Here is a 57,065-nt window from a genome sequence, read left to right as displayed (position 1 = left end):
GACGGCGGTGTCCCACACGGAGTGCAGGAAGCCCGCCAGTGCCGGCCCCAGCAGCCCCGCCACCGAAAGCCCGGCGGTGAGCAGGCTGTTGGCCCGGCCCGTGTGCTCCTCGCCCGCGACAGCGGGAAGAATCTTGAAACCGGCTGCCACGGACGCCACTCCGGCCAGCCCCGACACGGCGATCAGTGCCACCCGCAGATGGAACCCCTCGACGGCGGCGGCGCCGCCCAGCGACAACGCCTGGACGACCAGGGCCCACAGGCACACGGACCGGGCGCTGACCCGGTCCACGAGGGACCCGATGACCGGCGCGGCGATCACCGTGGGCACGAGGTCGGCCAGGAACACCTCGGTCACACCCCAGCGGATGTTGTCGTCCGCCGCGTCCAGCACCAGACCGATGGAGGCGAGCGAGTCGCCGACGCGGGACAAGAGGGTTCCCGCGATCAGGATGAGGACGGGAGCCGGGACCAGCGTGCTTCGGCGCAGCTTGGCGAACGTCGTCTTCCGTGTCTTCTGGGTGTCCAATCGAGTCCAATCCATTCGCTCGCCGCCGCTTAAAGGATGCTCGCGGAACAGATTAAGCCCGTTTCCAAAGGAGTAGGTCGCTCACCGGCCATTTCTTGTACCGCCACCGGCGATCTCCACGATGTCCGTTCCGTCGTTTACGAGTCCTGGTTTCCAGGCCAGGAGCCCGACTTCACGAGAGCTTCACATCCGTTCCTGGCCGAGACGCCGGTGAAGGCGCACCGCCACCGCCCGGAGTTGACGTCGCCCGCCGGATGAATGTCCGGAAAATGTCGGGCAACATGGCCGACCGGCACACCCTGATCCGCAACCGCCCGGATCGCCGCCTGAGTGGCCTTCTATGTGAATTCAGGGAAGAGAGCGGAGAAAAGGGACCGAACGGGATCTCCGGAATAGAGGTAACCGTTTCGGAGCGTGTCAACGGCCCTCCGGCGCGGGGCGCTCCATTTCTCGCGACTCTCAAGTCGGCCCAGCCGTAGGGCAATACGAATGCCGGGACCGTCGAAAATCGGGTGACCCGGACACGCCACCCTCCCTACACTCGCCACACATCGCGTGCCGCCATCGAACCGACGGCGCGCCGCCTTGAAAAGTGGACGAGTGAGGGGAGCAGGCCGTGCGTGACCGCACCGCTGTCGTCGTTCCCCGCGCCCGCTACGAGGTGATCCTCGTGTCCCCGCGCGCCCGGTGCCCGCAGCGCGGCCGGCACCGGACTCCGTGACGCATCCCTGACGCTTTCAACAGCTCACGTATGTCCGAAAGTTGAAGGTCCTCCACCGCGTCACGGCACCGCATCGCGCCGTCCCTTTCTGAACCACTCCTCGAAAGGCATCGGGCCGTGCGCACCGAACCTCTCCGCCACCGCACCACCGCACTCGCCGCCGTACGCAACCTGGGCATCCTGGCCCACGTCGACGCCGGCAAGACCACCGTCACCGAGCGGATCCTCTACGCGACCGGGACCACACACCGGCGCGGCGAGGTCCACGACGGCACCACCGTCACCGACTTCGACCCACAGGAGCGCGACCGTGGCATCACCATCTTCGCCGCGGCCGTCAGCTGCGCCTGGGACGGTCACCGCATCAACCTGATCGACACCCCGGGCCACGTCGACTTCGCCGACGAGGTCGAGCGCTCGCTGCGTGTGCTCGACGGCGCGATCGCGGTGTTCGACGCCGTCGCCGGAGTCGAGCCGCAGAGCGAGTCGGTATGGCGGCAGGCGGACCGTTACGGCGTCCCGCGAATCGCGTTCGTCAACAAAATGGACCGCGCGGGCGCCGACCTCGACGCAGCCGTCGAGTCGATACGGCGGCGACTGCACCCGGCGCCACTCGTCGTGCAGGTGCCGATCGGCACGGAGGACGGGTTCACGGGCGTGGTCGACCTGGTGGGGATGCGGTCCCTGGTCTGGGCCGACGGTGACAGTACGGCCGAGGAGGGGCCGGTGCCGGAGGCGCTGAGCGAGGAGGCCGAGCGGCGCCGCCGACTGCTGGAGGAGGCGGTGGCCGAGCTGAACGCGGCCGCGCTGGAGGAGTTCTGCGCGCACTCCGCCCTGTCCACGCCGACCCTCACCGCCGCGCTGCGCGAGCTGACCCGTACCGGCGACGGTGTGGTGGTGCTGTGCGGCTCGGCGTACCGCAACCGCGGCGTCGAGCCGCTGCTGGACGCCGTTGTCACCTATCTGCCCTCACCGCTCGACGTGCCCGCCGTACGCGGCATGCACGACGGCGTCGAGGAGCGGCGGGCCGCCGACCCCGAAGCCCCGTTCGCGGCGCTGGCGTTCAAGGTGAACGCAACCGCCACCGGGCGGCTGACGTATCTGCGCGTCTACTCCGGAACGATCGAGAAAGGAGACACCGTGTGGGACCCGGGCACACGCCGTACCGAGCGGGTCGCGCGGATCCTGCGCGTCATGGCGGACCGGCACGAACGACTGGAGCGCGCGGTCGCCGGGGACATCGTCGCCGTGGCCGGCCTCAAGTCCACCCGCGCAGGCTCGACTTTGTGTACCCCGGACGCCCCGCTGGTCCTGGAACCGCCGGCGGTCGCCGACCCGGTGGTGTCGGTGGCGGTCGAGGCACGCGCGAGCACCGACACCGGCCGACTGGCCGCCGCGCTGGCCCGGCTCGCCGAGGAGGATCCGTCGCTGGTGGTGCGGACCGACGCCGAGACGGGCCAGACCGTGCTGTCCGGCATGGGCGAACTCCACCTCGACGTCGCGGTGGAGAAGCTCCACCAGGACACCGGTCTGGAGGTCACTGTCGGCTGTCCCGGGGTGGCTTACCGGGAGACCGTCGTCCGGGGTGTGTCCGGGCTGGTCTACCGGCACGTCAAACAGGACGGCGGGGCCGGGCAGTTCGCCCATGTCGTGCTCGACGTGGAGCCGTCGGCCGCCGAAGTCGGCGCCAAGGGCTTCGAGTTCAGCTCGGCCGTCGTCGGCGGCGGGGTGCCGCGGGAGTACGTGCGCGCGGTCGAGGCCGGCTGCCGGGACGCCCTCGCCGAGGGGCCGCTCGGCGGGCACCCGGTGACCGGGCTGCGGGTCACCCTGACCGACGGGGCGACGCACGTGAAGGACTCGTCCGACACGGCGTTCCGGACGGCCGGACGACTCGCGCTCCGCGCCGCCCTGCGCGCCTGCACCATGGTCCTGCTGGAACCGGTCGCCGAGGTCACGGTCACCGTGCCCGAGGACGCCGTCGGTGGGGTGCTCGGCGACCTCGCTGCCCGACGCGGCCGGGTCACGGGCTCCGAGACGCGCGGCGGCGCGGCGGTACTCACCGCCACCGTGCCACTGGCCGAACTGTTCGGCTACGCAACCCGGTTGCGCAGCCGCACCCAGGGCCGCGGCACCTTCACCACCCGGCCCACCGGCTACGCGCCGGCCCCGGGAGAGGTGCGGGTCAGGTAGGGGCAGCGGCGTGCGGCCACCCTGATGGCAGTTCGCACCACGAAAGAGTGTGATTCGTGGTGCGAACTGCGGGTGGCGCGTCAAGAGGTGTGGGCGGCACCCTGGGGGGCCTGACGGGTGCTGCGCCCCGCGAGGTCGCGGTCGTCGGCTTCGACGACTCCAGCGTCGCGGTCACCTGCCGCCCCCAACTCACCACCGTCCGCGGGCCGGTGGAGGACATGGCCGCCGAGATGTCCCGCCTGCTCGACAAACACATCCAGGGCGCGCGGACGGAACCGACGTCGGTGGTCTTCGATCCGGTATTGATGGTGAGGGATTCGGCGTAGGGCCGCAGTGCCGGTGGTGGCCGGGCATTGTCAGTGGCGGCACGTAGCTTTGGCATTGTTTGCCGGATCACTCGTGGTGCGGACACGTCGCCGTTGTCGAGAGGAAAAAAGGGGGTGGGCTGTCGGTGAGTGCCGAGCTGCTGGAAACCGTGCCCGCCTCCGACGACGCTCCAGTGCGCCGGTTCCGGGGGAAGAACAAAGGCACACGCTGGACGCGCGGGAAAGACGCCGAGCTCGCGGTGATCCGGCTGCCGTTGGACGTCCACGATGCCGCCACCCGGCGCCGGGTTGAGCAGCTGTACTCGGCGATGTGGTCCATCAAGCGGGCGTTGCAGCGTGATGCCCGGGCCGCGGTGGATGCGTTCTGGGCTGGTGACGTGCGCCGTGAGGCGGACGCGAAAGCGTGGCGCCTCGAGTTGGGCCTGTCCCGGGAGGGGATGGAGCGTCGCGCGTATCGGCACATGGAAGCTTCCCGGCACCTCGCGCACCACGTAACCAAAGCGTTGGTGATGCATCAAGCCGACGAGGTCTTCGAGACGTCGGTGAGCCGGCACCTGTTCCTGGACGCGTCCGGCCGCCGTTTCGGGCGGCCGAGGGTCGGCCGGTGGTGGGACTACACGCGCATTCCCGGCCGCGCCCGCTCCCACACCGTCGCCCGGAAGTGGGAGACGTTCCGGTTGCACGGCACCCTCACAGGGCATCTGGACGCCTACCGGCACCGCAACCTCGACGACGCGGTGGCCACCCCCGAGCAGGCCGGGGCACTGCCTGCGGGTAAGCGGGTTCTCGAGCAGCCGCGTCGCATGGCCGTGCCGGCACGCCCTTCGGGGCGTATTGACACAGGAGAACGGACGGCGAAGGGCGCGCCCAAGACCCGGGCCGCCACGTGGTGGGACCACACCGGCCCCCTGGCCGTCGTCGTCACCGGCGGCGCCGCCGGCACGCGCGCAGACCTGGTCCTGCCCGTGCGGCTTCCCTCGGGTTCGGGCCGATGGCCGCGGCTGCTGCACTTCCTGAACAACCCCGATACCTGGCACAAGATCGACCTCGTACGCCGTCGCGACGCCGGCGCACCTGGTGGCTGGGCGTACGAAGCCCACCTCACGGTCCTCACCGCAGGCTACGCATCCCCCGCCACCCGCGCCCGCCGCAAGGCGGCCGCCGGGCTCGAGCGGGTCGGTGGCATCGACGGCAACGTCTCCAACCTCTCCGTTGTATCTTTCCCGGCCACGTTCGACCCGGCTGCCGGGTCTGTCACATCGTCCCGGGTCGAGCTGACCGACGACGAGCATGCCGCCCTGGAGAAGGCCCGCCGCAAGGAACGCGGCCGCAAGCGGGCCCTCGACCGCTCCCGCAGGGCATCGAACCCGGTCCAGTACCGGCCGTCGAAGCGGCAACTGGCCCGGGCCGAGCGTCGGCAGGCCGCCGGCCTGCCTGTGCGGGCAGTCGAAGTGCCCGGGGGTGCCCGGGCAGCAAACAAGGCCAAAGTGCCCAAGCAGGCATACCGGCGGGACGCCCTGTCGGCCGGCTACCGCTTCAACCGGGCCCGCCTCGCTGAAGCCGCAGCGACCGCGGCGGCGGCGAAAGACCACCGCGCCAGGCACATCGCCGAGCGGATCGTCGTCGGCCACGGCGCCAACCTCGTGGTGGAGGACTGCGACATCCGCGCCTGGTACCGGCTGTGGGGTAAAGCCCTGCAAGCCACCACCCCAGGGCGGCTCATCACCGCCATAGCCCGGGAATGCGAGAAGACCGGCGGCCGGATGCTCCGCGCCTCCACCTTCACCACCAAGCTCTCCCAGACCTGCCTGTGCGGCCAGAGGGTCCCTAAAACCCTCTCCGACCGGATCCACGCCTGCCCCGACTGCGGGCTGGTCGCAGACCGCGACATGGTCTCCGCCGCCGTCACGGCACACGTCCGCGTCGGCGACCCGGACGACCCCAGCACGGCGCGCGTGGACACTGTCCAGGCCCGCCACACACAGATCCTGTTTGAACAAGGGCTGCAAGAAGCCCTGTCGAGTCAACCGCAGCGCGGTGCCCGCCCCGCACGGGGCCGCACCCACGCGGCAGCCCATAAGCCCGAGATCTCCGGTCCCAGGGCCTCTGCTCGGCGAACACCACCAACCGGTACCGGCCCACCCCGAATGAGACCCGACCCGCAACCGAGCGGCACAAGGCCCACGTCGGAGCGACCGCCCACGCGGAACACGCACCACCCAAACGCGCGTCCCCGCACGGAAACCGGACGGCCATCACACCAGCATTACGTGATGACTCTTAGACCAGCCTCCCGCCCAACGCCGTACGCCAAGCCGGTGACGGAACCGGGTCCGGATCCGGAGACATGCGGTGTCCGCCCCGCGTGAAGAAGTCGGACAGCGGGAGGATCGCCGCGCCGACCGTCACCGCGTCCGGGCCGAGATGGCCCATCTCGATGCCCACACGGCCCGCTGGGTACGTCAGCGCATGGGCGAGGGCGTGGCCGCGCACCTCCTCCAGGAACGCCGCCCCCAGCTGGAGCCCTGCCCAGCCGCCCACCAGGACCCGCTCCGGCTGGAAGAGGTTGACCAGGTCCGACAGGCCCGCGCCCAGGAACTCCGCCGTCTCCGCGAGGACCGCCGAGGCCACCGGGTCCGGCTCCCCGCCGTCCCCGGGACGTGCCGCCGCGAGCAACTGAGTCAGCGCCGTCTCCTCGTCCGCCTCTGCCGACGGCCGCCCGCCCGCCTCCCGCCACCGCGCCAGCAACGCCTCCGCGCCCGCGTACGCCTCCAGACAGCCCAGCGCTCCGCACCGGCACCGGCGCCCCCTGACCCGTACCGTCAGATGCCCCCACTCGACCGCCCGCCCCTGTTCCACCTCCTCGGTGACCACACACGCGCCGACCCCCGAACCGAACAGCACCACCACGGCGTTGCGCGCGCCGCGCCCCGCGCCGAACCACATCTCCGCCTGGCCCAGGGTCTTGGCGCCGTTGTCGATGAAGTACGGTACGTGCGGCGGGAGTTGGCCGGTGCGGCGCAGCAGCCGCTCCAACGGCACCGCGTCCCAGCCCATCGTCTGGCCGTGCACCACCGCGCCCTCGCCACCGCCCCGTTCGACGATCCCCGGCACCCCGATCCCCACGCCGAGCAGTTCGTCCGCCGCCACCCCGGCCGTCCGTAGGACCTCGGCGACGCCGTCCTGGACATGGCCGACGACCACGTCGACGTCGTACCGGCTCGACGTCAACGTCCGCTCCGCGCGGGCCTGCTCGGCGAGCGTCAGGTCGAACAGCTCGACGCGCACCCCTGTCTCGCCGACGTCGACGCCGATCATGTGTCCGCTGCCGGGCACCACCCGCAGCAGGGTGCGCGGCCGGCCGCTGTCCGAGCCGACGCTGCCCGCCTCCTCCAGTAGCCCGTCGGCGAGCAGTTCCGCCACCACATTGCTGATGGAACCCGAACTCAGCCCGGTCGCCGGACCCAGTGCGTGACGGCTCATTGGGCCGTCGAAATACAACCGTTGCAGAACGGCCGCGCGGCTCTCCCGTCGCAGGTCACGCACCGTACGACCACCCCGCACCACCACCTGGCCTCCTCGTGCCGTGCCTCGTCCGGTCAGATACCTGTGCCGGATCCCTTGACGAGCGTTTCTCTCAGGGTTTAACTCACGTCCTAAATTAAGCCATGAGGGCCTTCGGTGGTGGAACGGGGTGTCGCCGACCGGAACCCGCCCTCGGGTCTCGACTCCCGGAAAGGGACACCAGGAGCCATGCGCAGCATCCGAGCCGCGGCCGTAGGCGCCGTCACCATGTCTTTCGCCCTTGCCCTCACGGCCTGCGGAGGCGGTTCGTCCAGCGGCGACGGGTCTAACGACTCGCCGAAGACGCTGACCTACTGGGCCTCCAACCAGGGCGCGAGCATCGCCGTCGACAAGCAGGTCCTCCAGCCCGAACTCGACAAGTTCGAGAAGCAGACGGGCATCAAGGTGAAGCTGGAGGTCGTCCCCTGGTCGGACCTGCTCAACCGGATCCTCACCGCGACCACCTCCGGCCAGGGCCCCGACGTCCTGAACATCGGCAACACCTGGAGCGCCTCGCTGCAGGCCACCGGCGCGCTGCAGCCGTGGGACGCCAAGAACTTCGGCAAGATCGGCGGCAAGGACCGCTTCGTCGACTCGGCGCTCGGCTCCACCGGCGCCGAGGGCAAGGACCCGGCCGCCGTACCGCTGTACTCGATGGCGTACGCGCTCTACTACAACAAGGAGATCTTCGCCGACGCCGGCATCAGCAAGCCCCCGGCGACCTGGGACGAGCTGATCGCCGACGGCAAGAAGATCAAGGCCAAGGGCAAGACCGTCCTCGGCGCCGAGGGCTCGAACCTGTCGGAGAACATCCACCACGTCTTCGTCTTCGCCAAGCAGCACGGCGCCGACTTCTTCACCGCCGACGGCAAGCCCGACTTCACCAACGACAACGTGGTCGCCGCCGTCAAGCAGTACGTCGACCTGATGGCCAAGGACAAGGTCATCCCGATCGGCGACGCCGAGTACGCGCAGAACCAGTCCGTGAGCGACTTCGCCAAGGGCAAGCAGGCGATCCTGCTGTGGCAGTCGGCCGCGGCCAACCTCAAGTCCCAGGGCATGAGCGAGGACAAGTACGGCATCGCCCCCGTCCCGGTCCAGTCCGGCGCCCCCGGCACCGGCGCCCAGGTCAACTCCATGGTCGCCGGCATCAACATCGCCGTCTTCAAGAACAGCAAGAACCTCGACGGCGCCACGCAGTTCGTGAAGTTCATGACCAGCGACGACGAGCAGAAGATCCTCAACAAGGCCTACACCTCCATCCCGCCGGTCAAGGCCGCGCAGGAGGACGCCGCCTTCAACTCCCCGTCGAACGCCGTCCTGAAGAGCACCCTGGCCACCAGCGCCGCCGCGCTGCCGCAGGTGGCGGCCGAGTCGCAGTTCGAGACGGCGGTCGGTACGGCGGTCAAGGACCTGTTCGCCGACGTCGCCGCCGGACGGGCGGTGACCACCGACTCGGTCAAGGCCAAGCTGGAGAAGGCCCAGCAGCAGATGCCGGCGGCGTGAGCACGATGAACGGAACCACCGCGCTCAAGGAGCCGGTGCGCAAGACCTCCCCCGGTGCGGCGCGCGAACCCCGCCGCCGCACCGGGCGGATCCGCCGCATCGGACTGCCGTACCTGCTGCTCCTGCCTGCCCTGCTGCTCGAACTCCTGGTCCACCTGGTGCCGATGGTCATCGGCATCGTCATGAGCTTCAAGGAGCTCACCCAGTTCTACATCCGCGACTGGAGTAACGCTCCCTGGTCCGGCATCGACAACTACAAGGTGTCGGTGGACTTCGACGCCCCCGTCGGCCAAGCGCTGCTGCACTCCTTCTTCGTCACTGTCGGCTTCACCCTGCTGTCGGTCGCCCTGTGCTGGCTGATCGGCACCACGGCCGCGATCTACATGCAGGACACCTTCCGCGGCCGCGGCTTCCTGCGCGCGCTGTTCCTGGTGCCGTACGCGCTGCCCGTCTACGCGGCCGTCATCACCTGGGTGTTCATGTTCCAGCACGACAACGGCCTGGTGAACCACGTCCTGCACGACCAGCTGCACCTCACCGACAAGCCGTCCTTCTGGCTCATCGGCGACAACAGCTTCTACGCGCTGCTCGTCGTATCGGTGTGGAAGGGCTGGCCGTTCGCCTTCCTCATCGTGATGGCCGGCCTGCAGAACATCCCCAAGGAACTGTACGAGGCGGCCGCGTTGGACGGCGCCGGGATGCTGCAGCAGATCCGCCGCATCACACTCCCGTCCCTCCGCCCCGTCAACCAGGTGCTGATCCTGGTGCTGTTCCTGTGGACGTTCAACGACTTCAACACGCCGTACGTCCTGTTCGGCAAGTCGGCGCCCGAGGCCGCGGACCTCATCTCGGTCCACATCTACCAGGCCTCCTTCGTCACCTGGAACTTCGGCACCGGCTCCGCGATGTCCGTCCTGCTGCTGCTCTTCCTGCTCGTGGTGACGGGCGCGTACCTGCTGCTCACCTCGCGCGGACGGAGGACCGCCGATGTCTAGCTCCCCGGCCTCCCCGATGGCCCCGCCGCGCTCCTTCCTCTGGTCCCGGCGGATCTTCCTCACCCTGCTCACGGGCTTTGTCCTGATACCCGTCTACGTCATGATCTCCAGCTCGCTGAAGCCGCTGGCGGACGTCACGGGCAAGTTCCGCTGGCTGCCCAGCGGCCTCACGATTCGGCCGTACATCGACATCTGGTCCACGGTCCCGCTGGCGAAGTACTTCATGAACTCGCTGATCGTGGCGGGCGCGGCGACGATCTGCTCGGTCGTGATCGCGGTGTTCGCCGCGTACGCGGTGAGCCGCTACAACTTCCGCGGCAAGCGCGTCTTCACGGTCACCGTCCTGTCGACGCAGATGTTCCCGGGCATCCTCTTCCTTCTGCCCCTGTTCCTGCTCTACGTCAACATCGGCAACGCCACCGGCATCGCGCTGTTCGGCTCGCGCGGCGGCCTGATCCTGACGTACCTCACCTTCTCGCTCCCGTTCTCGATCTGGATGCTGATCGGGTACTTCGACTCGGTGCCGCGGGACCTGGACGAGGCGGCGCTGGTGGACGGCTGCGGCCCGCTGGGCGCGCTGTTCCGGGTCGTGGTCCCGGCCGCGATCCCCGGCATCGTCGCGGTGGCCGTCTACGCCTTCATGACGGCGTGGGGCGAGGTGCTCTTCGCGTCGGTGATGACCAACGACACCACGCGCACGCTGGCCGTCGGCCTCCAGGGCTACTCGACCCTCAACGACGTCTACTGGAACCAGATCATGGCCGCCTCGCTGGTCGTCAGCGTGCCCGTGGTCGCCGGCTTCCTCCTCCTGCAGCGCTATCTGGTCGCCGGGCTGACGGCGGGAGCCGTCAAGTGACCTTCCTCCCGGCCAGCAACGCCCCCCATTCCGAAAGGACTTCCGTGTCCGACCGCATCGACCTCGCCGCACTCCCGCACGACTTCCTGTGGGGCACGGCCACAGCGGCCTACCAGATCGAGGGAGCCGTCAACGAGGACGGCCGTGCCCCGTCGATCTGGGACACCTTCTCGCACACCCCCGGGAAGATCGACAACGACGACAACGGCGACGTCGCCTGCGACCACTACCACCGCTGGCGCGAGGACATCGGCCTGATGCGCCAACTGGGCACGAACGCCTATCGGTTGTCGATTGCCTGGCCGCGTGTGCTGCCCGGCGGCGATGGCGAGGTGAACCCCAAGGGCCTGGCCTTCTACGATGAGTTGGTCGACGGCCTGCTGGAAGCAGGCATCACCCCCACCGTCACCCTCTACCACTGGGACCTGCCCCAGGCACTCCAGGACCGAGGCGGCTGGCCCGAGCGCGAAACCGCCGAGCACTTCGCCGCGTACGCCTCGGTCGTGGCGGAGCGCCTGGGTGACCGCGTCTCGCACTGGGCCACGCTCAACGAGCCGTCCTGCTCGGCCTGGATCGGCCACCTCGAGGGCAAGATGGCCCCGGGCTTCACGGACCTGACGGCCGCGGTGCGCACGTCGTACCACCTCCTGCTGGGCCACGGCCTGGCGGTCCAGGCGATCCGCGCGGCCGCCCCCGAAGCCCGCATCGGCATCGTCAACAACCTCTCGACGGTGTACGCCGCCACGGACCGCCCCGAGGACGAGGCCGCTGCCGTACGCCACGACGGCCACGTCAACCGCTGGTGGCTGGACCCGGTGCACGGCCGAGGCTTCCCGGCGGACATGCGCGAGGTGTACGGCGTAGAGCTCCCGGAGCGTTCGGGCGATTTGGAAACTATCGCCGCGCCGCTGGACTGGCTGGGCCTGAACTACTACTTCCCGGCGTACGTAGAGGCCGACCCCAACGGCCCCGCGCCGTTCGTCCGTTCGGTCCGCCGCCCCGACGTCCCGCGCACGGGCATGGACTGGGAGATCGACGCGAGCGGCATCGAGACCCTGCTGCTGCGCCTCACGAACGAGTACGGCGCCCGCAAGCTGTACGTCACCGAGAACGGCTCGTCCTACCCGGACGTCGTACGTCCCGACGGCACCATCGACGACCCCGAGCGCCAGGAGTACCTGGTCGACCACCTGGCCGCCGTGGCCTCGGCGGCCCGCAAGGGCGCTCCGCTGGCCGGCTACTTCGCCTGGTCCCTCCTGGACAACTTCGAGTGGGCGTACGGCTACGACAAGCGCTTCGGCCTGGTCCACGTGGACTACGACACCCAGGTCCGCACGATCAAGGGCAGCGGCCACCGGTACGCGGACATCGTCCGCACACACCGCAGCCGCACACGCCGGGCCGCCTGAGTCCGGCCCGGACGGTGGGCGCGGGTGGGGGGACCCGCGTCCACCGGGGGGAGGTTGGATGTCATAGACACGCCATCCCGTGGCCGCATGAAATCCCGTGGCCCTCGCATCCTCCTGACCATCCTGGCCACGGCGGCACTGCTGGCCACGGCCCCGGCGTTAACCGTCCCGGCCTCCGCGGCGATCACCGCGGTGAGCTGGGACACCGACCGAGCGGCCACCGCGTACACGGCGAACCCGGCCGCCGTCACAGCCTCCGGTGAGCGCACGGATGCGGTTGCCGGTCGGCGACGGCTTCTGGCCCGCGTTCTGGCTCCTGGGCAGCAACGTCGACGACCCGTCGGTCTCCTGGCCTGCCTCCGGCGAGACCGACATCATGGAGAACATCGGCTACGGCGACTGGACGAGCACGGCCCTGCACGGCCCCGGCTACTCGGCGGATGGCAACATCGGCGCCCGCCAGACGTACGCGAACGGCGGCACGGCCGACCAGTGGCACACCTACGCGGTGGAGTGGACCCCGACGGCCATGCGCTTCTACGTCGACGACCGGCTGGTCCAGGAGACGACACGGAACGTACTGGAGTCGACACGCGGGAAGTAGGTGTACGACCACAACCAGCAACCTGGCGCTGGGCGGAGCTTATCCGGCGGGGTGGAACAAGGTGACGACTCCCTACTGGGGGCTGCCGCAGTCGAGTGTAGACCGGGTTGCGGGTGGGGGAGTGCAGGCTGAGGTGGACTGGGTGCTGGTGGAACAGAAACGCTGAGTACCGTTTTTCGGCTTCCCGCGGCTCCGACAGGTTCCCTCGGCCGCAGGTTCCGAGTCCGCCCGGATCGCAAGCGCCACTCGCCCGTCGTTTCCGACTGGAGGCGGCGGTACCGGGGCCCCTGCTCCGAGATCCCCCGTCTACTGGCCCGGAAGACGCAGGTTGATCAGCGGCCGGTTGCGTACTCCGTCCATGACCGAGTGGTCGATGGAGGGCCGGGGACGCGGCGCGGCGGCAGTCAGGTTGATGATGCCGCGGTCGCTCAGGGCGGTCTGCCACTCGCTCGGGTGGGGCCGGGTTCCGCGTTCGCCCGCGGCCTGCGAGAAGAGCCTCTGAGCAGCCTCTGCCTGGCGCTCGTTCAGACAGCCGGCGACAGCCTGCAGCCGCTTGTCCGGTCTGAGATACGCCTCCTGGGCGAGGATGCGAGCCGCCATGAGGGCCGTCTTGTACGCATCCGTGTCCACACTGGCCTCGGTGGAGGGCGCGAGCGGGTCGTTCCAGTCAGGGGTGGCGGCCTGGGCCTGGACGGCTGGACGCCCTACTCGTCGAAATCCGTCGCAGTCGAGGAAATGGACAGCGGGTTCAGGGCTGAGCGACCACAGGACGTTGGCCTGCGAGATGTCCCCGATCACCAGTCCGGCGGAGTGGAACCAACTGACGGCTTCGACGCAGGCCGAGGCGAGAGTCCTGCGCTGCCCGGGAGTTGGCTGCTGTACCTCCTTCCAGGCCACCTTTGGCCGTCTGATCAGGTACTGCAACTCGAGGAGCTTCGTCGCCCCGGTCGCTGTACGCCACGTCATGTGAGACGGAGCGCGCTTCATGAGAAAGCCGAGCGTTCGGCCGCCCTCGACGACACGGCACAACGGCCACGCGGCAAGGGCATTCATGCGGGTCCGGTCACCTTGTCCGAGACCCTGACGGAACGCGACCAAGTCGGCAAGGGCACTGCCGTTGACCTTGGACGGGTCCTTGTACTCCTTGTAGAGAAGCGACCCGTCGGTGATGGCGTGCACATCGCCCTGGCCGCCGCTGCCGATCCGGTCCCCCAGCGTGAGCGAAGAGCGGGCGACGTCGGCGCCGTCCTCCGTGCTCATGCGCTCTCCTCCCACACGCAGATGACGGTCCTGTCGTCGTCGTAGGACTTGACCCGTGTCTGTGCCTGCCACAGGAAGTCGGACAGGGACGGGACTTCGGGCCCACCCCAGGCATCGGCGAGGTGCCGAGCGAACTCCGGGTCCTTCTGGGTGAGAGGGTTGGTGATGCCGTCGGTGCCCAGCAGAAGGACGTCGCCCGGCTCGGTGCGCAGCAGGGTGGCCTTGACGCTGTGGTACGCGTGAGGGAGAGCCTCGGTGCGCGTGTCCAGTCTCAGTGCAGCAGCGCTCCCCGAGGCAACTCATGATCAGCGCGATAGTGCGCGGTGATCACAAGGGGATCTGCTGTTCGGCGTGTTCGGTGATCGCCGGGTACGCGTCCAGAGAGTTCACCGGGGTCGACCGGTTGGCGTGATCACGCGTTCGAGTGACATTTCCTGGCGTGGGCACGCGGGGTGATCGCGGACCGTTTGGATCAGTAACGGGAGTGCCAAATCGCCAGTTGCCAGGGGGAATCACATGGCTCCGCATGTCCATCACGATCCGGACGGAACGACGAACGGTCGTAGCGACGCCACCGGATTCTGTGTCGCTCAGGAACGTCACAGGTTCGCCCTCGTGGACGACTCGTTCGACAGCCCGGACTTCGATGACGAGAGGTATGCGAGCCTGCGCGTGCGGCCGCCGGCTGGATGCGAACCGGCCGACTGGGGGCGCTTCGCCCTCAAGTGCGAGCGGCCCGGTGTTTCGCTTCTTGGCGCGGTCGCCGACACCGTCGACGAGATCCGTCGCGATCATGGGGTGGTCCTGAACAGCCTCGGCATTGAGAAGCCAGGTGAGTGGTACGGCGAAGGCAGGGACGGATACAAGGCGGAGATCGTGGCCCACCTGCTTCTCTCGGCTGTCTACCGAGCCGAGCTCATTGGGTACGGGCGCGAAGAGCTGATCCGGCTGCTCGACTCGACGGGCATCGAATAGACGGGCGGCGGCCCGAGGTCATCAGGAGGGGTGAGCTCGTTGCGTGGCGGCTGACTGAACACGATATCGGCGCCACACGTACCCCCCTCCGTGGGAGGATCCCTCACCATGAGCGCCTCCCCGGCGGTACGGAGTCTGCGCGCCGCGGTGTTCGCCGCCGTGTGCGTGCTGCTCGGTGCCGCCGGGCACGGGCTTGCCATGGGGGACATGCCGCCGGTCTGGGCCGATGCGGCCGGGTTTCTCGCCGTGTTCTGCCTGGGGTGGCTGCTCGGTGGGCGGGAGCGTTCGCTGGCAGGGATCGGTGTCGCCATGTTCGTCACCCAGGCCGGTCTGCACGTCGGCTTCGGTGCGGCGGCTCAGGCTCGTACGGTCCATCCCGCGCACGCCATGCACATGGCCCACGGCCACACCATGGCCGCCATGTCGACGATGTCCGGCGCGCCGCATCCTCATGCCGTCACCGCCCACGCCACCGCCGCCCACATCCTCGCCGCGCTCATCGCCTCCTGGTGGTTGCGGCGCGGTGAGGCCGCGCTCTGGTCGCTGTTGCGGCGTGCCGTCTCGCTCGTGCCGGGGCTCGTTGCCTGGTGGCGGGGTGTCCCCATCCCCGTTCCCGTCCCCGGTCGTCGGCCCTCTCGCACCCCCGACCTCGCAGGGCCGCCCCGCCGACTTCACCTGCGGTACGCCCTGCTTCGGCGTGGGCCTCCTCCGATCCCGTACGCAATCTGACCCCCCCAACATCCCTCACTCAGTACGGAGATCCACCCACCCATGTCCACCCCCCTGCGCCGCGCCGGCCTCGTCACCGCCCTCGCCCTCACCGGCGTCCTCACCGCCGCCGGTGTCGCCTCCGCTCACGTCACGGTTCACCCCGAGAGCTACCCGAAGGGCGCCACCGACGGTGTCCTGACCTTCCGCGTCCCCAATGAGGAGGACAGCGCCTCCACCACCAAGGTGCAGGTCTTCCTGCCCACCGACCATCCCGTCCTCGGTGTTCTCGTCTCCCCGCACGACGGCTGGACCGCCAAGGTCACCACCACCAAGCTCAAGAACCCCGTCAAGACCGACGACGGCACGATCACCGACGCCGTCTCCGAGATCACCTGGACGGGAGGGAAGATCGGCGCCGGGGAGTTCGAGGACTTCGACGTCGCTTTCGGGCAGCTGCCCGAGGTCACCGGGCAGTTGGCCTTCAAGACCCTCCAGACCTACTCCGACGGCAAGATCGTCCGGTGGATCGAGGAGCCCCAGGGAGGGGAGGAGTCGGAGAACCCGGCGCCGGTGCTCAAGCTCACGGCCGGCACCGACCCGGCAGCCACGCAGACCGCTCCGGCGGCCACCAAACCCGGCAAGGCGACGTCGGCCGCCCAGGACTCCAGCGACGGTACCGCCCGTGGTCTCGGCATCGCCGGGCTCGTCGTGGGCGTGCTCGGCCTCGCCGCAGGCGCTTTCGTGATCGTACGCAGCCGCCACGCACGGTCGTAAGCACGCAGCGAGGGCCCGGATCAGTTGCTGATCGATCCGGGCCCTCGCTCCGACACACCCAGCCCCTCACCGCACCGCCAGCTCCAGCATCTCCTCCGTCGGCGCGTCCGGGACCGTGATGCGCGACGTCCGCCACAGCCACAACACATCCCGCCCGAACGACCACCCCAGCGAACCCAGCGCCACCAGCACCACCCCGAAGTTGACGGCGTACGGCAGGAGTTGCGCGCCCGCGAGCAACAGGCACACCCCCTGAATCGCCGCCACCGTCTTGCGCGCGAACGACGGCGGCAGCGGGGCGTTCAGCCAGGGCGCCACCCGGGCCGCCGCCACGAACGCGTACCGCATCCCGCCGATCAGCAGTACCCACGGACCGAGCTGCGTGGACACGTACACGCTCAGCACCAGGATCAGGAACGCGTCCACCTCCATGTCGAAGCGGGCGCCCAAAGCCGTCGACGTGCCCGTGCGGCGAGCCACCTTGCCGTCCACTCCGTCGAGGATCAGGGCCACCGCCGTCAGGCCGACCAGCAGGGTGACCGGCGGTGAGCTCTCGAAGGAGTCCGCCACCAGCGCCGTCACGCCGCCGACCAGCGTCGCCCGGCCCAGCGTGACCCGGTTCGCCGGACCGAAGGTGCGCAGGCGGGAGCGGTGCAGTGCGCGGGAGAGGACCGCCCAGGTGGCGAACGCGAACGCCAGGCCGGTGAGCCAGCCCGCCGGGCCCATGCCGATCGCCGTGCCCAGCAGGGCGAGGAGCAGGATCTGCACGCCCGCGCCCACCGCCGGCTCCTGCTGGACCATCCTCGCGTCGTATGTGTTGTTCAGGGCCACCGCGCATCCTCCGGCCGAGTGACAGAGTCGATCAACGCCGCGTACTGTGCGCGGCCTGTGCACATCTCGGTACGTGAACAACTTCCCGATCGTTCAGGAGGATGCCGATGAACCGCTCGGCGCGCGCGTTCTGGCTCCGCTCACCGGGCCTCGGCGAGCTCCGCGACGTCACCCTTCCGGACCCCGGCGAGGGCGAGGTGCTGGTGCGCGCCCTCTACTCCGGAGTCAGCCGGGGGACCGAGACGCTGGTCTTTCGAGGCGGCGTTCCGGAGAGCCAATTCGGCGTCATGCGGGCGCCGTTCCAGGAAGGGGACTTCCCCGCGCCTGTGAAGTACGGCTACCTCAGTGTCGGCCAGGTCGAGGAGGGGCCCGATGCGCTGATCGGGCGTACGGTCTTCTGCCTGTATCCGCATCAGAGCCGTTACGTCGTTCCGGTGAGCGCGGTGACCGTGGTGCCCGAGCGGGTGCCCGCCGAGCGGGCCGTCCTCGCCGGGACCGTGGAGACCGCCGTCAACGCCCTGTGGGACGCCGCACCCCTCGTCGGGGACCGGATCGCCGTCGTCGGCGGTGGCATGGTCGGGTGCTCCGTCGCCGCGCTGCTCGCCCGCTTCCCGGGCGTGCGGCTCCAGCTCGTCGACGCCGACCCCGCGCGCGCCAAGACCGCCCATGCCCTCGGTGTCGACTTCGCCTCGCCCGCCGACGCCCTCGGCGACTGCGACCTGGTCGTCCACGCCAGCGCCAGTGAGCAGGGCCTCGCCCGCTCCCTCGAACTGCTCGCCCCCGAGGGCACGGTCCTCGAACTGAGCTGGTACGGCGACCGGCGCGTGTCCCTTCCGCTCGGCGAGGCCTTCCACTCCCGGCGCCTCACCGTCCGCAGCAGCCAGGTCGGCTCCGTCTCCCCGGCCCGCCGGGCGAGCCGTACCTACGCCGACCGGCTCGCCCTCGCCCTCGACCTGCTCGCCGACGCGGCACTGGACGCGCTGATCACGGGGGAGAGTGACTTCGAGGACCTGCCGGACCTGATGCCCAAGCTCGCCTCCGGCGAGATTCCGGCCCTCTGCCACCGGGTCCGGTACACCGACCTCGGCTCCCCGGTAAGGCAAGACGGCCTGACCTGAGAAAAGAGTGCGGGACGGCTGAACACGGGGAAGCGAAGAGCCGTACTACACAACATCCCCCGGCACGGAACAGGCAGGGATCGGCGGGGGGACCAGACGCGCCGCACCTGGAGGGTCGTCCGTTGTTCAGCATCACCGTCCGCGATCACATCATGATCGCCCACAGCTTCCACGGCGAGGTGTTCGGGCCCGCGCAGCGACTGCACGGCGCCACGTTCCTGGTGGACGCGACGTTCCGGCGCGAGCAGTTGGACGAGGACAACATCGTCGTCGACATCGGACTGGCCACACAGGAACTCGGTGCGGTCGTCAGCGAGTTGAACTACCGGAATCTCGATAACGAGCCCGACTTCGCCGGCATCAACACCTCCACGGAGTTCCTGGCCAAGGTCATCGCCGACCGGCTCGCCGAGCGTATCGAGAAGGGCGCGCTGGGCGAGGGCGCCAAGGGGCTGGCGGGCATCACGGTCACCCTGCACGAGTCGCACGTGGCCTGGGCGAGTTACGAGCGTGCCCTGTGAGCGATGCCACCATCGACCGGACCTCGCCCGCGAGTTCCCTGACCTACGTGCCCGTCCAGCCCGCGGGCCTTCACCACGTCGGGATCGTCCCCATGTCCCTGCGGACCGTGCACTTCGTCATGCCGGGTGGCGTCGACGACCCGGCCGCACCGAGCGGCGGCAACGCCTACGACCGGCGGGTCTGCCTGGATCTGCCGGGCTTCGGGTGGCAGGTCGCCCGGCACGCCGTCGACGGGGCCTGGCCGCGGCCCGCGCGCGCCGACCGCGACGAACTCGCCCGTAAGCTGCGGGAGTTTCCGGACGGTTCCGTCGTGCTGCTGGACGGGCTGGTTGCCTGCGGGGTGCCCGAGGTCGTCGTCCCGGAGGCGCAGCGGCTGCGCCTGGCCGTCCTCGTCCATCTTCCGCTCGGCGACGAGACCGGCCTCGATCCAGCCGTCGCGGCCGACCTCGATGCGAAAGAGCGTGCGGTGCTGCGGGCGGTGCCCGCGGTCGTGGCTACCAGCGAGTGGGCCGTACGCCGCCTCGTCTCCCACCACGGCCTCGCCCCCGAGCGCGTCCACGTCGCCGCCCCCGGCGCCGACATCGCGCCCCTCGCCTCCGGCGGCGACGGAGTTTCGCATCTGCTGTGCGTGGCGGCCGTGACGCCGCGCAAGGGGCAGCACCGGCTGGTGGAGGCCCTCGCAGCGGTACGGGACCTGCCGTGGAGCTGCGTCTGCGTGGGTGGGCTCGGGCAGGATCCCGAGTACGTCGCTCGTCTGCGGGCACTGATCGAGCGGTACGGGCTGGCGGACCGGCTGTATCTCGCCGGGCCCCGCTCCGGCGCCGACCTCGACGCCAGTTACGCCGCCGCCGACCTGATGGTTCTCACGTCGTACGCCGAGACGTACGGCATGGCCGTGACCGAGGCCCTCGCGCGCGGGATTCCGGTACTCGCGACCGACGTCGGTGGGCTGCCCGAGGCGGTCGGCCGCGCCCCCGACGGCGGGGTGCCCGGCATCCTCGTCCCGCCGGAGGACCCGGCCGCCCTCGCCGCGGAGCTGCGCGGCTGGTTCGGCGAGGCCGACGTACGCCGCCGTCTCAAGGCGGCCGCCCGTGGTCGCCGCGCGGCGCTCGACGGCTGGGCGACGACGGCCCGCAGCCTGGCAGGAGTACTCCAACGACTTCCCGACGAACCCCGGAGGGCGGCATGAAGGCGTCGACCACGAATGTGTCGCGGGGGACGAGCGGCGACGGATCGGAGCATTCCTCCGAGGTCATTCCCGGAGCCGGCCCCGTCCCGCGCCCCGGCGAGCGGCCCACCCTGAGGCTGCGCGAGTCCGGTCCCGAGGAGCCGCCCCGGTACGCGCCCGAGTGGCTGGAGCTGCGGGAAGGTGCCGACGCCGCCGCTCGGTCGATCGATCTGCTCGCCCCCCTGCGGATCCGGCTCGCCAATCAGCCGGCCGGCTCGGGCAGCTCGGGTGGGATCGTCGTGCACGACCTGGGGTGCGGCACCGGGTCGATGGGCCGCTGGCTGGCGCCCCGGCTCGACGGCGCCCAGCACTGGGTCCTGCACGACCGCGACCCCTACCTGCTGCACTTCGCCGCCGTCGCCTCCCCGCGCGTCGCCGCCGACGGCAGCCACGTCACCGTGGAGACACGGCGCGGTGACGTGGCCCGGCTGACCGCGGACGTGCTGGCCGGAGCCTCCCTGGTGACCGCGTCCGCGCTGCTCGACGTCCTCACCCGCGACGAGGTCGAGACGCTCGCCACCGTCTGTGTGGACGCCGGATGTCCCGCCCTGCTGACGCTCTCCGTCGCCGGACGCGTCGAAGTCACCCCGTCCGACCCGCTGGACGCCGAGATCGCCGACGCGTTCAACGCCCACCAGCGACAAGCCGGACTGCTCGGACCCGACGCGATCACCGTGACCTGCGAGGCCTTCGCCGACCGCGGGGCCACGGTCAAGGTCCATCCCAGCGCCTGGCACCTCGGCCCCGGGGAGGCCGCGCTCACCGCCCAGTGGCTGCGCGGCTGGGTCGGCGCCGCCGTCGAGCAGCGCCCGGAGCTGCGTGAACGCGCCGAGAGCTACCTCCGGGACAGGTTGGCGGCGTGTGCGGCCGGCGAACTGCACGTCGTCGTCCAGCACAACGATCTGCTCGCCCTGGTCCGGCCGAAGGACGGAGCGTCATGAGCGCCCAGACGCTGGTGAGGGCGGAGGCAGCACCCCGTACGGCAGGAGCGGCCACCTCCGCAGGCGTGCGCACGCTCCTCAACAACCGTGCCCTGCGAACCCACTTCGGCACCGTCACCGGAACCGTCATCCTGGGTGTCCTCCTCTGGCGACTCGGCACCGGTGTGTTCCTGGACGGGCTCCGGCGGCTCGACGTCCCCACCCTCCTGCTGGCCGTCACCATCGGCGTCGTCACCACCGTGTTCAGCGCCTGGCGCTGGCAGTTGGTGGCCCGTGGGCTGCGGCTCCGGCTGCCGCTCGGGGCCGCCATCGCCGACTACTACCGCGCCCTGTTCCTCAACGCGGCCCTCCCCGGCGGCGTTCTGGGCGACGTCCACCGCGCGGTGCGGCACGGACAGAGCGCCGGTGACCTCGGCCGGGGCGTTCGTGCGGTTGTACTGGAACGCGTCGCCGGTCAGGTCGCGCTGGCCATGATCGGCTCCGTGCTGCTGCTGACTTTGCCGTCCCCGGTCCGGGACGACGTCCGCGACTTCGCGCCGCTGGTGGCCCTCGCCCTGGCGGGCGCGCTCGCCGTCGTCCTCGCTGTCCGGATGAATCGCGCGCCCTCCGACAACGGCGGCGGCCCTTTGCGCCGTACCCTCGGTGAGGCCCGCCGGGGACTGCTCTCCCGCGACAACTGGCCCGGTGTGGCGCTGTCTTCCGTAGTCATCCTCGCCGGGCACCTCGCGATGTTCGTCATAGCGGCGCGGGTCGCCGGATCAGCCGCCTCCGTTCCGGCGCTGCTGCCGATCGCGGTGCTCGCCCTGGTCGCCATGGGACTGCCGCTGAACGTCGGCGGGTTCGGGCCCCGCGAGGGTGCCACCGCCTGGGCGTTCGGCGCCGCCGGCCTCGGCGCGAGCAGCGGACTCGCGACCGCGGTCGTGTACGGCGTCCTGAGCTTCGCGGCGAGCCTGCCCGGCCTCGCGGTGCTCGTCGTCCGCTGGTACGGCGGACTGCGCGCCGCCCGAGCCGCCGTACCCCTTCCGAAGCCCCGTCAGTTCGCGGAATCCGTCGCCGAACCCTCCCCGGACGCAAGCAGCCTGAAATACGCTGCGAAGGATCCGGCAAGACTCGCCAGCAGTTGCTTCCCCTTTTCCGCCGACCCCAGGGAAGGACGGCCGATGACACCCGATTCGGTATAGGCGGACATTCCCACGGTGAGCAGATGACGACGGTCGTCCGCGGTGAAATCGGCGGACTCATAACCAGGGCGGACCAATTCGGGATGAGCGTGCAGCAGAATGGAGGTCTCGATTTCGCCGGCGTGCATGTCGGTAAGCAGCGAGGTCACCACGCCCGCCCGCTCCCGCGCCGTCTCCCAGTCCTCCGCGGCCGGGAACAGCGCCATCCGCTCCCCGCGCGCCGAGGACTCCTGGACCACGTTGCCCAATACGTAGTTGCCGCCGTGGCCGTTGACCACGACGAGCGCGTCCACGCCGGACCGGCGCAGCGACTCGGCGATGTCCCGCACCACCGCATGAAGGGTCACGGAGGAGATGCTGACGGTCCCCGGCCAGGCCGCGTGTTCGTGCGAGCAGGCGATCGTCACCGGAGGAAGGAGGTGCACCGGGAACGCGTCGGCGATCTCCCGGGCGATGGCACAGGCGACGAGCGTGTCGGTCGCGAGCGGAAGGAAGGGGCCGTGCTGTTCGAAGCTCCCGACGGGAAGGACGGCGACCTGTGGTGAGACGCCCGCCCCGCGCGTCCGTACGTCTTCCGTGGTGTCCCCCGGCAACAGACCGTATGCCGCTGTACGCGCGCCCGAACCACTCATCTTTTCACGGCCTTTCGTCTCTGCTTAGGAATCAGATCATGACAGAAAAAGTTGGCGTACTCGGCAAGAAGCCATCACCGCGCAAGGGCGTGGAACGCGTCGTGAATGCCCCGCTGCCCACCGTGTACGGGAAATTCCAGGCGATCGGTTACCTGGACCACGAACGCGGTGACGAGCAAGTGGCGCTGGTGTACGGCGACATCGGCGCCGAGGACGTGCTGACCCGGCTGCATTCGGAGTGCCTGACCGGTGACGCGTTCGGTTCCCAGCACTGTGAGTGCGGCGACCAGTTGGCGTCGGCGCTGCGTGCGGTCGTCGCCGAGGGCAGCGGCATCGTCGTCTATCTGAGAGGACACGAAGGCCGCGGTATCGGCCTGCTCGCCAAGCTGCGCGCGATGGCCCTGCAGGCGGAGGGCCTGGACACCGTCGAGGCGAACCTCGCGCTCGGCCTGCCGGTCGACGCCCGGGACTACGGCGTCGCCGCCGAGATCCTGCACGACCTGGGTGTCCGCTCCGTACGCCTGATGTCGAACAACCCGCGCAAGCGCGAGGCGCTGCTGCGGCACGGCATTCAGGTCGTCGAGGAGGTGCCGCTGCTGATCCCGCCGTGCGAGAACAACATCACCTACCTGCGGACCAAGCGGGAACGCCTCGACCACCGCCTGCCCCATCTGGATGCGGTCGCGCACTGGTCCTGATTCCCGGCGCGCGGGTCCGGACAGGAAGAGGGCATGACCGACGAGATCCTCTTCCTCTCCGGAGACCGGGTGACGGAGCTGCTCGACGCGGACACGGCGATCGCGTCGCAGCGCGCGGCCTTCACCGCGCTCGGCACCGGCGGCGCCGACCTGCCCGCGAAGATCATGCATCCGAGTCGCTTCGACGACAGCGTGGTCTTCGCGTACGTCTCCCGAATGTCGGCGGACACCGGCGCGGTGGCGAAGTTCGGCAGCGTCAACCCGGCCAACGCGGCGGCCGGGCTGCCCACCGTCCACGCCGTCGTCAGCGCCCTCGACCCGGATACCGGGCGGCTCGTCGCCGTCATGGACGGTACGGCGGTGACCACCCTGCGCACGGTCGCAGGCAGCGCGGTCGCCGTCGACGCCCTGGCCACGCCCGGCAACGCGGACCTCGCTCTCCTCGGCTCCGGTACTCTCACTCCACGATCGCCTCGTGCACCAGCCGCTTCAGCTCCGGGAACACCTTCAGCGTCTTCGGCCGCACCTGGGTCATGAACTGCACGGTGAGATCGCGGCCGGGGTCCACCCAGAACGTCGTGGTCGCCACTCCGCTCCAGCCGTACGTACCGAGGCCGGTCGGGGCGACGGTGCGCTCCGGGTCGATCACCACGGAGACACCGAAGCCGAAGCCGACGCCCTCGTTGCCGGGCTCCTGATGGGCCGGGGCGCCGAACGTGTTCACGTCGACGCCGCCGGGTAGGTGGTTGCGGGTCATCAGGGCCACCGACTCACGGCTCAGCACCCGCGTGCCGTCCAGCTCGCCGCCCCGGCGCAGCATCTCGGCGAAGCGGTGGTAGTCGTACGCCGTGGCGACCATGCCGCCACTGCCGGACAGGAAGCGGGGACGGCCGCGCAGCGGCAGACCGGGGATCGGTTCGATGCCGCCGTCCTCGGTTTCGCCGTACAACTCGGAGAGTCTGCCTGCCTGTTCGGGCACGATGTGGAAGCCCGCGTCCGTCATGCCCAGCGGGCGGAAGATCCGCTCGGCGTAGAACGCGTCGAGGGGTTGTCCGGACACCACCTCCACGACGCGGCCCAGCACGTTGGAGGCGACCGAGTAGTTCCACTGCGTGCCCGGCTCGAACTGCAGTGGCAGCGAGGCGTACACGTCCATGGTCTCGGCGAGGTCCGCGCCGGGCGGCACCGACGACTCCAGGCGGGCGGCGCGATAGAGGGCGTCGACCGGGTGGGAGTAGTAGAAGCCGAAGGTCAGCCCCGAGGTGTGGGTGAGCAGGTGCCGGATCAGGATCGGTCCGTCGGCCGGCCGGGTGCGCACCTCACTGCCCGAACCGCTCTCGTACACCCGCGGGTTGGCGAAGGCCGGCAGGTACCTTTCGAGCGGGTCGTCCAGGGACAGCCGCCCCTCCTCCACCAGGATCAGCGCGGCGACCGCGGTGACCGGCTTGGTCATGGAGTAGATCCGCCACAGCGTGTCCGGTTCCACCGGCAGTCCGGCCGAGCGGTCGCGGTGACCGTGCGTGGTGAGGTGGGCGACCCGGCCGCCGCGGGCCACGGCCATCAGGAAGCCGGGCAGCCGCCCCTCGTCGACATAGTGGGCGAAGTGCTGGTTGAGGCGGTCCAGCGCCTTCGCGTCCAGCCCGGCCTCTTCCGGGTCGACTTCCTGTCGCAGCTGTGCCATCTCTCTCCTCCGGTCGCGTCGTACGAGGTGCGTGCGGCGTACCCCACCGGGACGTCCTCGTACCTCACCGATCTCATCGTCGCGCAGGATCAGGCGAACGGACCCGCACATCGGGGTGTGGTGTGATCGACGCTACGTAGCGCCCCGGCAGCGCGGGGGCCGCCGTCGCCCCCGGTACGGCCACCGTGGCCGGCATGAACAGCGCTGTCCCCGGCCCCGCTCCCATGAGCGCTGGCCCGAAGACACTGTCTACTCGTCGAGGTCGGGGAATGCCGGTCACCGTCGGCCGGGTTGTTCTCGACATGAGTGAGGACGCACTGCTGAAGCTGCTCTCCGATGCCCGCGGAGGGGTGCTGGTCACCCTCAAGCGGGACGGCCGCCCCCAACTGTCGAACGTGAGCCACGTGTACTACCCCGACGAGCGGATCATCCGCGTCTCCGTCACGGACGACCGGGCCAAGACCCGCAATCTGCGCCGCGACCCCCGGGCGTCGTACCACGTCACCAGCCCCGACCGGTGGGCCTACACGGTCGCCGAGGGCGTCGCCGACCTCACGCCGGTCGCGCTGGACCCGTACGACGAGACGGTCGAGGAGCTGATCCGCCTCTACCGTGACGTCGCGGGCGAGCACCCCGACTGGGACGACTACCGGGCCGCCATGGTCCGTGACCGTCGGCTGGTGCTGCGACTGCACGTCGAGCGGGCGTACGGCGTTCCCCGCCGCGGCAGGTCCTAGGCCCTGTCGTCAAACTCCCGTCTGCCACGCGACGCCATGCACGCACTCTCGCCGCACCGGACCCTGACCCAAGTACGTCCAGTACGAGGGCCAGGGCCCGGCACGCCGAGAGCACGCACCTGACGCCGCCCGGGCCCGCCCTCCGGGCGGACGACGGGAGTTTGACGACAGGACCTAGGACACGGGGCCCAGGACGGATGGCCGATGGTCGGCGCGGCGCGCTTTTCCTAGGCTGCGGGCAGATCACCGATCACGAGGAGGAGCGCCGATGCCCGTCAACGGCCGCAGTCACATCCGTATCGCCCGCCCGTCCCGGGACCTGGCGGCGGCCGAGAGCTTCTGGGTCGCCGGGCTCGGCCTGAGTGTCGTGTGGCGGGCCCGGGGCGGCGCCGAACCCGGCGAGCACGATCTGCTCATGCTCGGCTGGCCGGACGCCGACTGGCACCTGGAGCTCGTCCACGAGGCCGCCCAGCCGGTGGAGCCCCGCCCCACCGAGGAGGACCTTCTGGTGATCTATGTCGACGAGGCGGTCCCGGAGGACCTGATCGCCCGTCTGGAGGCGCACGGCGGGAAGCGGGTGCCGTCCCCCAACCCCTACTGGAACGAGTGGGGTGTCACGATCGAGGACCCGGACGGCTACCGGCTGGTGCTGTGCGAGCGAGGGTGGTCGAACGCCTGACGCCGCGGTGGCGGTGCTTGCCCCGGCCCCGGCGGCCCACTAGCCTCCGCGCGTGATCAATGGGGCCCATGTGGTGCTGTACAGCCGGGACGCCGAGGCGGACCGGAACTTTCTGCGCGACGTGCTCGGCTGGGAGTACGTCGACGCCGGGCACGGATGGCTGATCTTCCGGGCGCCGCCCACCGAGGTCGCCTGCCACCCCACGGACGGCGAACCCTCGCACGAGCTGATGCTGATGTGCGACGACCTCGACGCCACCATGGCCGAACTCGGCGCGCGGGACGTCGAGTTCACGCGGCCGGTCGAGGAGGCCCGCTGGGGACGGGTCACCGCCCTGCGGCTGCCCGGCGGCGGCGAGGTCAGCCTGTACGAGCCGCGGCACCCGCGGCCGTAGTCGCGGCCTTCCCCTCCTTCGCCCAGCCCTCGAGGACCGTCGCGAAGGCGGTCGCGTGGTCGCGCCAGTCGAGACCGGACCGGACCGCCTCGTGGCCCAACTGGGCGGTCCGCGAACGCAGTTCGCTGTCCGCGCGCAGTCGGCGTACGGCCTGCGCAGCCGACGCGGGATCCTCGTACGGCACCACGAGACCGCAGCCGTGCCGCTCCACCAGCTCGGCCGCCAGCGGGGTCGGCGTGGTGACGACGGGGATACCGTGCGCCATGTACTCGATGACCTTGGTCGGCCGTGAATGGCGGTAGTTGGGCTGGTCGTGCAGCAGGGACAGGCCGGCCAGGGCGCCCGACAGCAGGTCCAGCGCACGGTCGTTGGGCAGGAAGCCGTGCCAGCGCAGCACCCCGTCCCGGTCGGCCGCCGCGAGGGCCTCGCGGACGTCGGGGTCCGCCGCGCCGATCGCCTCGACCACGACGTCCGGTGCCAGCAGCCGCGCCGTCTCGATCAGCTCCAGCGCGCCGCGCGCCCGGGACAGATGACCCAGATAGACCACCCGGTCGTCGCCCGGCGGCTCGGGTGGGCCGGGCGGTGCCGTGGCGAGGTTGGGGACGACGGGATGGAGCCGGCGGAACCGGTCCTGGTAGGCGTCCTCGGCGAGCAGCAGCCGCAGATGCCGCTCCGCCAGCCGCTCCGCCGCCCGGACCGCCGCACGCAGCGGGATTCGTAGCGGCCTCGGCAGCCAGCCCTTCATGGCCAGCGCCGCCGCGGTGTCCTCGTGCACGTCCCAGACGGTCACGGGCGCGGCGCCGGCCCGCCGCCAGCGGCGCAGCGTGCCGGGCAGGGCCAGCAGCAGCTCCGGGTCGTGCAGCAGGATCACGTCCGCCTCCGGGCCGCGCTCGGCCAGCAGGGCGCGTGCCGCACGCAGCGCCGCGCGCCGGTCTCGGCCGCCCGCCCGGGGCAGGTCCACGCCCTCGACGTACGGCCGTGGCGTCACACCGCGGGCCGCGAACGGGGCCGCGTACACCACGCGGTGGCCCCGCTCGCGCAGCGCGGCGATCTGCCGGTGCAGTATTCGCGCGTCCTCCGGGTGGTGGACGACGGTGACGACGAGTATCCGCATCAGAGCACCTCGCACCTTTCAACTCCGCGCGCGAAGACGGGGGTTGGGGCCGCTATAGGACCTCGACGCCGGGCCGGAAGATCCGCCCCCGGGTGTCGAACAGCAGCCGTGCCGTGTCCGCGAGGGCGGGCAGGTCATAGGCGGAGTGGTCCTGGAGCAGGATCGTCAGGTCGTGCTCGCGCACCGCCGCCGACAGGTCGTCGACGCGGGGGACGGGTACCCCGTCCACCGACCACAGCGGCACATGGGGATCGTGGAAGGCCACCTCGGCGTCCCGCTCCCGCAGCAGCCGGGCCACCGGCACCGCCGGCGACTCCCGCTGGTCGGCGACGTCCGGCTTGTAGGTGACCCCGAGCAGCAGCACCCGGGAGCCGTGCAGCGGGCGGCCTGCCGTGTTGAGGAGGTCCTGGGCGCGGCGCACCACGTACTCCGGCATCCGCCGGTTGATCTCCTGCGCCAGCTCGACGAACCGGAACTCGTAGCCGAGCGAGGAACGCACCTTGTACGACAGGTAGTTGGGGTCGATGGGGATGCAGTGTCCGCCCACCCCGGCGCTCGGCCGGAACGCCTGGAAGCCGAACGGCTTCGTCGCGGCGCAGCGGATCGCGTCCCACACGTCCACATGCAACTCGCGGCTGATGATCGCCAGTTCGTTGACGAGTGCGATGTTCACATGCCGGTAGGTGTTTTCCAGGAGCTTGGCCATCTCGGCCTCCCGGGTGCCCTTCGCCTGTACGACCGTGTCGACGAACTTGCCGTAGAAGGACACCGCCCGTGCCGCGCACGACGGAGTGCAGCCGCCGACCACCTTCGGGGTCTCGCGCAGTCCGTGCCGGTTGTTGCCCGGGTCGATGCGTTCGGGTGAGAAGGCGAGGGCGAAGTCCTGGCCGGTGCGCAGTCCGGACTCCTCCAGCAGGGGCCGTACGACCTCCTCGGTGGTGCCCGGGTACGTGGTCGACTCGAGGACCACCAGCTGCCCGCGCCGGAGCCGGCCGGCCACCGCGCGGGCCGACGAGGTCACCGCGCCCAGATCGGGCCCGCCGTCGTCACTCAGTGGGGTCGGCACGCAGATCACCACGGTCTGTGCCCGCGCCAGACAGGCGTCGTCCGTGTACGCGGTGAAACCGGCCTCCCGCATCCGGCGTACGTCGTCGTCGGACACGTCGTCGACGTGGGAGTGCCCGGCATTGAGCCCCGCGACGACCCGTGGGTCCCGGTCGAGACCCACCGTTCTCAGGCCGACCGACGCGGCTTCCCGTGCCAGTGGCAGTCCGACGTAGCCGAGCCCGATCACCGCGAGTTCGACGTCGTCGGCCCTTTCCTCATCCCCGAGCGGTTCACTCATGTCCCCGAGTGGTTCGGTCTCTTCGACCTGCATAGGGATCTCACCCGGCCTCAAGGCAGGAGCTGGTGCGGTGCGCGGGCCTCAGGCGCATCCGAGAGTGCGATACGCGTCCAGGGTCCGGGCGGCGACCCGGTCCCAGGTGCGGTCCCGCGCGACCAGCGCGCGAGCGGCGGCTCCCCATTCGAACCGCCGCTTTTGACTGTAAAGCAGTTTTTCCAACCCCTCTGCCCAAGCATGGACCGATTCGGGAGGAATTAGCTGACCGTTAACCTCCGGTTCGACCAGTTCTCTCATTGCGGTGAGATCACTAGCTGCCACGGGGAGACCGCTCGCCATCGCTTCGACCGGCTTGAGAGGGGTCACCAGATGGCAGACGCGCTCGTCGGTGCGCGGCACCGCGAACACATCCAACACGGCGTGGAAATCCCGCACTTGGGCGTGCGGGACCCGGCCGGTGAACAGGGCGGCACCGTCGCCGAGGCCCAGCCGGGCCGCCTGCCGGATCAGCGCGGCGCGCTCCGGACCGTCGCCCACGATCAGCAGCCGCAGAGGAATTCCACGCCGGCGCAGCTCGGCACCCGCTTGGAGCAACGTACCGATCCCCTCGAGCGGGGTGAGACTGCTGACGGTGCCGACGACGAACTCGTCCGGCGCGATCCCGAGCCGGGCCCGCACCGGCGCCCCGTCCGGCGGGGGCGCCAGGAACGCGCCGTCCACCGCGTTCGGCACGACGAGCACCCGCTCCTCGGGCACCCCGCGGGCCACGATCTCCGCCTTCATCGCCGCGCCCAGCGTCAGCACCAGGTCGGCCTCGCGCATGCAGTGCGTCTCCAGCTCGCGCCGCTTCCGGTACACGGCGTCCCGCGGACTGCGCCCCGGAGCCTGGGTCAGCCAGGTCTCCTCCAGAAAGCCCCGGACCTCGTAGACCACGGGCAGCCCGTACGTCTCGCGCAGGGCCAGGGCCACGCGCCCGTTGCCGTGGTCCGTGGCCGCGTGCAGCACGGCGGGCCGCAGCCGCTCCACCAGCCGCGCGGCCAGCTCGGCGTTCCGGGCCAGCGCCGGGCCCTGCCCGTACGGCAGCCACCAGGGCAGCAGCCGATGCTGCGGCACCCCGGCCACGATCTGCAGCGGGCTCGCGTCCAGCATCCCCTGCGCCACCGGGAACCCGATCCGCGTCACCACGTGCGGATCGAGCCCGGCCGCCCGCTGCGCCTCGGCCAGCTTCTGCGTGCGCACGGTGTAACCGGCATGCTTGAACGGCAGCGAGTTGCTGACCAGGTGCAGCACCCGCCCGGACATGGGCCGTACGGTCCGGCCCACCGGGGCGGGCACCCGGCCTGTCCACGGAGTCGCGCCCGGCCCGGCCGCACGGGCCCGGGCGGACAGCCGGCGCTCCACCGGCCGGGCCCGCTTCCTCAGGCCCGCAGGCAGCAGCCGTACGCCGAGCAACGCGGCCCGGGCGGGATCGTGCCGCAACTCGCCCCAGGCGACGGAGGCGGCCAGACTGACGGCACGGGGGACATGACGGGACATGCCGCCACGGTAAGCCGACGCGGCGGCGCGTGCGGAGCAGCGCGGGCGGAGCGCCAACGAAAGGCAGCGACATGAACGGCCTCGTACTCCATGTGGTCGGTACCCGGCCCAACTTCGTGAAGGCGGCCCCGGTCGTCGCCGCCCTCGGGGTGGCCGGCCGCGACCAGGTGCTCGTGCACACCGGGCAGCACTACGACGCCCGGATGTCGGACGTGTTCTTCCGCCAGCTGGGACTGCCCGAGCCGGACACCGACCTCGGCGTCGGCTCCGGCAGCCACGCCCGGCAGACCGCCGACCTGCTGGTCGCCCTGGAGAGAGAACTGACCGCCCGCGCCCCCGCCCTCGTCGTGGTCTACGGCGATGTGAACTCCACCCTGGCCGCGGCCCTCGTCGCCGCCAAGCTGGGCATCCCGATCGCCCATGTGGAGGCGGGCCTGCGCAGCTTCGACATGACCATGCCGGAGGAGGTGAACCGGCGCCTCGTCGACCAGCTGGCCGAGCTGCTCTTCGTCACCAGCCCCGAGGCCGTCGGCCACCTGGCCCGGGAGGGGGCTGTCGCCGACCGGGTGCACTTCGTCGGCAACCCGATGATCGACACCCTCCTCACCCACCTGGACCTCTTCGACTCGGCCGCCGCCCGCACCGCGCACGGCCTGCCCGACCGCTACGGCGTGGTCACCCTGCACCGCCCCGCCAACGTCGACGACCCCGAGGCGGCCCGCGCCGCCGCCCGCGCCCTGACCGAGGCGGCCCGGCACCTCGACCTCGCCGTACCGCTCCACCCTCGCGGGCGTGAGGCCCTGCGCGCGGCGGGCCTCGACGGCGCGCCCGGCGTGCACGTCCTCGAACCGCTCGGCTACGTCGAGTTCATGAGCCTCGTACGGGGCGCGGCCGCCGTGATCACCGACTCGGGCGGGGTGCAGGAGGAGACCACCGTCCTGAACGTGCCCTGCCTGACCCTGCGCACCAGCACCGAACGCCCGGTCACCGTCACCCACGGCACCAACCGCCTGGTCACCCATGCCGAGTTGGTGCCCGCGCTGCGCAAGGCACTCGACGGCGGCCCGGCGGTGTCCACCGAGGGCCCACCCCTGTGGGACGGCAGGGCGGGCACCCGCATCGCCCGCGTGATCACCCGCTGGCTGGAACACCATGACTGACGACACCCAGTCAGGCCCCGAGGGCAGCACCACCTACCCCGCCCACCCCGGCACCGCCCGCACCCGCGTCTACTGGAACATCCGGCACCGTGACCACGACGATCTCGCCTCCGGTGGGCACATCGGGCTCGACCGTGCGGGCAACGAGTTGTTCTACGCGCTGCGGCTCGGCGCGCTGCTCTCCCTCATCGGGGATCTGACCAACCCGGCGGCCCCCCTGTTCGTGCTCGACGCGGGCTGCGGCAAGGGGCACTTCGCCCGCGCCCTGGCCCGCTGCGGCCACCGCGTCGACGCCTTCGACGCGAGCCCCGAGGCCGTCGAACGCTCCCGCGCCGCGAACGGCGGCCCGCGCTACGCCGAGTCCCGGCTCGACGAGTGGCGCAGCCCATGGCCGTACGACGTCGTGCTCTGCGTCGACGTGCTCTTCCACGTCCTCGACGACGCGGAGTGGGCGGCCGGGCTGCGCAACCTCGCCTCGCTGGTCCGGCTCACCGGCCGGCTGATCGTCACCGACGAGGACGACGACCGCCCCCGGCCCCTCGGCGACTACATCCTGCACCGGCCCACCGCCGCCTACCGCGAGGAACTCGAACCCCTCGGCCTGCGGCACACGGAGTTCCGGCCCTACGCCTTCCGCGAGAACCGGGTCGGCTTCCACGTCTTCACGAGGACCCGCTGATGCGCCTGACCGATCTGCTCCACCCGCACCTGGACGGCGTGACGACGGTGGTCGACGCCACCACCGGAGGGCTGCGCCTGGAACCGTACCTCCACCTGCCGCCGGGCGTCGTCCTGAGCCGAGACGAACGGCCCATCGGCGAGGGAGAGTTGGTGCTCCTGTCGTACGGCCCGGACCCCGACCTGCACGGCACCGAGGACGACTGCCTCGCCGTACTGGAACGCATGCGGCCCGGCGGCCGGGGACTCCTCCTGTTCGGGCACCGCGAACCGCCCTACCACCGGCTGCTGGACCCACTGGTGACCCACGGCTGCCAGGTGCTGCGCGCGGCCCCGCTCGGCTATGTGCATCTGCACGCGGGTGCCGTGTTCGCCCGCACGGACGAACTCCTGCCACCGCACGACTGGTTCGGCCGCCCGGTGCCGTCGGACGGCTTCGCGACGGCGCTGCGGATCGCCGACGAATACGTCTTCGCCGACCTCGCCTCCCGCTCCCTGCGTGCCCGCGTCCTGGACCTGGAGCAGCGGGCCGAGGAGGCCGAACGGGCCCGGGAAGCCGTCCACGAGGACGGGCTCGCCGAGCGGCTCGCCGCCGCCGTACGGGAGAAGGAGCGGCTGGCCGCCGCCCTGCGCGGGGCCCGGGACCGGGTCGGCGTGCTGGAGGCACGCGTGACCATGCTCGAAGGCTCGACCTCACTGCGGGTCGGCCGGGCCCTGGTCTCGGCGGCCCGCCGGCCGGGGCGCGGGATGGCCGGACTGCCACGGGAGTTGTACGGCCTGTGGCGCGGCCGGCGGCGCACCGCGAAGCGGTCGGTGCCGGCGAAGACGCCTGCCGCCGTCGACGGAGCCGCGCTCGCCGCGTCCGACGACCGCCTCCATCTCGTGCACCGTGCCCTGTCCTCCGCGCCCCGCGACCGGCTGGTGATCGCGGGGATCCTGACCGACCACACCGCCGAGGACTTCGCGGCCGACGCCGTCGTGAACCGGCTGCTGCCGCACGACGCGAGCCTTCTCGTCCAGCGCACCGACCCCGACGCGGTGGTGGTGCAGCTGAGCGCCTGCACCGGCGAGGGCCCCTGGTCGCCCGCGGGCACCGGCCTTGCCCCGGACCTGGACCGGACACTGGCCGAGGTCCTCACCGAGGCCAGGGCGTTGGGCCGGGCGATCGTCCTGTGGCGGGACGGCCCCGCCGCGGCCGCGCCCGGGCTCACTCGGCTCGCCTGGGACGCCGTCCTCGACACCGACACCGGCGTGCGGCTCTCCCGGCTCGACCCGGCCGAGCATGGCAGGGAACGGCTGTGGGAGGCCTTCCGGCAGGACAGCACCCGGGTCCGGCTCGCCGAACTGGCCCGGCTGACCGGCGCCCCCGACCCGCTGGACGGTCGTCGCGTCGCGGTTCTCGCCGCCCCGCGCGACCGGACCGACGCGGCCCGGCTGGTCGCCCAGGTGCTGGGCCAGCACCACCGGCCCAGCGAAGTGGTCGTACCCGACCCGGCCGGGCTCGAGGAACTCGACGGCGCCGGGGTCACCGTGCGCACCGGACCGCCCACCGCCGCCTGGGTCGCCGACTGGACCGACCCCGCCGAGGACCGCCCGGACACCCTGCTCCTGGACCTGATGTGCGCTCAGGAACACTCACAGGCCGACGCGTTGGGCCGCACGGCGGCCGACGACGACTACACCTTTGTGACAGAGCTGACCCGGCCGCTGCTCGTGCGGCGGTCCCTGCATCACGCCGGTACACCGCCCGAGACCTGGTCCGGCGCGGGATACCGGCTGTTCGCCGTGCGCGGGAAGGAACCCTCATGAGCCGCACAGTCCGGGCCATCGTCTACGGCGACGTGGACCTCAACCTCATCGACGGGTCCGCCGTCTGGGCCCAGTCGACCGTGCAGGCGCTGTCGCTGGCGGGCTGTGAGACCCGGCTCGTCCTCAAGGCCCCCGTTCACACTGGGCGGTTGACCGATCCGCTGGCCGGGCTGCCCGGCGTGACAGTGGTGCGACCGTACGAGGAACGGCTGCTGGCCGGGCAGCAGAACGGGTCCCTGTCACCGGTCCAGGCCTCGAAGGTCCTCGCCCGGCTCGACCAGGACGAGCCCTGCGACCTGCTCGTGCTGCGCGGCCGTCGGCTCGTCAACCGGGTCGTGAACGACCGGCACTTCGACGGACGGATCTGGGCCTACCTCACCGACATCCCGCAGTCGGCTGCCGAGATGACCGATCAGGCTTGCGCCGAACTCGCCCGGATCGCCGCCGCCTCGCGGCAACTCCTCTGTCAGACCGAGGAGTTGCGCTGCTTCCTGGAGGCGTGGGTGCCCGAGGCCTGCGGCCGTAGCCTGCTCAGCCCGCCCGCCGTACCCGAGCCCGGGTTCCCGGTGCCGGAGCACGAGCGGCCGCACGACCCGCTGCGGCTCGTCTACACGGGGAAGTTCGCGCCGCTTTGGAACACCCTCCCCATGACTCGCCTGCCGGCCCTGCTCGGCGAACGGGGTATCCGCGCCGAACTGCACACCGTCGGCGACAAGATCCACTCCGATGCCGCCCACCCCGGCTTCCAGGCCGCCATGACCCGGGCGCTGGAGGGCCCCACCCCGGGCATCCGGCACCACGGCGGCCGGCCCCGCGAGGAGGCCATGCGTATCGCCGGCGAGTGCGACCTCGGCCTCGGCTGGCGGGACCCGGCCCTCGACGCGAGCCTCGAACTGTCCACCAAGGTCCTGGAGTTCGGCGCCCTCGGCCTGCCCGTCGTCCTCAACCGCACGCCCGCGCACGAGGCCCTGCTCGGTGCCGACTACCCGCTCTACGTGCCCGGCCGCGCCGAACTCACCGACGCCGCCGACGCCGTGGAGCGCGCCGCTCGCGATCCCGAGGCCCGCAGCCTCGCGGCCGACCGCTGCCGGACCGCAGCCGGCCGGTACACCCTCGACGCCGCGGCCCGCCGCTGGCGCGCCCACCTCGACCGGGCCTTCCCGCCGGCGCCCGCCGGCGTGACCGCCCGAGCGAGGCCGCTGCGGGTCGGCGTCGCCGGCCACGACCTGAAGTTCCTCACCCGGCTCCTCGACCACTTCCGCTCCCTGCCCGGACTCGAGGTACGCATCGACGCCTGGCCCGCACTGGCCCGGCACGACCCGGCCGCGAGCCGTGAACTCGCCGACTGGGCCGATGTGGTGGTCGTCGAGTGGTGCGGTCCCGCCGCCGTCTGGTACAGCCACCACAAGCGGCGCGGCAGCCGGCTCGTGGTACGGCTGCACCGTTTCGAACTCGACGCCGCCTGGCCCCGGCAGGTCGACATCGACGCCGTCGACCGGGTGGTGTGCGTCAGCCCGTACTACGCCCGCCGCACCCTGGAGCACACCGGCTGGCCCGAGTCGAAGGTCACGGTCGTCCCGAACTGGGTCGACACCGACCAGCTCGACCGGCCGAAGGCACCGAGCGCGCGCTTCCGACTCGGCATGATCGGCATCGCGCCCAGCCGCAAACGCCTCGACCTGGGCCTCGACGTACTGGAGGAGCTGCGCGCCCGCGACCGGCGCTGGCATCTGTCGGTCAAGTCCAAGCCGCCGTGGGAGTACTGGTGGATCTGGAACAAGCCCGAGGAACGCGCCCACTACGACGCGATCCTGCGCCGGATGCAGACCTCGCCGCTGCTCGAAGGGGCCGTCGTCTTTGACGCGTTCGGGGCGGACGTGGCGAGCTGGCTGCGCCGGATCGGACACGTCCTGTCCACCAGCGACGACGAGAGCTTCCACCTCGCCCCGGCCGAGGGCATGGCCTCCGGCGCCGTACCCGCCCTGCTGCCATGGCCCGGCGCGGACGAGATCTACGACCGGCGCTGGATCCACGAACACCCCGCCGCGATGGCGGAGTCGATTGCCGCGCTCGGCGACCAGGAGGCCTGGCGGTCGGCGGGGGAGCTGGCCCGCACCCAGGTACGGGAGTCCTTCTCACTGGACGGGGTGGCCCGCACCTGGACCGAACTCCTGGTGTCCGATCGAGAGTCAGAACGGATCTCGTCGGTCAGTCCGCAGTGAGGTAGGCGATCACCATGTCGCCGAGCATCGTCCGGTAGTGCTCGCGCCGCGCCGGATGCGCCAGGTCCCGGTCGAACAGGGCCCCGAAGGTGTGCCGGTTGGCGACCCGGAAGAAGCAGAACGAGCTGATCATGGCGTGCACGTCCACCGCGTCGACGTCCGCCCGGAACACGCCCGACTCCCGGCCGGCCGCGAGGATGCGGCCGATCACGTCCAGCGCGGGCGAGCCGATCCTGCCGAGCTTCGCGGACCTCGCGAGGTGCGCGGCGCCGTGGAAGTTCTCGACGGTGACCAGCCGGACGAACTCCGGGTGCCGCTCGTGATGGTCGAAGGCCAGCTCGGCCAGGCGCCGGATCGCCGTCAGCGGGTCCAGATGGTCGACCCGCAGCTGCTGTTCGGCCTCGCGGAGCACGCCGTACACCCGCTCCAGGACGGCCGTGAACAGCTGTTCCTTGCCGCCGAAGTGGTAGTAGATCATGCGCTTCGTGGTGCGGGTGAGGGCGGCGATCTCGTCGACCCGGGCCCCGTCGTACCCGGCCCGCGCGAACTCCCGCGTCGCCACGTCGAGGATCTCGGCGCGGGTGCGGGCCGCGTCACGGACCCGCCCGTCGTGTCGTGCCGGTTCGTCGACGCTGGTCATCGGGTTCCTCCGGGCGGTGGGGCGCGCCGCTGTGGCGCGTGCCGGAGATTCTAGAAGCAGGGCATGGCGGGGTCCGGTGACGAGACGCGGGTGTGTAGCCGGTGAGAGGCCGGTGAGACCCGGCGGTCTTTCAGGTCGCGTACAGGTCGGCCGCCCGATACTCGCGGAAGAATCCGGAATGCGGCTTCGCGTCCCGGATGTGAGATTCCCCGGAGCCCTGGAAGGCCGTCCATGTCGAGCCCCGTCAGCGAGCCGCTCTCAGCGGTCCGTTCCGGTCCGCCGCCGCCCATGACCGCGCCCCCGCAGCAGCGCCGCGCCGACCGCTACGAGCGCCCCGTGCTCCTGGGCATCACCGCGCTCGCGGCCCTGCTGTATCTGTGGGGCCTCGACCACAGCGCGTACCACTCCTTCTACGCGAGCGCCGTGCGCAGCATGACCGACAGCCCGCGCGCCTTCTTCTACGGCTCCTTCGACCCGGCGAACTCGATCACCCTCGACAAGCTGCCCGGCTTCCTGTGGCCACAGGCCGTGTCGGCGCTTCTGTTCGGCTTCCACGCCTGGGCGCTGGTGCTCCCGCAGGCCCTCGAGGGCGTCGCCTGTGTGCTCCTGCTGCACCGGGTGGTGCGCCGCTGGGCCGGGGTGCCGGCCGGGCTGCTCGCCGCCGCGTTCCTCACCCTCACCCCCGTGACGGTGGGACTGGGGCGGTCGGTGGTCGAGGACGCGCCGTTCGTCCTGCTGCTGCTCCTGGCCGCCGAGGCCACCCAGCGGGCCACCGAACGGGCCCGGCCGCGCACCCTGCTGCTCGCGGGCTGCTGGGTGGGCCTGGCCTTCCAGTGCAAGATGCTGGAGGCCTGGGCGGTCCTGCCCGCCCTCGCCGTCACCTACCTCGTCGCGGCCCCGACCGGCCTTGGCCGCAGGATCCGGCACCTCGCCCTGGCCGGAGCGGTCACGCTGGCGGTGTCGCTGTCGTGGATGCTGGTGGCCACGCTCACCCCGGCCGCGGACCGCCCCTATCTCGACGGCACGACCGACAACTCGGCGTTCGGCCTGGTCGTCGGCTACAACTTCCTCACCCGCTTCCACATGGTCGGCGTCAATGCGGCCGGCAGCGGCAGCATCGTCGCCAGCCAGGCGGCCCGCCCCGGGAGCCATATGGCGTCGAGCATGGGCGACAGCGTGTGGAAGATGTTCAGCCCCGGACTCGCCACCCAGACGGGCTGGCTGTACCCGCTGGCGGCTCTCGGCCTCGTCGGCGGTCTCGTGGCCCTGTGGCGGCGGCGCGTGCCGCGCACGGACCCGGTGCTGGCCGGACACGTCCTGTGGGGGGTGTGGCTGGTCACGTTCTTCGTGGTGTTCAGCTTCGGCAGTGTGACTGGGCACACCTACTACATGGGCGTCGTCGCGGTGGCGCTCGCGGCGCTGAGCGGGGCCGCCGTCGTCCAGGGGTGGCGGGCGTGCCGTACCGGAGGACGGCACGCGAAGGTGCTGCCGGTGGTGATCGCCGTCAACGTCGCGTGGTGCTCGGCCCTGACGCTCTGGTACCCGCAGTTCTTCGTCTGGTCGGCGCCGGCTGCCGTCGCCCTGTGTCTGCTCGCGACGGCGCTCGTCGGTGTCGGGCGTCCGCGTGCCGTCACCGCCGGACTGGCCGTCGGGCTCGCCGCGGTCCTGCTGATCCCGGCCGTGTGGTCGGCCTCCGCACTGTCCCCGCGCTACAACCAGCCTGGCGGCTTCGGCCGGGTCGGCCCCGCGAGCATCCGCACCGGCGGTGCCCTGTCGACGCTGGGCCCCGCCAAGCGCCGGCTGCTGGCCTATCTGACCGCACACCGCGACGGCGCCCGCTATCTGGCCGCGGTGCCCGGCTGGGCGGCGGCCGCGCCCTACGTCATCGCCGCCGACGCGCCGGTCCTGCCCATGGGCGGCTTCACCGGCCGTGTCCCGTACCCGACGTCGCGGGGCTTCGACCATCTCGTCGACACGGGACGGCTGCGGTACGTCGTGCTGGCGCGGCGGGACGTCGCGGCGCACCGCCGCACCGAGAGCGGGGCGCTGGTCCGCTGGACCGCCGCGCACTGCGCGCTCGTCCCGCCCGCGGCCTACGGCTCCCACGACCACGCACGGCTGCTCTACCGCTGCGGCCCGGGTCACGCGAGGTGACCCGGGCCGGAGGTGTCACGCCGTGCGGTTCCACTCGGCGATCACGGGGCGACCGTGCTCCGTGGACAGCCGGCTGACGGCGCCGGTCGCCAGCTGGAACAGGCGGCCCTCGGAGGGCGGCAGGCCCAGCCGACGGGCCGTCAGCACCCGCAGGAAGTGGGCGTGGGCGACGAGGAGCACGTCACCGGAGTGGTTGGCGAGCGCCGCGTCCACCTTGGCCAGCACCTTGTCGGCGCGCTGTCCCACCTCGGCCGGCGACTCGCCGGGGTGACCGGCGGGGCCGGGCGGGACGCCGTGCAGCCACAGGTCCCAGTGCGGGCGGCTGCGGTGGATCTCGACGGTGGTGACGCCCTCGTAGGCGCCGTAGTCCCACTCGTGCAGATCGGGATCGGTCTCGGCCCCGGTCAGGCCCGCGAGTTCGGCGGTGCGGATCGCGCGGGCGAGCGGGCTGGTGAGGGTGAGGGCGTAGGTCCGGCCGGACAGGAGCGGGGCGAGCGACTTGGCCTGTTCCTCGCCGTGCTGGGTGAGGGGCAGGTCGGTCCAGCTGGTGTGCCGGCCCGACACGCTCCACTCCGTCTCACCGTGGCGGACCAGTATGAGGTCCCCCATGGCCGGTTACTCCTTCTTCGACTCGACGGCGTGGCCGCCGAACTGGTTGCGCAGGGCGGCGATCAACTTCATCTGCGGGGAGTCGTCCTGGCGGGAGGCGAACCGCGCGAAGAGCGAGGCGGTGATCGCCGGGAGCGGCACCGCGTTGTCGATCGCGGCCTCGACGGTCCAGCGGCCCTCCCCGGAGTCCTCCGCGTAGCCCTTCAGCTTCTCCAGGTGCTCGTCGTCGTCGAGGGCGTTGACCGCGAGGTCCAGCAGCCAGGACCGGATAACGGTGCCCTCCTGCCAGGAGCGGAACACCTCGCGCACGTTCTCCACCGAGTGGACCTTCTCCAGGAGCTCCCAGCCCTCGGCGTAGGCCTGCATCATCGCGTACTCGATGCCGTTGTGGACCATCTTGGAGAAGTGCCCGGCACCGACCCGGCCCGCGTGGACGTAGCCGTACGGGCCCTCCGGCTTGAGCGCCTCGAAGATCGGCTTCAGCCGGTCCACGGCCTCCTTCTCGCCGCCGACCATGAGGGCGTAGCCGTTCTCCAGGCCCCACACACCGCCGGAGACACCGGCGTCGACGAAGCCGATGCCCTTGATGCCGAGCGCGGCGGCGTGCTTCTCGTCGTCGGTCCAACGGGAGTTGCCGCCGTCGACCACGGTGTCACCCGGGGTCAGCAGGTCGCCCAGCTCGTCGATGACGGTCTGGGTGGCGGTGCCGGCCGGGACCATCACCCAGACCGTGCGCGGCGCGTCGAGCTTCTCGACGAGTTCCGCGAGGCTCTTCACGTCGGAGACCTCGGGGTTGCGGTCGTAGCCGAAGACGGTGTGGCCGGCGCGGCGGATCCGCTCGCGCATGTTGCCGCCCATCTTGCCGAGGCCGATGAGTCCGAGCTGCATGGTGCGTTCACTTCCCAATCTGACGGTAGGCGGAGACGAGGGCGGCGGTGGAGGCGTCCAGACCGGGCACGTCCGCGCCCTCGGTCAGGGCCGGTTCGACGCGCTTGGCCAGAACCTTGCCCAGCTCGACGCCCCACTGGTCGAAGGAGTCGATGTTCCACACCGCGCCCTGGACGAACACCTTGTGCTCGTAGAGCGCGACCAGTTGGCCCAGCACCGACGGGGTCAGTTCCGTGGCCAGGATCGTGGTGGTGGGGTGGTTGCCCTGGAAGGTGCGGTGCGGCACCTGGGCCTCCGGCACGCCCTCGGCGCGCACTTCGTCGGCGGTCTTGCCGAAGGCGAGGGCCTGTGTCTGGGCGAAGAAGTTGGCCATCAGCAGGTCGTGCTGCGCCTTCAGCCGGTCGCTCAACTCGCCGATCGGGCGCGCGAAGCCGATGAAGTCCGCCGGGATCAGCTTCGTGCCCTGGTGGATCAACTGGTAGTAGGCGTGCTGCCCGTTGGTACCGGGCGTACCCCACACCACCGGACCGGTCTGCCACTGCACCGGATGGCCGTCCCGGTCCACCGACTTGCCGTTGGACTCCATGTCCAGCTGCTGCAGGTAGGCGGTGAACTTGGACAGATAGTGCGAGTACGGCAGCACCGCGTGCGACTGCGCGTCCAGGAAGTCGCCGTACCAGATGCCCAACAGGCCGAGGATCAGCGGGGCGTTGGACTCGGCGGGCGCGGTGCGGAAGTGCTCGTCGACCAGGTGGAAGCCGTCGAGCATCTCCCGGAAGCGGTCCGGGCCGATGGCGATCACCAGGGACAGGCCGATCGCCGAGTCGTAGGAGTAGCGGCCGCCGACCCAGTCCCAGAACTCGAACATGTTCTCCGGGTCGATGCCGAACTCGGTGACCTTCCCGGAGTTCGTCGACAGCGCCACGAAGTGCTTGGCGACCGCCTTCTCCTCACCGTCGAGACCGGCCAGCAGCCAGGAGCGGGCGGAGGTGGCGTTGGTGATCGTCTCGATCGTGGTGAACGTCTTGGACGCGACGATGAACAGGGTCTCCGCCGGGTCCAGGTCGCGCACCGCCTCGTGCAGGTCGGCGCCGTCCACGTTGGACACGAACCGGAACGTCAAGTCCCGTGCGGTGTACGGCCGCAGCGCCTCGTACGCCATCGCCGGGCCCAGGTCGGAGCCGCCGATGCCGATGTTGACGACGTTGCGGATCCTCTTGCCGGTTTGGCCGGTCCAGGCGCCGGAGCGGACCCGGTCCGCGAAGTCCGCCATCTTGTCGAGGACGGCGTGCACGGCCGGGACGACGTTCTCGCCGTCGACCTCGATCACAGCGTCCCGCGGCGAGCGCAGCGCGGTGTGCAGGACGGCGCGGTCCTCGGTGATGTTGATGCGCTCGCCGCGGAACATGGCGTCCCGCAGGCCGAACACGTCGGTGACGGAGGCGAGTGCGCGCAGCAGGGCCAGAGTCTCGTCGGTGATCAGGTTCTTGCTGTAGTCGATGAGCAGGTCGCCGACCCGGACGACGTACCGCTCGGCACGCTTCGGGTCCGCCGCGAACAGCTCACGAAGGTTCGGCTGCCCCTGGGCGCGGTGGTCGGCGAGGGCCGTCCACTCGGGCCGCCGGGTGAGCCGGGGGTGATCCGACACGGAGTCAGACATGTCAGACGTTCTCCTTGGTGCCATCGCCCCGCAGGGCGATGGCGTACATCTCGTCGGCGTCGAGGCGCCGCAGCTCCTCGGCGATGAGTTCGGAGGTCGCGCGGACCTTCAGCGCGAGACGGCGCGGCGGCTGGCCCGGCAGGCTCAGCGTGGCCAGCGGGCCCTCGGGACGGTCGATCACGATCTCGCCGCCCGCGGTGCCGAGCCGAACAGCGGTGACGACCGGTCCCGCGGTGACCGTCCGCGCCACCGGCACCTGGAGGCGGGCCTCCAGCCAGCGGGCGAGCAGCTCGGCGCTGGGGTTCTCGGCCTCGCTCTCCACCGTCGCCGACGTCACGTGTACCCGGGCCTGGTCCAGGGCCGCGGCCAGCATCGAGCGCCACGGGGTGAGCCGGGTCCAGGCCAGGTCGGTGTCGCCGGGCGCGTAGGAACGCACCCGGGTCTCCAGGGCCTCCAGCGGATGCTCGACGGCGTACATGTCGGTGATCCGGCGCTGCGCGAGCGCGCCCAGCGGGTCCTTGGCGGGGTTGTCGGGCGCGTCCACCGGCCACCACACGACGACCGGCGCGTCCGGCAGCAGCAGCGGCAGCACCACGGAGTCGGCGTGGTCGGACACCTCGCCGAAGGTCCGCAGGATCACCGTCTCGCCGGTGCCGGCCTCGGTGCCGACGCGAACTTCCGCGTCCAGCCGGGACTGGGTGCGCTCGCGCGGGGTGCGGGCGTGCCGCTTGATGACGACCAGGGTGCGCGAGGGGTGCTCGTGCGAGGCCTCCTCGGCCGCCTTGATCGAGTCGTACGCGTTCTCCTCGTCCGTGACGATGACCATCGTCAGGACCATGCCCACGGCGGGCGTGCCGATGGCGCGGCGACCCTGCACCAGCGCCTTGTTGATCTTGCTTGCCGTGGTGTCGGTCAGGTCGATCTTCATGGCCTGCGCCAGCTCCGTCCGTCTCGTGCGAGCATCTCGTCGGCTTCCTCGGGACCCCAGCTGCCCGACGCGTACTGCGCCGGCCTGCCGTGCGCCCCCCAGTGCTCCTCGATGGGGTCGAGGATCTTCCAGGACTCTTCCACTTCCTGGTGGCGGGGGAACAGGTTGGCGTCGCCGAGCAGTACGTCCAGGATGAGCCGCTCGTACGCCTCCGGGCTGGACTCCGTGAACGACTCGCCGTAGGCGAAGTCCATCGTCACGTCCCGGATCTCCATCGACGTGCCCGGCACCTTCGAACCGAAACGCACGGTCATGCCCTCGTCGGGCTGGACACGGATGACGACCGCGTTCTGGCCCAGCTCCTCCGTCGCCGTCGAGTCGAAGGGGGAGTGCGGGGCGCGCTGGAAGACCACCGCGATCTCGGTGACCCGGCGGCCGAGCCGCTTGCCGGTGCGCAGGTAGAAGGGGACGCCCGCCCAGCGGCGGTTGTCGATCTCCAGCTTGATCGCGGCGTAGGTGTCGGTCTTCGACTTGGCGTCGATACCCTCCTCCTCGAGGTAGCCGACGACCTTCTCGCCGCCCTGCCAGGCCTCGGCGTACTGGCCGCGCACGGTGTGGGCGCCCAGGTCCTCGGGCAGCCGCACCGACTTGAGCACCTTGAGCTTCTCGGTGACCAGCGCGTCCGCGTCGAAGGCGATGGGCTCCTCCATCGCGGTGAGCGCCATCAGCTGGAGCAGATGGTTCTGGATGACGTCACGGGCGGCGCCGATGCCGTCGTAGTAGCCCGCGCGGCCACCGATGCCGATGTCCTCGGCCATCGTGATCTGCACATGGTCGACGTACGAACGGTTCCAGATCGGCTCGTACATCTGGTTGGCGAAGCGCAGCGCCAGGATGTTCTGAACGGTCTCCTTGCCGAGGTAGTGGTCGATGCGGAACACCTGGTCCGGCTCGAACACGTCGTGCACCAGGGCGTTGAGCTCACGGGCGCTGGCCAGATCGTGGCCGAAGGGCTTCTCGATGACCGCCCGGCGCCAGGAGCCCTCGGGCGGATCGGCCAGGCCGTGCTTCTTCAGCTGCTGCACGACCTTCGGGAAGAACTTCGGCGGTACGGAGAGGTAGAAGGCGAAGTTGCCGCCGGTGCCCCGGGACGCGTTCAGCTCGTCGACGGACTCGCGGAGCTGCTCGAACGCCTTGTCGTCGTCGAAGTCGCCCGGGACGAACCGCATCCCCTCGGCCAGCTGCTGCCACACCTCCTCGCGGAACGGGGTGCGCGAGTGGTCGCGCACCGCGTCGTGCACCACCTCCGCGAAGTCCTGGTCCTCCCAGTCCCGGCGGGCGAAGCCCACCAGGGAGAAGCCCGGCGGCAGCAGGCCGCGGTTGGCCAGGTCGTAGATGGCCGGCATCAGCTTCTTGCGGGACAGGTCGCCGGTGACGCCGAAGATGACCAGACCGGAAGGGCCCGCGATGCGGGGCAGTCGGCGGTCACGGGCGTCGTGGAGCGGGTTCGACCAGTCGGCGGCGGGGATCACAGGTACGCGCACCTCGGGCGCCGCCTCCTGGGCCCCGGACTCCGCCACGGGGGGCTCGGCCTCGGCCGCTGGAGTCTTGCTCATCGTGCGTCAACTCCCTTGCTGTCCAGGGACTTCGTGACGGCGGCGAGCAGGTCGTTCCACGCCACCTCGAACTTGGCGACACCCTCGTTCTCCAACTGCCGCACGACCTCGTCGTAGGAGATACCGAGCCGCTCCACGGCCTCGAGGTCGGCGCGGGCCTGCGCGTAGCCGCGGGTCACCGTGTCGCCGGTGATCTCGCCGTGGTCGGCGGTCGCGTTCAGCGTGGTCTCCGGCATGGTGTTGACGGTGCCGGGCGCGACCAACTCGTCGACGTACAGGGTGTCCTTGTACGCCGGGTCCTTCACACCGGTGGAGGCCCACAGCGGGCGCTGCCTGTTGGCCCGGTCGGCCGCGAGAACGGTGAAGCGCTCGCCCGCGAAGACCTCCTCGTACGCCTCGTACGCCAGGCGCGCGTTGGCCAACGCCGCCCGGCCCTTGAGGCCGAGGGCCTCCTGCGTGCCCAGCGCGGTCAGCCGCTTGTCGATCTCGCTGTCGACGCGGGAGACGAAGAAGGAGGCGACGGAGTGGATCTCCGCCAGGTCCAGGCCCCGCGTCCTGGCCTTCTCCAGACCGGCAAGGTAGGCGGCCATGACCTCGTGGTAGCGCTCCAGCGAGAAGATCAGCGTGACGTTGACGCTGATGCCGAGGCCGATGACCTCGGTGATCGCCGGGAGGCCCGCCTTGGTGGCCGGGATCTTGATCATGACGTTGGGGCGGTCGACGAGCCAGGCGAGCTGCTTGGCCTCGGCGATCGTGGCCGCCGTCTCGTGGGCCAGACGCGGGTCGACCTCGATGGAGACCCGGCCGTCCCGACCGCCCGTGGCGTCGTACACCGGGCGCAGGACGTCGGCGGCGGCGCGGACGTCGGCGGTGGTCATCATCCGTACGGCCTCGTCGACGGTGACGCCGCGCACGGCGAGGTCGGTGAGCTGCTCCTCGTAACCCTCTCCGGAGCCGATCGCGGCCTGGAAGATGGACGGGTTGGTGGTGACGCCCACGACGTGCTTGTTCTCGACGAGTTCGGCGAGGTTGCCGGACTCGATCCGGCGGCGCGAGAGGTCGTCCAGCCAGATCGACACGCCCTCGTCGGACAGGCGCTTGAGTGCTCCCGCGGTGGCGGTTGCTTCGGTCACTGTGATCATCTTCTTTCTGGCGATCGGATCAACCGCGGGCGGCGGCCAGGGATTCCCGGGCGGCGGCGGCGACGTTCTCGGGGGTGAAACCGAACTCGGCGAACAGGGTCTTGGCATCGGCGGAGGCGCCGAAGTGTTCGAGGGAGACGATGCGTCCTGCGTCACCTGTGAAGCGGTACCACGTCAGGGCGATTCCGGCCTCGATTGCGACGCGGGCCCGCACGGACGGCGGAAGGACGCGCTCGCGGTACTCGGCCGGCTGCTCCTCGAACCACTCGACGGACGGCATCGACACCACCCGGGCGCCGACCCCCTCGGCCTCCAGCAACTCCCGTGCGGCCACGGCGAGCTGGACCTCGGAGCCGGTGGCGATCAGGACGACGTCCGGGGTCTCGGTCGACGACTCCCGGAGCACGTAACCGCCCTTGGCGGCATCGGGGTTGGGGGCGTACGTCGGTACGCCCTGCCGGGTGAGCGCCAGACCGTGCGGGGCCGGCTTGCTGCCGTGCCGGCGCAGGATCTCGGCCCAGGCGACCGCGGTCTCGTTGGCGTCGGCCGGACGGACGACGTTCAGGCCCGGGATGGCGCGCAGCGCGGCCAGGTGCTCGACGGGCTGGTGGGTGGGGCCGTCCTCGCCGAGGCCGATCGAGTCGTGCGTCCAGACGTACGTCACCGGCAGCTGCATCAGCGCGGACATGCGGACCGCGTTGCGCATGTAGTCGGAGAACACCAGGAACGTACCGCCGTAGATGCGCGTGTTGCCGTGCAGGGCGATGCCGTTCATCTCGGCGGCCATCGAGAACTCGCGGATGCCGAAGTGGACGGTACGGCCGTACGGGTCGGCCTCGGGCAGCGGGTTGCCCTTCGGCAGGAACGACGACGTCTTGTCGATGGTGGTGTTGTTGGAGCCGGCGAGGTCGGCGGAGCCGCCCCACAGCTCGGGCAGGACCGCGCCCAGCGACTGGAGGACCTTGCCGGAGGCGGCGCGGGTAGCGAGGGCCTTGCCCTCCTCGAACACGGGCAGCGCGTCCTCCCAGCCGTCCGGGAGCTGGCCGGCGACGACCCGGTCGAACAGCTTCGCGCGCTCGGGCTGGGCGCCGCGCCACTCGGCGATGCGCTTGTCCCAGGCCGCGTGGGCCTCGGCGCCCCGGTCGAGCGCACGCCGGCTGTGGGCGAGGACCTCGTCGGCCACCTCGAAGGACTTTTCCGGGTCGAAGCCGAGGACGCGCTTGGTGGCGGCGATCTCCTCGGGACCGAGGGCGGAGCCGTGGGAGGCCTCGGTGTTCTGGGCGTTCGGGGCCGGCCAGGCGATGATCGTGCGCATCGCGATGATCGAGGGGCGCTCGGTCTCGCCCTGCGCCGCCTTGAGGGCCGCGTACAGGGCGTGGACGTCGATGTCGCCGTTGTCGGCGGGCGCGATCCGCTGCACGTGCCAGCCGTACGCCTCGTATCGCTTGAGCACGTCCTCGGAGAACGCGGTCGCGGTGTCGCCCTCGATGGAGATGTGGTTGTCGTCGTAGAGGAAGACGAGGTTGCCGAGCTTCTGGTGGCCGGCGAGCGAGGAGGCCTCGGAAGAGACGCCCTCCTCCAGGTCGCCGTCGGAGACGATCGCCCAGATGGTGTGGTCGAAGGGGGAGGTGCCCTCGGGGGCCTCGGGGTCGAACAGGCCGCGCTCGTAGCGGGCGGCCATGGCCATGCCGACGGCGTTCGCGAGGCCCTGGCCGAGCGGGCCTGTGGTGGTCTCGACGCCCGCGGTGTGCCCGTACTCGGGATGACCGGGCGTCTTGGAACCCTGGGTCCGGAAGGCCTTCAGGTCGTCCAGCTCCAGCTCGTACCCGGCGAGGAAGAGCTGGGTGTAGAGGGTGAGCGAGGTGTGGCCGGGCGACAGGACGAAGCGGTCACGGCCGGTCCACTCAGGGTCGGCCGGGTCGTGGCGCATCACCTTCTGAAAGATCGTGTACGCGGCGGGGGCCAGGCTCATCGCGGTCCCGGGGTGTCCGTTCCCGACCTGCTGCACGGCGTCGGCCGCCAGGAGGCGGGCGGTGTCCACGGCACGGCGGTCGAGGTCGGTCCACTCGAAGCCGTCGGATGTCTGCGTGCTCATCTTCAAGAAGTCCTCGATCGAAGCGGGTTGCAGCTCGGACGCGTTCAAAATTAAAAGTCTGACTTTTTGGAGGGAAGGTCGGGGTGTGTCAGCCTGTGGTGAAAGTGGGACACCGGGACTCCGGCACGACGGCAGAGACGGCACGAGAAGGACATGACGGGCGGAACGGCCAAAGGCGACGGTGACGGCGGAGACGGGATCAGAACTTTCCCCTTCCCCGTCGACCTGAGCGTGTGCGGCGTAGGCATGCAGGTCGCCCGCATGGGGGACCACACCTGGCACGCGGACGCGCCGCTGCACCGCGTCCACCGCATCGACTTCCACGTGGTCATGCTCTTCAGCGAGGGCCCCGTGCGCCACATGATCGACTTCGCCGAGTACGAGGTGGGGGCCGGCGATCTGCTGTGGATCCGCCCCGGCCAGGTGCACCGCTTCTCGCGGACCAGCGAGTACCGCGGAATCGTCCTGACCATGCAGCCCGGTTTCCTCCCGCGCGCCACCGTGGAGGCCACCGGCCTCTACCGCTACGACCAGCCGCCCCTGCTGCACCCCGACCCGGCGCAGCTCGACGCCCTGCGCGCCGGACTCGCCCAACTGCAACGGGAGTACGAGGACACCACCCTTCCGCTCAGCCTGCACACCGCGGTCCTGCGCCACTCCCTGACCGCGTTCCTGCTGCGCCTCGCGCATCTCGCGGCCAGCTCCGCGGAGGCGGCCCGGCGGCAGGCCGACACGACCTTCACCCTCTTCCGCGACGCGGTCGAGAAGGATTTCGCCACCAACCACAGTGTCAGCGCCTATGCCGACGCCCTCGGCTACTCCCGCCGCACCCTCGTCCGCGCGGTCCGCGCCGCCACCGGCGAGACGCCAAAGGGCTTTATCGACAAGCGCGTCGTCCTGGAGGCCAAGCGGCTCCTCGCCCACACGGACCTGCCGATAGGCCGCGTCGGCGTGGCCGTCGGCTTCCCCGACCCGGCGAACTTCTCGAAGTTCTTCCAGCTGCACGCCGGCCTGACCCCGGTCGCTTTCCGGGCGGAGCTGCGCTGAGCCGGACCCGTAGGCTTCGGGGAGCGCGCAGGAAGGGCGGGATGGGGCCATGGGGAGTACAGGGCGTACGGCCACGGCGCTGGTGGTGCAGAACGGTCCGGGCGGGGGCCCCGGGCGATGGGCCGCATGGCTGGCGGAGGGCGGCGTCGGGATGGACGTGGTCCGGGCGGACGCGGGGGAGGCGTTGCCCGCACGGCTGGAGCACGAGGCCCTGATCGTGCTGGGCGGGGCGTACCTGCCGGACGACGACACGCGGGCGCCGTGGCTCGCACGGACCCGGGCCCTGATGGGGCAGGCGTTGGAGCGGGACGTGCCGGTCTTCGGGATCTGCCTCGGGGGACAGATGCTGGCGCAGGTGGCCGGCGGGGAGGTGCAAGGGGCGTATGGCGAGCCGGAGTTCGGGAGCACGGCGCTGACGCTGCTTCCGGAGGCCGACGGGGATCCGCTGTTCGGCGGGCTGCCCGAGCGCCCGACGGCGATCGAGAACCATGTGGACGCGATCGTGCGGTTGCCGGCCGAGGCCCGATGGCTGGCCCGCAGCGAGCGTTGCCCCCATCAGGCCTTCAGGGTCGGGGAGTCGGCGTGGGGCGTTCAGTTCCACCCCGAGGTCGCGCCGGAACGCATCGCGCGCTGGTCGCTCGAGCGGCTGGCACCGCACGGCGTGGATCGGGAGGAACTCCACCGGGCGGCGCAGCGGGACGACCCGGCCGCCGCCCGGGTGTGGAGAGAGGTGGCGCTGCGGTTCGCACGGCGGGTGAGGGCGTCGACGGACGGAGACTGAGGGAGACGCCCCGAGCCCGTACCGGACTGCTGGAACAGGCTTGGGGCGCAACTTCCGTGTCAGTGCCCGAAGTTGAACCAGTTGACGTTGACGAAGTCGGCCGGCTGGCCGCTGGTGAAGGTCAGATACACGTCGTGCGTGCCGGTCACCGAGCTGATGTTCGCCGGGATCGTCCGCCAGGACTGCCAGCCGCCGGTGTTGGACAGGGCGAAGCTGCCGATGGGCGCGTTGCTACGGCTGTCCAGGCGCACCTCGACCAGTCCGCTCACCCCGGCGTCCGCACCGCTCGCCACTCGCGCGTTGAACTGGGTGGCCGGGGTGGAGCCGAAGTTGACGCCCTTGTACTGCGCCCAGTCGCCGTTGGCCAGCCAGCCGATGTTCTGGCTGCCTCCGGTGTCCGAGGTCGTCTCGGCGCTCACTCCGGACTGGCTGTCGTAGGACTCGGCCTGGATGGCGCTGTACGCGTCCCGGTTGCCCGTGGGCGGAGGTGTCGTACCGCCGCCGCCACCGGACTTCAGGACCTGTACGTAGTCCACGGTCATCGGGTGGCCCGGCTCGGTGCCGCTGTCGGGGCCGCCGCCGAACGCGCCCGGGAAGCCGCCGCCCATCGCCACGTTGAGGATGACGAAGAAACCGTGGTTCGTGGCGTTCGACCAGGTCGTCGCGTCGACGTCGGTGGCACGGACGGTGTGGAAGTTGACGCCGTCGAGGTAGAAGCGGATCTCCTCGGGGCTGGTGGAGCGGTCCCACTCCATCGCGTACGTGTGGAAGCCGGCCTGGCAACTCGTGCCGGTGCAGGGGGTGTTGCCGCCGATGCCGGACGTCTCGTTGCAAGGGCCGCCCGGGCTGGTGCCGCAGTGCATGGTGGCCCAGTCGGTGTTGAGGCCCTGGACGTTCTCCATGATGTCCAGCTCGCCGATGCCGGGCCAGTTCCAGTAGTTGCCGCGGAACGGGGCGCCCAGCATCCAGAACGCGGGCCAGTAGCCCTTGGCGGCGTTGCCGGTGACGTTCGGGAGCTGGATGCGGGACTGGACGCGCAGCTTGCCGCCGGCCGGGGGCTGGAAGTCCGTGCGGTTGGTTTCGATACGGCCGGAGGTCCAGTTGCCGGCGGCGTCGCGGCGCGGGGTGATCTGCAGGTTGCCGTTGCCGTCGAGTGAGACGTTGCTGGTGCTGGAGGTCATGGTCTCGACCTCACCGGTGCCCCAGTTGCCGGCGCCGCCCGGGTACGAAGTCCCGGTGTCGTACTGCCAGTTGGCGGTGTTGACGCCGGAGCCCGCGGCGCCGTTGAAGTCGTCCAGGAAAACCTGCGTCCAGCCCGACGGGGGTGTGGGCGCGTCGGCGCTGGCCTGGAGGGTGCCGGCCGTGGCGGCGGCGACCGCCAGACCGAGGGTGCCGAGCACGGCGACGAGCGCCCGGCGCAGGGGGCGCCGTCTGTGTATTCCGGAGGTTTCGCTCATGGGGGAGCCTCTCGGGTACGGAGTGGGGGTGCACGGGGCCCCTTGAGAGCGCTCTCAGGGGTGCCGTCAATGTGCTCCCGGTCCCTGCGGCCGTCAAGACTTAAAACAAAGAAAGTCCTTGCGCAGCAGGGGAGTTCACCCGATGAAGCTGGGTATAAGTCGGAGCGCACCGCAGTGGGCGAGGGCCGCGGCCGGGACCGCGCCGAGGATGGCGCGGATTCCGGCGTGCTGGTCGGTGTCGCCTCGTTCCTGACCGCGAGGCACGGTGGCCGAGCCGGGAGGGGCGGGGAAGCGCCTGCCGGGCTCCGGCGGAGCACCGGTTCGATCACGTGTCGGACACGGGTGCCGTGCCGTCGTACGGCCCGGGGGAGCCTGGGCGCATGGGGAGTTACCGCAATCCCTCGTAGCTCAGGGCTCCCGCTCAGGTCGCCGGCCCAGTGCCCGCGAGATCCCCCGCGCCGCCATCCGCACCGCCGGTATCAGCACCGGCACCTGTGCGTCGGCCTGGGGTACGATCACGGACGCTGCGGCGAGCACCGGCAGCAGCCGGTCGGGCGCGGAGCGGGTGGTCATGGCCGACAGCACGACGTACAGGGGCCGTCCTCCCGAAGAGCCCGGTACGGTCCGTACCGCTCCGCGCCCGGGTGCCTACTGCAGTCGGTACGAGTACACCGTGGTCGCCACCGCGCACACGCCCGGTGGGATCACCTCCGCCCGCAGGGTGCCGCTCTGTGCGTCGTAGTCGACGCCCTCGGCTTCGAAGGTGCCGGTGCACACGCTGGTCTGGGGCAGCCCCAGCAGGCTCTTCACCGTGCCGGTGACCGGCTGCCCGTCGAGGCTGTGCGGCAGATCGACCTGGAGCAGCGGGCGGCTCTGCGGGAACAGCGTGCCCGAGGCGTCGTCCGAGGAACAGACGAGACGGGTGTCGGTGACGAAGTCGCAGCCCTGGATGTCCCGCACGGGCTTGTCCAGGGTGATCTGCCCGGCCTCCGGCAGGTCGCCGCCCTGCCGCGGGGTGGACGGGTTGAGGAGCGGGGCGGGGAACACCTGGAGCCGGTTCTGGTCGCCCCACTCGCCCGAGACCAGCCACTGCCCGTCGGGCGAGACAGTGGCGAAGGAGTTGTTCACCTTCTCGCCCGGGTTCAGCCGGTGGACGTAGTCGTAGCGCTGCCCGGACGGCGTGGTGACCTCGTACATCTTCGACGTGGCCGTGTCGGCGCCCTGGTAGGCGTCGAAGACGTAGCCGCGCGCGACGTCCGGGTCGCCGACGTGGTTCCACCCGGCGACCCGCAGGTCCAGCGGGATGTCCAGGAGCCCTCGGTAGAGCACCGAGCCGTCGGCCCGGCTCGCGAGCCCCTGTCCGCCGCCCAGGGTGTCCGTGTACGACGTTCCGGTCCGCACCCATTGCGGTTCGGCGGCCAACGCGCTCGGCGCACCGAGCGTGAGGGCACCCAGTAACGCGGCGAGAGTGATCAACTGACGTCTCATCAAGAACCTTTCACCTAGGTGGAGATGGGGTGGAGACGATCCTCGCAGGTGGGTCGGGAGAAGGGATCAGTGGTTCATGAACGACGCGACGGGCAGCGCTCGTTCGACGATGCGGACGTCGCCGAGGCGGGCGTGGAGGATCTGATCGATCTGTCCGGCGTACTCGTAGCCGCCGAGCAGCCACGGCAGGCCGACCGAGGTGAGCCCGAGCGCGGTGGCCTTCGGATTGCGGACGACGGGGCAGCCCTCGACGTACAGCGTCGTGTGCGTACCGTCGTTGACGACCGCGAGGTGCCACCAGGTCTCCAGTGGGGTCTCCTGACCCCAGTTGGTGGCGATGCCCTCCTGGTTGAGCGGCCGTACGGCCCACTGCGGCTCGCGCCCGTTGGACAGCGACAGCGTGGCGAGCGGCTCGTCCGGGTCGTCGGCGGTCTTGCCTGCGGCGCCACCCGTGCCGGTGCGGCTGAGGATGCCGGACCAGGCGTGGTGGGAGGGGTCCCAGTCGGCGGGCAGACGGTAGAACGCCTCGATGGTGTAACCCGACCTGAATGTGGCCGAGTTGAGGGGAGCGCCGTCGACGGTTCGCAGATAGGCGCCCCTGAGCGGCGACTTGTAGCCCTGGAACTCCAGGCTGCCGTGGCCGGGCTGGTCGGGGTGGTGGTCCGCCGACCAGTTCAGGGCGCCGCCGCCCACCGTGACCAGGGTGAGGTCGTTGCCGCGGCCGGAGAGGTCGCGGACGGTGCCCGACACGGCCGTACCCTCGTCGTGTCCGTCGAACCGCCAGTAGGCGACCGTGCCCGGGACGAGCACCTTGGACGCGGGCCGGGGCGGACGCGAGGGCTCCGGGGCGAAATCGGAGAAGCGCTCGGCGAAGTCGATCGGCACCGAGAAGCGGTCCGCGTCGCCGCTCAGTTCGATCTCCTGCCGCTCCAGCTCGTTGAGGCCCTGCGCGGCCCGGCCCAGGATCCACGGGGAGACCGTCTCCACGTCGATGACGTTCCGGTCGAGGTCAAAGCGGTACAGGCGGATCATCGCCGCGCCACCGTAGTAGCGGTTCTGGTAGTTCGTCAGGTGCAGATGGACGTCGTTGCCGGAGGCGTTCGCGCGGGTCGTCCGGCCGGCGGGCCAGTAGTGCCCGTTGAGGGTGAGGAAGATCTGGTCGTGTTCGTTGACGAGCCGGTCCCACAGCTGCTCGCCGTACGCGGACAGGGAGTCGTCCTCGGCGACGAGTTCGTGCGTGGTGAGGACGACCGGGGTCCTCGGGTGCCGTGCAAGGACGTCCCTGGCCCAGTCGTACCCCTGGGCGGACAGCCGCCAGTCCAGCGCGAGCACCATCCACTCGCGGCCGGCGGCGCGGAACAGGTGGAAGGTGTTGTAGCCGTCGGGGGAGGCGCCGCCGAACGTCGGCTTCCCTCGGAAGCGGTCCGGTCCGAAGACGTCCAGGTACGGCGTCGCGCCGCGCTGGTCGTCCGTGCCGGACCGGATGTCGTGATTGCCCGCGAGGACGCTGTAGCCGACGCCCCGCCGGTCGAGGATCCCGAACGCCTCGCCGATCGCGGCGCATTCGGCCTGCGCGCCGTTCTGGGTGAGGTCGCCGAGATGGGAGAGGAAGACGATGTTCTCGTCCCGGCCGTGCTCGAGGAGGTAGCGCAGGCTCGCCTCGAAGGGCGCCTTGTCGATGCTCGGTCCGTCGAAGAGGTACTGGGTGTCGGGCATCACGGCGAGCGTGAAACGGCGGCTGTCGGGATCCGGCCGCCAACCGGCCGACGGCGCCGCCTCGGCGACGGCCGGGAGTGCGATCCCGGTCGTGGCGGCGGCGCCCAGCAGCGCGGTGGCCCTGAGGAAACTGCGTCTTCCGGCACCGGCCTGCGCGGCCTCGCCCTGCTCGTGCTCATGCGACGTACACACGTGTGCTCCATGGGAGGACTCGGGTGGAAAGAGGGATTCGGAGGGCGCGCGGGCCGGCTTCAGCGCCGGACGGCCGCCGGGACGAGGTGTGTGGGTGTGGGCGCGGTCTCCGGGGCGGGGCCGGCCGTGTCATGGACGCGGTGCGGCGCGTGCAGTTGCACCACGCGCCCGGCCGCCGCGGGCAGCCCGGCCGGGGCGGCCATCCGCAGCCGTACCTGCGATGCACAGATCTCCGTGCCGCGCGGGGCCGACGGCTGGTCCTCGGCCGTCGTCACCCGCAGGGTCAGCCACGCGTCGCCGCCGTCGCGGGGCAGTTCGAAGGGGAGCGGCATCGCCGCCGTCTGGCCCGGCAGCAGGTCCGGCAGCTCGGCGGGCGCGGTCAGTGTGCGACCGTCCGCCACGACGAGCTCCCACCGGGCCGCCAGCCAGTCCAGGCCACGGAACTGCTGGTGGTTGCAGAGGACGATCCCCTCATGCTTGTAGCGCTTGATGCGCACCGGCGCCACGAGCTCGAAGTCACCGTCGAAGGGCCGACGGTGGTCGAGAGTCGAGACACTGCCAGCGCGCCCGGCCGGTCTTCCGTCGCTCACGCGCTGGACAATGCCGTGGTCCCAGGACTCCCAGATGAAGCCGCCCTGAAGTGCCGGGGTGGACTCGATGGCAGCCCAGTGGGCGGCGGCATTCCTGATCAGAACCGGCAAGGCGGGCGAAAGGTTGCAAGCGTGAGACTCACGATTCTGGGTGGCGGCGGATTCCGGGTGCCGCTCGTGTACGGGGCGCTCCTCGCGGATCGCGGCGAGGGCCGTGTCACCCGGGTCGTGCTGCACGACCTGGACGCGGACCGGCTGGCCGCGGTGACCCGGGTGCTCGCCGAACAGGCCACGGGAGTGCCGGACGCGCCCGAGGTCACGGCCACCACCGATCTCGACGAGGCGCTGCGCGGCGCCGACTTCGTCTTCTCCGCGATTCGCGTCGGCGGCCTGGAAGGACGCGCGAACGACGAGCGGGTGGCCCTCGCGGAGGGCGTCCTCGGCCAGGAGACGGTCGGCGCGGGCGGCATCGCCTACGGCCTGCGGACGGTCCCGGTCGCCGTCGACATCGCCCGGCGCGTCGCCCACCTCGCCCCTGACGCCTGGGTCATCAACTTCACCAACCCGGCCGGCCTGGTCACCGAGGCCATGTCCCACCACCTCGGCGACCGCGTCATCGGCATCTGCGACTCGCCGGTCGGCCTCGGCCGCCGTATCGCCCGCGCCCTCGGCGCGCACCCGGACGAGGCCTTCATCGACTACGTCGGCCTCAACCACCTCGGCTGGGTGCGCGGCCTGCGCGTCGCCGGACGCGACGAACTCCCGCGCCTGCTCGCCGACCCCGGCCTGCTCGGCTCCTTCGAGGAGGGCAGGCTCTTCGGCACCGACTGGCTGCGCTCGCTGGGCGCGATCCCCAACGAGTACCTGCACTACTACTACTTCAACCGCGAAGCCGTACACGCCTACCGGCAGGCCGAGCAGACCCGCGGCGCCTTCCTGCGCGACCAGCAGGCGCGTTTCTACGCAGAGGCCGGCCGCCAGGACGTCGCGGCGCTGGAGGCCTGGGACCGCACCCGTGCCGAGCGCGAGGCCACCTACATGGCCGAGAACCGGGAGTCGGCGGGCGCCGGCGAACGCGAGGCCGACGACCTCTCCGGCGGCTACGAGAAGGTGGCCCTGGCGCTCATGCGGGCCATCGCA

At 71.0% G+C, this 57,065-nt stretch carries 48 protein-coding genes and 3 pseudogenes (2 of these 51 cut by a window edge); 29 read left to right on the top strand and 22 right to left on the bottom strand.

Translation table 11 applies throughout. The annotated features are described in order from the left end of the window. Positions 1 to 528, bottom strand: the start of a protein-coding gene (locus tag ACFYXB_RS19775; protein ID WP_389583893.1) for an MFS transporter. The gene continues 708 nt to the left of window position 1, outside the view; only the first 528 of its 1,236 coding nucleotides appear in the window; it begins with the start codon at positions 526 to 528; the stop codon falls past the left edge of the window. A gap of 838 nt (positions 529 to 1,366) precedes the next feature. On the opposite strand from ACFYXB_RS19775, the gene fusA reads away from it, so the two are divergent. From fusA to ACFYXB_RS19760, 3 genes and pseudogenes are all read left to right on the top strand, one after another. Continuing rightward, complete coding sequence (gene fusA / locus ACFYXB_RS19770; RefSeq protein WP_389583890.1) at positions 1,367 to 3,439, top strand: elongation factor G; 2,073 nt, start codon at positions 1,367 to 1,369, stop codon at positions 3,437 to 3,439. 125 nt (positions 3,440 to 3,564) lie between these two features. Beyond that, a pseudogene (locus ACFYXB_RS19765) lies at positions 3,565 to 3,765 on the top strand (substrate-binding domain-containing protein); the annotation flags it as partial. A gap of 125 nt (positions 3,766 to 3,890) precedes the next feature. Then, positions 3,891 to 6,134 carry a zinc ribbon domain-containing protein gene (locus ACFYXB_RS19760; RefSeq protein WP_389583887.1) on the top strand — a complete coding sequence of 748 codons (2,244 nt, stop codon included), beginning with the start codon at positions 3,891 to 3,893 and terminating at the stop codon, positions 6,132 to 6,134. On the opposite strand, the gene ACFYXB_RS19755 is transcribed toward ACFYXB_RS19760, so the two are convergent. Further along, entirely contained in the window at positions 6,046 to 7,335 is a 1,290-nt protein-coding gene (locus ACFYXB_RS19755; protein ID WP_389583884.1) for an ROK family protein, read from the bottom strand. The two genes, ACFYXB_RS19760 and ACFYXB_RS19755, sit on opposite strands and share 89 nt — an antisense overlap. Before the next feature lie 183 nt (positions 7,336 to 7,518). On the opposite strand from ACFYXB_RS19755, the gene ACFYXB_RS19750 reads away from it, so the two are divergent. The 5 genes and pseudogenes from ACFYXB_RS19750 to ACFYXB_RS19730 all read left to right on the top strand — a co-directional run. Continuing rightward, positions 7,519 to 8,835: an ABC transporter substrate-binding protein gene (locus ACFYXB_RS19750; RefSeq protein ID WP_389583881.1), complete on the top strand. Its 1,317-nt coding sequence runs from the start codon at positions 7,519 to 7,521 to the stop codon at positions 8,833 to 8,835. A 5-nt stretch (positions 8,836 to 8,840) separates the two neighbouring features. Continuing rightward, complete coding sequence (locus ACFYXB_RS19745) at positions 8,841 to 9,830, top strand: carbohydrate ABC transporter permease (protein WP_389584136.1); 990 nt, start codon at positions 8,841 to 8,843, stop codon at positions 9,828 to 9,830. A gap of 16 nt (positions 9,831 to 9,846) precedes the next feature. Next, positions 9,847 to 10,686, top strand: a complete 840-nt coding sequence (locus ACFYXB_RS19740) for a carbohydrate ABC transporter permease (protein WP_351346833.1) — start codon at positions 9,847 to 9,849, stop codon at positions 10,684 to 10,686. Positions 10,687 to 10,730: 44 nt separating this feature from the next. Continuing rightward, positions 10,731 to 12,095, top strand: coding sequence for a GH1 family beta-glucosidase (locus ACFYXB_RS19735; RefSeq protein ID WP_389583879.1), 1,365 nt, complete (start codon positions 10,731 to 10,733; stop codon positions 12,093 to 12,095). Between the two features lie 259 nt (positions 12,096 to 12,354). Then, positions 12,355 to 12,865: pseudogene (locus tag ACFYXB_RS19730) on the top strand (glycoside hydrolase family 16 protein); the annotation flags it as partial. Positions 12,866 to 13,005: 140 nt separating this feature from the next. On the opposite strand, the gene ACFYXB_RS19725 reads toward ACFYXB_RS19730, so the two are convergent. Beyond that, on the bottom strand, positions 13,006 to 13,959 hold the full coding sequence (locus ACFYXB_RS19725; RefSeq protein ID WP_389583877.1) for a hypothetical protein: 954 nt from the start codon (positions 13,957 to 13,959) through the stop codon (positions 13,006 to 13,008). A 615-nt stretch (positions 13,960 to 14,574) separates the two neighbouring features. Between ACFYXB_RS19725 and ACFYXB_RS19720 the strand changes: the two genes are divergently transcribed. The 3 genes from ACFYXB_RS19720 to ACFYXB_RS19710 all read left to right on the top strand — a co-directional run bounded on the left by ACFYXB_RS19720 (position 14,575) and on the right by ACFYXB_RS19710 (position 16,419). Then, complete coding sequence (locus tag ACFYXB_RS19720) at positions 14,575 to 14,934, top strand: amidase (RefSeq protein ID WP_389583874.1); 360 nt, start codon at positions 14,575 to 14,577, stop codon at positions 14,932 to 14,934. 108 nt (positions 14,935 to 15,042) lie between these two features. Then, on the top strand, positions 15,043 to 15,663 hold the full coding sequence (locus tag ACFYXB_RS19715) for a hypothetical protein (RefSeq protein WP_389583871.1): 621 nt from the start codon (positions 15,043 to 15,045) through the stop codon (positions 15,661 to 15,663). 42 nt (positions 15,664 to 15,705) lie between these two features. Then, positions 15,706 to 16,419 carry a YcnI family protein gene (locus ACFYXB_RS19710; RefSeq protein ID WP_351346641.1) on the top strand — a complete coding sequence of 238 codons (714 nt, stop codon included), beginning with the start codon at positions 15,706 to 15,708 and terminating at the stop codon, positions 16,417 to 16,419. 66 nt (positions 16,420 to 16,485) lie between these two features. Here the strand turns inward: ACFYXB_RS19710 and ACFYXB_RS19705 are convergent, their stop codons facing one another. Next, entirely contained in the window at positions 16,486 to 17,250 is a 765-nt protein-coding gene (locus ACFYXB_RS19705; RefSeq protein ID WP_389583869.1) for a CDP-alcohol phosphatidyltransferase family protein, read from the bottom strand. Positions 17,251 to 17,357: 107 nt separating this feature from the next. Here ACFYXB_RS19705 and ACFYXB_RS19700 point away from each other — a divergent pair, with 107 nt between their 5' ends. From ACFYXB_RS19700 to ACFYXB_RS19680, 5 genes and pseudogenes are all read left to right on the top strand, one after another. Next, on the top strand, positions 17,358 to 18,368 hold the full coding sequence (locus tag ACFYXB_RS19700) for a dehydrogenase (RefSeq protein ID WP_389583866.1): 1,011 nt from the start codon (positions 17,358 to 17,360) through the stop codon (positions 18,366 to 18,368). A gap of 122 nt (positions 18,369 to 18,490) precedes the next feature. Further along, positions 18,491 to 18,889, top strand: a complete 399-nt coding sequence (locus tag ACFYXB_RS19695) for a 6-carboxytetrahydropterin synthase (RefSeq protein WP_351346646.1) — start codon at positions 18,491 to 18,493, stop codon at positions 18,887 to 18,889. Next, entirely contained in the window at positions 18,886 to 20,079 is a 1,194-nt protein-coding gene (locus ACFYXB_RS19690) for a glycosyltransferase family 4 protein (RefSeq protein ID WP_389583862.1), read from the top strand. Before ACFYXB_RS19695 ends, ACFYXB_RS19690 begins: the two co-directional genes overlap by 4 nt. Next, the gene (locus ACFYXB_RS19685; RefSeq protein ID WP_389583859.1) at positions 20,076 to 21,059 is read left to right on the top strand and encodes a hypothetical protein; all 984 of its coding nucleotides are present in this window, start codon (positions 20,076 to 20,078) and stop codon (positions 21,057 to 21,059) included. Before ACFYXB_RS19690 ends, ACFYXB_RS19685 begins: the two co-directional genes overlap by 4 nt. Further along, positions 21,056 to 21,952: pseudogene (locus ACFYXB_RS19680) on the top strand (YbhN family protein); the annotation flags it as partial. The gene ACFYXB_RS19685 and the pseudogene ACFYXB_RS19680, both read left to right, overlap by 4 nt. A gap of 140 nt (positions 21,953 to 22,092) precedes the next feature. On the opposite strand, the gene ACFYXB_RS19675 reads toward ACFYXB_RS19680, so the two are convergent. After that, positions 22,093 to 22,872, bottom strand: coding sequence for a creatininase family protein (locus tag ACFYXB_RS19675; RefSeq protein ID WP_388501642.1), 780 nt, complete (start codon positions 22,870 to 22,872; stop codon positions 22,093 to 22,095). 38 nt (positions 22,873 to 22,910) lie between these two features. Here ACFYXB_RS19675 and ribA point away from each other — a divergent pair, with 38 nt between their 5' ends. Continuing rightward, positions 22,911 to 23,570 (top strand): GTP cyclohydrolase II, encoded by a 660-nt coding sequence (gene ribA, locus ACFYXB_RS19670; RefSeq protein ID WP_351346652.1) that lies wholly within the window; start codon positions 22,911 to 22,913, stop codon positions 23,568 to 23,570. Between the two features lie 33 nt (positions 23,571 to 23,603). Beyond that, complete coding sequence (locus ACFYXB_RS19665) at positions 23,604 to 24,107, top strand: hypothetical protein (protein ID WP_389583855.1); 504 nt, start codon at positions 23,604 to 23,606, stop codon at positions 24,105 to 24,107. Here ACFYXB_RS19665 and ACFYXB_RS19660 read toward each other — a convergent pair. Beyond that, positions 24,028 to 25,251, bottom strand: coding sequence for a serine hydrolase domain-containing protein (locus tag ACFYXB_RS19660; RefSeq protein ID WP_389583853.1), 1,224 nt, complete (start codon positions 25,249 to 25,251; stop codon positions 24,028 to 24,030). The two genes, ACFYXB_RS19665 and ACFYXB_RS19660, sit on opposite strands and share 80 nt — an antisense overlap. Before the next feature lie 302 nt (positions 25,252 to 25,553). On the opposite strand from ACFYXB_RS19660, the gene ACFYXB_RS19655 reads away from it, so the two are divergent. From ACFYXB_RS19655 to ACFYXB_RS19645, 3 genes are all read left to right on the top strand, one after another. Beyond that, positions 25,554 to 25,988 carry a PPOX class F420-dependent oxidoreductase gene (locus ACFYXB_RS19655; RefSeq protein ID WP_388501653.1) on the top strand — a complete coding sequence of 145 codons (435 nt, stop codon included), beginning with the start codon at positions 25,554 to 25,556 and terminating at the stop codon, positions 25,986 to 25,988. A gap of 268 nt (positions 25,989 to 26,256) precedes the next feature. Next, positions 26,257 to 26,667, top strand: coding sequence for a VOC family protein (locus ACFYXB_RS19650; RefSeq protein ID WP_389583850.1), 411 nt, complete (start codon positions 26,257 to 26,259; stop codon positions 26,665 to 26,667). Positions 26,668 to 26,719: 52 nt separating this feature from the next. Further along, on the top strand, positions 26,720 to 27,061 hold the full coding sequence (locus tag ACFYXB_RS19645) for a VOC family protein (protein WP_389583848.1): 342 nt from the start codon (positions 26,720 to 26,722) through the stop codon (positions 27,059 to 27,061). Here the strand turns inward: ACFYXB_RS19645 and ACFYXB_RS19640 are convergent. The 3 genes from ACFYXB_RS19640 to ACFYXB_RS19630 all read right to left on the bottom strand — a co-directional run bounded on the left by ACFYXB_RS19640 (position 27,027) and on the right by ACFYXB_RS19630 (position 31,053). Beyond that, on the bottom strand, positions 27,027 to 28,175 hold the full coding sequence (locus ACFYXB_RS19640) for a glycosyltransferase (protein WP_389583846.1): 1,149 nt from the start codon (positions 28,173 to 28,175) through the stop codon (positions 27,027 to 27,029). The two genes, ACFYXB_RS19645 and ACFYXB_RS19640, sit on opposite strands and share 35 nt — an antisense overlap. A 52-nt stretch (positions 28,176 to 28,227) precedes the next feature. Beyond that, entirely contained in the window at positions 28,228 to 29,520 is a 1,293-nt protein-coding gene (locus tag ACFYXB_RS19635; RefSeq protein ID WP_351346663.1) for a nucleotide sugar dehydrogenase, read from the bottom strand. Positions 29,521 to 29,601: 81 nt separating this feature from the next. Further along, positions 29,602 to 31,053, bottom strand: coding sequence for a glycosyltransferase family 4 protein (locus ACFYXB_RS19630; RefSeq protein ID WP_389583843.1), 1,452 nt, complete (start codon positions 31,051 to 31,053; stop codon positions 29,602 to 29,604). A gap of 71 nt (positions 31,054 to 31,124) precedes the next feature. Here ACFYXB_RS19630 and wecB point away from each other — a divergent pair, with 71 nt between their 5' ends. Genes wecB through ACFYXB_RS19610 form a run of 4 tightly spaced genes read left to right on the top strand, consistent with a single transcriptional unit; the run spans position 31,125 to position 36,922 of the window. After that, on the top strand, positions 31,125 to 32,213 hold the full coding sequence (gene wecB, locus ACFYXB_RS19625) for a non-hydrolyzing UDP-N-acetylglucosamine 2-epimerase (RefSeq protein ID WP_389583841.1): 1,089 nt from the start codon (positions 31,125 to 31,127) through the stop codon (positions 32,211 to 32,213). Then, positions 32,206 to 32,892, top strand: a complete 687-nt coding sequence (locus ACFYXB_RS19620; protein ID WP_389583839.1) for a class I SAM-dependent methyltransferase — start codon at positions 32,206 to 32,208, stop codon at positions 32,890 to 32,892. The genes wecB and ACFYXB_RS19620 overlap by 8 nt, the downstream gene beginning before the upstream one ends. Then, on the top strand, positions 32,892 to 34,700 hold the full coding sequence (locus ACFYXB_RS19615; RefSeq protein WP_389583837.1) for a hypothetical protein: 1,809 nt from the start codon (positions 32,892 to 32,894) through the stop codon (positions 34,698 to 34,700). The genes ACFYXB_RS19620 and ACFYXB_RS19615 overlap by 1 nt, the downstream gene beginning before the upstream one ends. Beyond that, positions 34,697 to 36,922 (top strand): glycosyltransferase, encoded by a 2,226-nt coding sequence (locus ACFYXB_RS19610; protein WP_389583834.1) that lies wholly within the window; start codon positions 34,697 to 34,699, stop codon positions 36,920 to 36,922. The genes ACFYXB_RS19615 and ACFYXB_RS19610 overlap by 4 nt, the downstream gene beginning before the upstream one ends. Here the strand turns inward: ACFYXB_RS19610 and ACFYXB_RS19605 are convergent. Next, positions 36,909 to 37,562 carry a TetR family transcriptional regulator gene (locus ACFYXB_RS19605; protein WP_388501675.1) on the bottom strand — a complete coding sequence of 218 codons (654 nt, stop codon included), beginning with the start codon at positions 37,560 to 37,562 and terminating at the stop codon, positions 36,909 to 36,911. The two genes, ACFYXB_RS19610 and ACFYXB_RS19605, sit on opposite strands and share 14 nt — an antisense overlap. Positions 37,563 to 37,850: 288 nt before the next feature. On the opposite strand from ACFYXB_RS19605, the gene ACFYXB_RS19600 reads away from it, so the two are divergent. Beyond that, positions 37,851 to 39,716 carry an ArnT family glycosyltransferase gene (locus ACFYXB_RS19600; RefSeq protein ID WP_389583830.1) on the top strand — a complete coding sequence of 622 codons (1,866 nt, stop codon included), beginning with the start codon at positions 37,851 to 37,853 and terminating at the stop codon, positions 39,714 to 39,716. A 15-nt stretch (positions 39,717 to 39,731) separates the two neighbouring features. Here ACFYXB_RS19600 and ACFYXB_RS19595 read toward each other — a convergent pair whose 3' ends face one another. From ACFYXB_RS19595 to tkt, 7 genes are read right to left on the bottom strand one after another with little or no spacing between them, the layout of a single operon-like run. Next, positions 39,732 to 40,325 carry a histidine phosphatase family protein gene (locus tag ACFYXB_RS19595; protein ID WP_351346679.1) on the bottom strand — a complete coding sequence of 198 codons (594 nt, stop codon included), beginning with the start codon at positions 40,323 to 40,325 and terminating at the stop codon, positions 39,732 to 39,734. A gap of 6 nt (positions 40,326 to 40,331) precedes the next feature. Then, a complete protein-coding gene (gene gnd, locus ACFYXB_RS19590; RefSeq protein WP_351346681.1) occupies positions 40,332 to 41,213 on the bottom strand; it encodes a phosphogluconate dehydrogenase (NAD(+)-dependent, decarboxylating) in 882 nt (293 codons plus the stop codon). Positions 41,214 to 41,220: 7 nt separating this feature from the next. Then, entirely contained in the window at positions 41,221 to 42,861 is a 1,641-nt protein-coding gene (gene pgi, locus ACFYXB_RS19585) for a glucose-6-phosphate isomerase (RefSeq protein ID WP_389584133.1), read from the bottom strand. Positions 42,862 to 42,874: 13 nt separating this feature from the next. Continuing rightward, positions 42,875 to 43,801: a glucose-6-phosphate dehydrogenase assembly protein OpcA gene (gene opcA / locus ACFYXB_RS19580; RefSeq protein WP_351346683.1), complete on the bottom strand. Its 927-nt coding sequence runs from the start codon at positions 43,799 to 43,801 to the stop codon at positions 42,875 to 42,877. Then, a complete protein-coding gene (gene zwf / locus ACFYXB_RS19575) occupies positions 43,798 to 45,417 on the bottom strand; it encodes a glucose-6-phosphate dehydrogenase (protein WP_389583826.1) in 1,620 nt (539 codons plus the stop codon). The genes opcA and zwf overlap by 4 nt, the downstream gene beginning before the upstream one ends. Beyond that, entirely contained in the window at positions 45,414 to 46,559 is a 1,146-nt protein-coding gene (gene tal, locus ACFYXB_RS19570) for a transaldolase (protein ID WP_389583823.1), read from the bottom strand. The genes zwf and tal overlap by 4 nt, the downstream gene beginning before the upstream one ends. 19 nt (positions 46,560 to 46,578) lie before the next feature. Next, entirely contained in the window at positions 46,579 to 48,654 is a 2,076-nt protein-coding gene (gene tkt / locus ACFYXB_RS19565; protein ID WP_389583820.1) for a transketolase, read from the bottom strand. Between the two features lie 153 nt (positions 48,655 to 48,807). On the opposite strand from tkt, the gene ACFYXB_RS19560 reads away from it, so the two are divergent. After that, a complete protein-coding gene (locus ACFYXB_RS19560; protein ID WP_389583817.1) occupies positions 48,808 to 49,701 on the top strand; it encodes a helix-turn-helix domain-containing protein in 894 nt (297 codons plus the stop codon). Positions 49,702 to 49,750: 49 nt separating this feature from the next. Beyond that, entirely contained in the window at positions 49,751 to 50,482 is a 732-nt protein-coding gene (locus tag ACFYXB_RS19555; RefSeq protein ID WP_389583815.1) for a type 1 glutamine amidotransferase, read from the top strand. Between the two features lie 59 nt (positions 50,483 to 50,541). On the opposite strand, the gene ACFYXB_RS19550 is transcribed toward ACFYXB_RS19555, so the two are convergent. The 5 genes from ACFYXB_RS19550 to ACFYXB_RS19530 form a co-directional block, all read right to left on the bottom strand. Further along, positions 50,542 to 51,939 carry a glycoside hydrolase family 16 protein gene (locus tag ACFYXB_RS19550; RefSeq protein ID WP_389583813.1) on the bottom strand — a complete coding sequence of 466 codons (1,398 nt, stop codon included), beginning with the start codon at positions 51,937 to 51,939 and terminating at the stop codon, positions 50,542 to 50,544. Between the two features lie 408 nt (positions 51,940 to 52,347). Continuing rightward, the gene (locus ACFYXB_RS19545; RefSeq protein WP_389583810.1) at positions 52,348 to 52,512 is read right to left on the bottom strand and encodes a hypothetical protein; all 165 of its coding nucleotides are present in this window, start codon (positions 52,510 to 52,512) and stop codon (positions 52,348 to 52,350) included. Between the two features lie 75 nt (positions 52,513 to 52,587). Continuing rightward, positions 52,588 to 53,427, bottom strand: coding sequence for a hypothetical protein (locus tag ACFYXB_RS19540; RefSeq protein WP_389583808.1), 840 nt, complete (start codon positions 53,425 to 53,427; stop codon positions 52,588 to 52,590). A 66-nt stretch (positions 53,428 to 53,493) separates the two neighbouring features. After that, positions 53,494 to 55,335 (bottom strand): LamG-like jellyroll fold domain-containing protein, encoded by a 1,842-nt coding sequence (locus tag ACFYXB_RS19535; protein ID WP_389583806.1) that lies wholly within the window; start codon positions 55,333 to 55,335, stop codon positions 53,494 to 53,496. Between the two features lie 59 nt (positions 55,336 to 55,394). Beyond that, entirely contained in the window at positions 55,395 to 56,036 is a 642-nt protein-coding gene (locus ACFYXB_RS19530; RefSeq protein ID WP_389583804.1) for a beta-galactosidase domain 4-containing protein, read from the bottom strand. A gap of 21 nt (positions 56,037 to 56,057) precedes the next feature. Between ACFYXB_RS19530 and ACFYXB_RS19525 the strand changes: the two genes are divergently transcribed. Next, positions 56,058 to 57,065, top strand: partial view of a 6-phospho-beta-glucosidase gene (locus tag ACFYXB_RS19525; RefSeq protein ID WP_389583802.1) — the 5' portion only. Its footprint extends 330 nt past the window's final position; the window shows 1,008 of its 1,338 coding nt (coding positions 1-1,008); it begins with the start codon at positions 56,058 to 56,060; the stop codon falls past the right edge of the window.

This window comes from Streptomyces sp. NPDC002619, from assembly GCF_042889305.1.
Lineage (GTDB): Bacteria > Actinomycetota > Actinomycetes > Streptomycetales > Streptomycetaceae > Streptomyces.
Note: the sequence above shows the minus strand (reverse complement) of the source record. Positions and strands in the feature narration are given on the sequence as shown.

Coding starts and splice junctions, on each gene's coding strand:
- ACFYXB_RS19750 (WP_389583881.1), top strand. CDS start 7,519: ATGCGCAGCATCCGAGCCGCGGCCGTAGGCGCCGTCACCATGTCTTTC.
- ACFYXB_RS19745 (WP_389584136.1), top strand. CDS start 8,841: ATGAACGGAACCACCGCGCTCAAGGAGCCGGTGCGCAAGACCTCCCCC.
- ACFYXB_RS19740 (WP_351346833.1), top strand. CDS start 9,847: ATGGCCCCGCCGCGCTCCTTCCTCTGGTCCCGGCGGATCTTCCTCACC.
- ACFYXB_RS19725 (WP_389583877.1), bottom strand. CDS start 13,959: ATGAGCACGGAGGACGGCGCCGACGTCGCCCGCTCTTCGCTCACGCTG.
- ACFYXB_RS19715 (WP_389583871.1), top strand. CDS start 15,043: ATGAGCGCCTCCCCGGCGGTACGGAGTCTGCGCGCCGCGGTGTTCGCC.
- ACFYXB_RS19710 (WP_351346641.1), top strand. CDS start 15,706: ATGTCCACCCCCCTGCGCCGCGCCGGCCTCGTCACCGCCCTCGCCCTC.
- ACFYXB_RS19700 (WP_389583866.1), top strand. CDS start 17,358: ATGAACCGCTCGGCGCGCGCGTTCTGGCTCCGCTCACCGGGCCTCGGC.
- ACFYXB_RS19685 (WP_389583859.1), top strand. CDS start 20,076: ATGAAGGCGTCGACCACGAATGTGTCGCGGGGGACGAGCGGCGACGGA.
- ACFYXB_RS19675 (WP_388501642.1), bottom strand. CDS start 22,872: ATGAGTGGTTCGGGCGCGCGTACAGCGGCATACGGTCTGTTGCCGGGG.
- ribA (WP_351346652.1), top strand. CDS start 22,911: ATGACAGAAAAAGTTGGCGTACTCGGCAAGAAGCCATCACCGCGCAAG.
- ACFYXB_RS19665 (WP_389583855.1), top strand. CDS start 23,604: ATGACCGACGAGATCCTCTTCCTCTCCGGAGACCGGGTGACGGAGCTG.
- ACFYXB_RS19660 (WP_389583853.1), bottom strand. CDS start 25,251: ATGGCACAGCTGCGACAGGAAGTCGACCCGGAAGAGGCCGGGCTGGAC.
- ACFYXB_RS19655 (WP_388501653.1), top strand. CDS start 25,554: ATGAGTGAGGACGCACTGCTGAAGCTGCTCTCCGATGCCCGCGGAGGG.
- ACFYXB_RS19650 (WP_389583850.1), top strand. CDS start 26,257: ATGCCCGTCAACGGCCGCAGTCACATCCGTATCGCCCGCCCGTCCCGG.
- ACFYXB_RS19640 (WP_389583846.1), bottom strand. CDS start 28,175: ATGCGGATACTCGTCGTCACCGTCGTCCACCACCCGGAGGACGCGCGA.
- ACFYXB_RS19635 (WP_351346663.1), bottom strand. CDS start 29,520: ATGAGTGAACCGCTCGGGGATGAGGAAAGGGCCGACGACGTCGAACTC.
- ACFYXB_RS19630 (WP_389583843.1), bottom strand. CDS start 31,053: ATGTCCCGTCATGTCCCCCGTGCCGTCAGTCTGGCCGCCTCCGTCGCC.
- wecB (WP_389583841.1), top strand. CDS start 31,125: ATGAACGGCCTCGTACTCCATGTGGTCGGTACCCGGCCCAACTTCGTG.
- ACFYXB_RS19620 (WP_389583839.1), top strand. CDS start 32,206: ATGACTGACGACACCCAGTCAGGCCCCGAGGGCAGCACCACCTACCCC.
- ACFYXB_RS19615 (WP_389583837.1), top strand. CDS start 32,892: ATGCGCCTGACCGATCTGCTCCACCCGCACCTGGACGGCGTGACGACG.
- ACFYXB_RS19610 (WP_389583834.1), top strand. CDS start 34,697: ATGAGCCGCACAGTCCGGGCCATCGTCTACGGCGACGTGGACCTCAAC.
- ACFYXB_RS19605 (WP_388501675.1), bottom strand. CDS start 37,562: ATGACCAGCGTCGACGAACCGGCACGACACGACGGGCGGGTCCGTGAC.
- ACFYXB_RS19600 (WP_389583830.1), top strand. CDS start 37,851: ATGACCGCGCCCCCGCAGCAGCGCCGCGCCGACCGCTACGAGCGCCCC.
- ACFYXB_RS19595 (WP_351346679.1), bottom strand. CDS start 40,325: ATGGGGGACCTCATACTGGTCCGCCACGGTGAGACGGAGTGGAGCGTG.
- gnd (WP_351346681.1), bottom strand. CDS start 41,213: ATGCAGCTCGGACTCATCGGCCTCGGCAAGATGGGCGGCAACATGCGC.
- opcA (WP_351346683.1), bottom strand. CDS start 43,801: ATGAAGATCGACCTGACCGACACCACGGCAAGCAAGATCAACAAGGCG.
- zwf (WP_389583826.1), bottom strand. CDS start 45,417: ATGAGCAAGACTCCAGCGGCCGAGGCCGAGCCCCCCGTGGCGGAGTCC.
- tal (WP_389583823.1), bottom strand. CDS start 46,559: ATGATCACAGTGACCGAAGCAACCGCCACCGCGGGAGCACTCAAGCGC.
- tkt (WP_389583820.1), bottom strand. CDS start 48,654: ATGAGCACGCAGACATCCGACGGCTTCGAGTGGACCGACCTCGACCGC.
- ACFYXB_RS19560 (WP_389583817.1), top strand. CDS start 48,808: ATGACGGGCGGAACGGCCAAAGGCGACGGTGACGGCGGAGACGGGATC.
- ACFYXB_RS19555 (WP_389583815.1), top strand. CDS start 49,751: ATGGGGAGTACAGGGCGTACGGCCACGGCGCTGGTGGTGCAGAACGGT.
- ACFYXB_RS19550 (WP_389583813.1), bottom strand. CDS start 51,939: ATGAGCGAAACCTCCGGAATACACAGACGGCGCCCCCTGCGCCGGGCG.
- ACFYXB_RS19545 (WP_389583810.1), bottom strand. CDS start 52,512: ATGACCACCCGCTCCGCGCCCGACCGGCTGCTGCCGGTGCTCGCCGCA.
- ACFYXB_RS19540 (WP_389583808.1), bottom strand. CDS start 53,427: ATGAGACGTCAGTTGATCACTCTCGCCGCGTTACTGGGTGCCCTCACG.